This window comes from Marinobacter shunpengi (genome assembly GCF_045449715.1).
In the GTDB taxonomy this organism is placed as follows: Bacteria; Pseudomonadota; Gammaproteobacteria; order Pseudomonadales; family Oleiphilaceae; genus Marinobacter.
Genome location: NZ_JBJJLA010000009.1, coordinates 225,871 through 282,834, shown reverse-complemented (window position 1 = coordinate 282,834; position 56,964 = coordinate 225,871). Strand labels below are relative to the sequence as shown.

52 protein-coding genes (2 of these 52 cut by a window edge) are annotated in these 56,964 nt (G+C 62.7%); 35 read left to right on the top strand and 17 right to left on the bottom strand.

The window, feature by feature from the left end; all coding sequences use genetic code 11:
* The 12 genes from ACJO3T_RS04335 to ACJO3T_RS04280 form a co-directional block, all read left to right on the top strand.
* Positions 1–231 carry the 3' end of a GNAT family N-acetyltransferase gene (locus tag ACJO3T_RS04335; RefSeq protein WP_406965877.1) on the top strand. It extends 249 nt beyond the left edge of the window, so the window shows 231 of its 480 coding nt (coding positions 250–480); the start codon falls outside the window, past its left edge; its stop codon occupies positions 229–231.
* 149 nt (positions 232–380) lie between these two features.
* Positions 381–779, top strand: coding sequence for a hypothetical protein (locus ACJO3T_RS04330; protein ID WP_406965878.1), 399 nt, complete (start codon positions 381–383; stop codon positions 777–779).
* Positions 780–989: 210 nt separating this feature from the next.
* Complete coding sequence (gene cyoA / locus ACJO3T_RS04325) at positions 990–1,964, top strand: ubiquinol oxidase subunit II (protein WP_406965879.1); 975 nt, start codon at positions 990–992, stop codon at positions 1,962–1,964.
* Positions 1,948–3,957 (top strand): cytochrome o ubiquinol oxidase subunit I, encoded by a 2,010-nt coding sequence (gene cyoB, locus ACJO3T_RS04320; protein ID WP_406977891.1) that lies wholly within the window; start codon positions 1,948–1,950, stop codon positions 3,955–3,957. The genes cyoA and cyoB overlap by 17 nt, the downstream gene beginning before the upstream one ends.
* Entirely contained in the window at positions 3,954–4,559 is a 606-nt protein-coding gene (gene cyoC / locus ACJO3T_RS04315; protein ID WP_406977890.1) for a cytochrome o ubiquinol oxidase subunit III, read from the top strand. The genes cyoB and cyoC overlap by 4 nt, the downstream gene beginning before the upstream one ends.
* Positions 4,559–4,912 (top strand): cytochrome o ubiquinol oxidase subunit IV, encoded by a 354-nt coding sequence (cyoD, locus tag ACJO3T_RS04310; protein WP_406965884.1) that lies wholly within the window; start codon positions 4,559–4,561, stop codon positions 4,910–4,912. The genes cyoC and cyoD overlap by 1 nt, the downstream gene beginning before the upstream one ends.
* A gap of 2 nt (positions 4,913–4,914) precedes the next feature.
* Positions 4,915–5,811 carry a heme o synthase gene (gene cyoE, locus ACJO3T_RS04305; protein ID WP_406977928.1) on the top strand — a complete coding sequence of 299 codons (897 nt, stop codon included), beginning with the start codon at positions 4,915–4,917 and terminating at the stop codon, positions 5,809–5,811.
* A gap of 64 nt (positions 5,812–5,875) precedes the next feature.
* Entirely contained in the window at positions 5,876–6,295 is a 420-nt protein-coding gene (locus tag ACJO3T_RS04300) for a hypothetical protein (protein WP_406977888.1), read from the top strand.
* 30 nt (positions 6,296–6,325) lie between these two features.
* Entirely contained in the window at positions 6,326–7,669 is a 1,344-nt protein-coding gene (locus ACJO3T_RS04295) for a glycoside hydrolase family 3 N-terminal domain-containing protein (protein WP_406977886.1), read from the top strand.
* 209 nt (positions 7,670–7,878) lie between these two features.
* Positions 7,879–9,579: an Hsp70 family protein gene (locus tag ACJO3T_RS04290; protein ID WP_406977884.1), complete on the top strand. Its 1,701-nt coding sequence runs from the start codon at positions 7,879–7,881 to the stop codon at positions 9,577–9,579.
* A complete protein-coding gene (locus tag ACJO3T_RS04285; protein ID WP_406977882.1) occupies positions 9,576–10,868 on the top strand; it encodes a DnaJ domain-containing protein in 1,293 nt (430 codons plus the stop codon). Before ACJO3T_RS04290 ends, ACJO3T_RS04285 begins: the two co-directional genes overlap by 4 nt.
* Before the next feature lie 27 nt (positions 10,869–10,895).
* Positions 10,896–11,768 carry a DUF1853 family protein gene (locus ACJO3T_RS04280; protein WP_406977880.1) on the top strand — a complete coding sequence of 291 codons (873 nt, stop codon included), beginning with the start codon at positions 10,896–10,898 and terminating at the stop codon, positions 11,766–11,768.
* A gap of 42 nt (positions 11,769–11,810) precedes the next feature.
* On the opposite strand, the gene ACJO3T_RS04275 is transcribed toward ACJO3T_RS04280, so the two are convergent.
* Positions 11,811–13,688, bottom strand: coding sequence for an MFS transporter (locus tag ACJO3T_RS04275; protein WP_406965895.1), 1,878 nt, complete (start codon positions 13,686–13,688; stop codon positions 11,811–11,813).
* Positions 13,689–13,963: 275 nt separating this feature from the next.
* On the opposite strand from ACJO3T_RS04275, the gene ggpS reads away from it, so the two are divergent.
* The 5 genes from ggpS (at position 13,964) to ACJO3T_RS04250 (ending at position 20,185) form a co-directional block, all read left to right on the top strand.
* Positions 13,964–16,246 (top strand): glucosylglycerol-phosphate synthase, encoded by a 2,283-nt coding sequence (gene ggpS / locus ACJO3T_RS04270; protein ID WP_406977878.1) that lies wholly within the window; start codon positions 13,964–13,966, stop codon positions 16,244–16,246.
* A 33-nt stretch (positions 16,247–16,279) separates the two neighbouring features.
* Entirely contained in the window at positions 16,280–17,725 is a 1,446-nt protein-coding gene (gene gtfA, locus ACJO3T_RS04265; protein WP_406965897.1) for a sucrose phosphorylase, read from the top strand.
* Between the two features lie 61 nt (positions 17,726–17,786).
* Positions 17,787–18,038 (top strand): hypothetical protein, encoded by a 252-nt coding sequence (locus ACJO3T_RS04260; protein WP_406965898.1) that lies wholly within the window; start codon positions 17,787–17,789, stop codon positions 18,036–18,038.
* 124 nt (positions 18,039–18,162) lie between these two features.
* Positions 18,163–19,482, top strand: coding sequence for a glycerophosphodiester phosphodiesterase family protein (locus tag ACJO3T_RS04255; RefSeq protein ID WP_406965900.1), 1,320 nt, complete (start codon positions 18,163–18,165; stop codon positions 19,480–19,482).
* Between the two features lie 100 nt (positions 19,483–19,582).
* Positions 19,583–20,185, top strand: coding sequence for a methyltransferase family protein (locus ACJO3T_RS04250; RefSeq protein ID WP_406965901.1), 603 nt, complete (start codon positions 19,583–19,585; stop codon positions 20,183–20,185).
* Here ACJO3T_RS04250 and ACJO3T_RS04245 read toward each other — a convergent pair.
* From ACJO3T_RS04245 to ACJO3T_RS04235, 3 genes are all read right to left on the bottom strand, one after another.
* Complete coding sequence (locus ACJO3T_RS04245) at positions 20,161–20,844, bottom strand: DUF6064 family protein (RefSeq protein WP_406965902.1); 684 nt, start codon at positions 20,842–20,844, stop codon at positions 20,161–20,163. The two genes, ACJO3T_RS04250 and ACJO3T_RS04245, sit on opposite strands and share 25 nt — an antisense overlap.
* Positions 20,844–21,773: an aldo/keto reductase gene (locus ACJO3T_RS04240; protein WP_406965904.1), complete on the bottom strand. Its 930-nt coding sequence runs from the start codon at positions 21,771–21,773 to the stop codon at positions 20,844–20,846. The genes ACJO3T_RS04245 and ACJO3T_RS04240 overlap by 1 nt, the downstream gene beginning before the upstream one ends.
* Before the next feature lie 92 nt (positions 21,774–21,865).
* On the bottom strand, positions 21,866–22,390 hold the full coding sequence (locus ACJO3T_RS04235) for a hypothetical protein (RefSeq protein ID WP_406965905.1): 525 nt from the start codon (positions 22,388–22,390) through the stop codon (positions 21,866–21,868).
* Positions 22,391–22,662: 272 nt separating this feature from the next.
* Between ACJO3T_RS04235 and ACJO3T_RS04230 the strand changes: the two genes are divergently transcribed.
* The 4 genes from ACJO3T_RS04230 (at position 22,663) to ACJO3T_RS04215 (ending at position 26,635) form a co-directional block, all read left to right on the top strand.
* Positions 22,663–23,103 carry a VOC family protein gene (locus ACJO3T_RS04230; protein ID WP_406965906.1) on the top strand — a complete coding sequence of 147 codons (441 nt, stop codon included), beginning with the start codon at positions 22,663–22,665 and terminating at the stop codon, positions 23,101–23,103.
* A 209-nt stretch (positions 23,104–23,312) separates the two neighbouring features.
* A complete protein-coding gene (locus ACJO3T_RS04225; protein WP_406965908.1) occupies positions 23,313–25,049 on the top strand; it encodes a methyl-accepting chemotaxis protein in 1,737 nt (578 codons plus the stop codon).
* An 81-nt stretch (positions 25,050–25,130) separates the two neighbouring features.
* The gene (locus ACJO3T_RS04220; protein WP_406977876.1) at positions 25,131–25,865 is read left to right on the top strand and encodes a spermidine synthase; all 735 of its coding nucleotides are present in this window, start codon (positions 25,131–25,133) and stop codon (positions 25,863–25,865) included.
* Positions 25,862–26,635 (top strand): ATP-binding protein, encoded by a 774-nt coding sequence (locus ACJO3T_RS04215; protein ID WP_406965910.1) that lies wholly within the window; start codon positions 25,862–25,864, stop codon positions 26,633–26,635. Before ACJO3T_RS04220 ends, ACJO3T_RS04215 begins: the two co-directional genes overlap by 4 nt.
* Here the strand turns inward: ACJO3T_RS04215 and ACJO3T_RS04210 are convergent.
* Together ACJO3T_RS04210 and pdsR are read right to left on the bottom strand one after the other, a co-directional pair.
* Entirely contained in the window at positions 26,632–28,644 is a 2,013-nt protein-coding gene (locus ACJO3T_RS04210) for an ATP-binding protein (protein ID WP_406977874.1), read from the bottom strand. The genes ACJO3T_RS04215 and ACJO3T_RS04210 overlap by 4 nt on opposite strands.
* Complete coding sequence (gene pdsR / locus ACJO3T_RS04205) at positions 28,644–29,345, bottom strand: proteobacterial dedicated sortase system response regulator (RefSeq protein ID WP_406965913.1); 702 nt, start codon at positions 29,343–29,345, stop codon at positions 28,644–28,646. The genes ACJO3T_RS04210 and pdsR overlap by 1 nt, the downstream gene beginning before the upstream one ends.
* Positions 29,346–29,554: 209 nt before the next feature.
* On the opposite strand from pdsR, the gene ACJO3T_RS04200 reads away from it, so the two are divergent.
* The 4 genes from ACJO3T_RS04200 (at position 29,555) to ACJO3T_RS04185 (ending at position 33,076) form a co-directional block, all read left to right on the top strand.
* Positions 29,555–31,681: a marine proteobacterial sortase target protein gene (locus ACJO3T_RS04200; RefSeq protein WP_406965914.1), complete on the top strand. Its 2,127-nt coding sequence runs from the start codon at positions 29,555–29,557 to the stop codon at positions 31,679–31,681.
* A gap of 2 nt (positions 31,682–31,683) precedes the next feature.
* Positions 31,684–32,280 (top strand): class GN sortase, encoded by a 597-nt coding sequence (locus ACJO3T_RS04195; RefSeq protein WP_406965916.1) that lies wholly within the window; start codon positions 31,684–31,686, stop codon positions 32,278–32,280.
* 148 nt (positions 32,281–32,428) lie between these two features.
* The gene (locus ACJO3T_RS04190; RefSeq protein WP_406965918.1) at positions 32,429–32,671 is read left to right on the top strand and encodes a GlsB/YeaQ/YmgE family stress response membrane protein; all 243 of its coding nucleotides are present in this window, start codon (positions 32,429–32,431) and stop codon (positions 32,669–32,671) included.
* A 3-nt stretch (positions 32,672–32,674) separates the two neighbouring features.
* Positions 32,675–33,076: an MAPEG family protein gene (locus ACJO3T_RS04185; RefSeq protein WP_406965920.1), complete on the top strand. Its 402-nt coding sequence runs from the start codon at positions 32,675–32,677 to the stop codon at positions 33,074–33,076.
* Between the two features lie 56 nt (positions 33,077–33,132).
* On the opposite strand, the gene ACJO3T_RS04180 is transcribed toward ACJO3T_RS04185, so the two are convergent.
* Positions 33,133–33,339 carry a hypothetical protein gene (locus tag ACJO3T_RS04180; protein ID WP_406965921.1) on the bottom strand — a complete coding sequence of 69 codons (207 nt, stop codon included), beginning with the start codon at positions 33,337–33,339 and terminating at the stop codon, positions 33,133–33,135.
* Positions 33,340–33,675: 336 nt separating this feature from the next.
* Here ACJO3T_RS04180 and ACJO3T_RS04175 point away from each other — a divergent pair, with 336 nt between their 5' ends.
* The 3 genes from ACJO3T_RS04175 (at position 33,676) to ACJO3T_RS04165 (ending at position 37,803) form a co-directional block, all read left to right on the top strand.
* Positions 33,676–35,124, top strand: coding sequence for a rhomboid family intramembrane serine protease (locus ACJO3T_RS04175; RefSeq protein WP_406977872.1), 1,449 nt, complete (start codon positions 33,676–33,678; stop codon positions 35,122–35,124).
* A 346-nt stretch (positions 35,125–35,470) separates the two neighbouring features.
* Positions 35,471–36,649, top strand: coding sequence for an acyl-CoA dehydrogenase family protein (locus tag ACJO3T_RS04170; RefSeq protein WP_406977870.1), 1,179 nt, complete (start codon positions 35,471–35,473; stop codon positions 36,647–36,649).
* A gap of 14 nt (positions 36,650–36,663) precedes the next feature.
* Positions 36,664–37,803 carry an acyl-CoA dehydrogenase family protein gene (locus tag ACJO3T_RS04165; protein ID WP_406977868.1) on the top strand — a complete coding sequence of 380 codons (1,140 nt, stop codon included), beginning with the start codon at positions 36,664–36,666 and terminating at the stop codon, positions 37,801–37,803.
* A 79-nt stretch (positions 37,804–37,882) separates the two neighbouring features.
* Here the strand turns inward: ACJO3T_RS04165 and ACJO3T_RS04160 are convergent, their stop codons facing one another.
* Positions 37,883–39,355 (bottom strand): hypothetical protein, encoded by a 1,473-nt coding sequence (locus ACJO3T_RS04160; RefSeq protein WP_406977867.1) that lies wholly within the window; start codon positions 39,353–39,355, stop codon positions 37,883–37,885.
* 258 nt (positions 39,356–39,613) lie between these two features.
* Here ACJO3T_RS04160 and ACJO3T_RS04155 point away from each other — a divergent pair, with 258 nt between their 5' ends.
* Positions 39,614–40,870, top strand: a complete 1,257-nt coding sequence (locus tag ACJO3T_RS04155) for a hypothetical protein (RefSeq protein ID WP_406977865.1) — start codon at positions 39,614–39,616, stop codon at positions 40,868–40,870.
* 42 nt (positions 40,871–40,912) lie between these two features.
* Here ACJO3T_RS04155 and ACJO3T_RS04150 read toward each other — a convergent pair whose 3' ends face one another.
* The 5 genes from ACJO3T_RS04150 to mnmH all read right to left on the bottom strand — a co-directional run bounded on the left by ACJO3T_RS04150 (position 40,913) and on the right by mnmH (position 45,555).
* Entirely contained in the window at positions 40,913–41,278 is a 366-nt protein-coding gene (locus ACJO3T_RS04150) for a histidine triad nucleotide-binding protein (RefSeq protein WP_406965931.1), read from the bottom strand.
* Between the two features lie 61 nt (positions 41,279–41,339).
* Positions 41,340–42,644, bottom strand: a complete 1,305-nt coding sequence (locus ACJO3T_RS04145) for an FAD-dependent monooxygenase (RefSeq protein WP_406977863.1) — start codon at positions 42,642–42,644, stop codon at positions 41,340–41,342.
* Positions 42,645–42,716: 72 nt separating this feature from the next.
* On the bottom strand, positions 42,717–43,277 hold the full coding sequence (locus ACJO3T_RS04140; protein WP_406965934.1) for an aminoacyl-tRNA deacylase: 561 nt from the start codon (positions 43,275–43,277) through the stop codon (positions 42,717–42,719).
* A gap of 229 nt (positions 43,278–43,506) precedes the next feature.
* Positions 43,507–44,364: a mechanosensitive ion channel family protein gene (locus tag ACJO3T_RS04135; protein ID WP_406965936.1), complete on the bottom strand. Its 858-nt coding sequence runs from the start codon at positions 44,362–44,364 to the stop codon at positions 43,507–43,509.
* Between the two features lie 99 nt (positions 44,365–44,463).
* A complete protein-coding gene (gene mnmH / locus ACJO3T_RS04130) occupies positions 44,464–45,555 on the bottom strand; it encodes a tRNA 2-selenouridine(34) synthase MnmH (RefSeq protein WP_406977861.1) in 1,092 nt (363 codons plus the stop codon).
* A gap of 155 nt (positions 45,556–45,710) precedes the next feature.
* On the opposite strand from mnmH, the gene ACJO3T_RS04125 reads away from it, so the two are divergent.
* Positions 45,711–46,379: a class I SAM-dependent methyltransferase gene (locus tag ACJO3T_RS04125; protein WP_406977860.1), complete on the top strand. Its 669-nt coding sequence runs from the start codon at positions 45,711–45,713 to the stop codon at positions 46,377–46,379.
* Between the two features lie 466 nt (positions 46,380–46,845).
* Here the strand turns inward: ACJO3T_RS04125 and ACJO3T_RS04120 are convergent, their stop codons facing one another.
* Positions 46,846–47,232, bottom strand: a complete 387-nt coding sequence (locus tag ACJO3T_RS04120; RefSeq protein ID WP_406977858.1) for a VanZ family protein — start codon at positions 47,230–47,232, stop codon at positions 46,846–46,848.
* Between the two features lie 129 nt (positions 47,233–47,361).
* Here ACJO3T_RS04120 and cysZ point away from each other — a divergent pair, with 129 nt between their 5' ends.
* The 4 genes from cysZ (at position 47,362) to crcB (ending at position 54,041) form a co-directional block, all read left to right on the top strand.
* The gene (gene cysZ / locus ACJO3T_RS04115) at positions 47,362–48,120 is read left to right on the top strand and encodes a sulfate transporter CysZ (protein ID WP_406965941.1); all 759 of its coding nucleotides are present in this window, start codon (positions 47,362–47,364) and stop codon (positions 48,118–48,120) included.
* 60 nt (positions 48,121–48,180) lie between these two features.
* Positions 48,181–51,021, top strand: coding sequence for an RNA polymerase-associated protein RapA (rapA, locus tag ACJO3T_RS04110; RefSeq protein WP_406977857.1), 2,841 nt, complete (start codon positions 48,181–48,183; stop codon positions 51,019–51,021).
* 192 nt (positions 51,022–51,213) lie between these two features.
* Positions 51,214–53,658: an acyl-CoA dehydrogenase gene (locus tag ACJO3T_RS04105; RefSeq protein ID WP_406966189.1), complete on the top strand. Its 2,445-nt coding sequence runs from the start codon at positions 51,214–51,216 to the stop codon at positions 53,656–53,658.
* A complete protein-coding gene (gene crcB / locus ACJO3T_RS04100) occupies positions 53,655–54,041 on the top strand; it encodes a fluoride efflux transporter CrcB (RefSeq protein ID WP_406965943.1) in 387 nt (128 codons plus the stop codon). Before ACJO3T_RS04105 ends, crcB begins: the two co-directional genes overlap by 4 nt.
* Before the next feature lie 114 nt (positions 54,042–54,155).
* Here crcB and ACJO3T_RS04095 read toward each other — a convergent pair whose 3' ends face one another.
* Both ACJO3T_RS04095 and ACJO3T_RS04090 read right to left on the bottom strand, forming a co-directional pair.
* A complete protein-coding gene (locus ACJO3T_RS04095) occupies positions 54,156–54,362 on the bottom strand; it encodes a cold-shock protein (protein WP_091853271.1) in 207 nt (68 codons plus the stop codon).
* Positions 54,363–54,677: 315 nt separating this feature from the next.
* A complete protein-coding gene (locus ACJO3T_RS04090) occupies positions 54,678–55,478 on the bottom strand; it encodes a dienelactone hydrolase family protein (RefSeq protein ID WP_406965944.1) in 801 nt (266 codons plus the stop codon).
* A 184-nt stretch (positions 55,479–55,662) separates the two neighbouring features.
* On the opposite strand from ACJO3T_RS04090, the gene ald reads away from it, so the two are divergent.
* On the top strand, positions 55,663–56,796 hold the full coding sequence (ald, locus tag ACJO3T_RS04085; protein ID WP_406965945.1) for an alanine dehydrogenase: 1,134 nt from the start codon (positions 55,663–55,665) through the stop codon (positions 56,794–56,796).
* Here the strand turns inward: ald and ACJO3T_RS04080 are convergent.
* Positions 56,793–56,964, bottom strand: partial view of an LLM class flavin-dependent oxidoreductase gene (locus ACJO3T_RS04080; RefSeq protein ID WP_406965947.1) — the end only. It continues 824 nt past the right edge of the window; only the last 172 of its 996 coding nucleotides appear in the window; its start codon lies off the right edge, out of view; the stop codon is at positions 56,793–56,795. The genes ald and ACJO3T_RS04080 overlap by 4 nt on opposite strands.

The following is a 56,964-nucleotide window of genomic DNA, read 5'->3' as shown; positions in this document are numbered from 1 at the left end:
GGCTGTGAGATGGGGTTCCTGGACGATATGTTCGTGGCGCCGGAAGCCCGTGGCACGGGTGCGGCGGATGCGTTGTTCGAGGCGCTGCGCGACCTGGCCACCGAGCGCGGATGGCCGGCGGTGCGCTGGATCACCCAGCATTTCAATGAGCGGGGCAGGGCCTTCTACGACCGCTACACGAATGGCCCCAGCGACTTCATCATGTACCAGTGGAAGCTGCCCAATCCATAACGGCCATTCGGGCATTACCTACCCGCAGGTTTTGTGCGCCCTGACCATCTTTGGTAGTATCGCTACCTACCAGATCGGAACGTAATGTTTTTGTGTTCCCCTCTCTTACCTGCAGCCCTTTCTGCGTCAGTCATCTGCCGGATGAGTTTGTGAAAGTGATCAGTCTGTCAGCACCCATCAATGAGAACGCTGCCGTGGCTTCCCTCCGGGAACCTCGTACCGGTGTGACGTTGCTGTTGGCGATGCTGATGACTGGCCTGGCCGGTACGCTGGTCCACTTCGGTCTGGCCTATGACACGGCTGAGCTGATCCCGTTGCTGGAAAACGCCATCACCCTGGAGTTGCTTGCCAGCGTGGGCCTGGCCGGGTTGGTTGTTTCCCCGTTGCTGGTATACCGGCACCTCCTGTTACTGCTCCACTTTGTTAACTCCCTGCGCCATGCCTTCCTGCGGCAGTTGCGTCAGTGGTTGCCGGCCACGCCGGCGCCGCGTGTTGTTCCCCGTGCAGCCCATGGTTGCCGGGCGCCTCCCACCGTGGGCCGTGCGTAAGATTCGCTAACGGTTCGCGGTGCCAGTACTCCCATGTCCTCTGTGAGCAGCGCCTGACATAGCGCCGCTATCCGGGTGCCTGTCTCCCGGAGTTGCAGTCACTGGCTATCCTCCCGCCCCCGTAGCTTGCCCACGGCCTATCCCCGGTGTTCGTCCTGCCTCGTTTGCGGGCAGATGTTGTCACTTTCCGTGTTTAGGGGATCAATCCTCGTGTCAGTTCGTAGCCTCAGAAAAGCTGCGCTGGCGGCTGCCGTGTTCTCACTGGCGGGCTGTCAGGGTGGTGTGCTCGACCCCAAGGGTCAGGTGGGTGTCGATGAGAAGACCCTGATCATCGTCTCGACCCTGCTGATGTTGCTGGTGGTCATTCCGGTGATCGTCATGACCCTGTACTTCGCCTGGAAGTATCGCGAAGGGCGTGACCATGAAATCTATGCCCCCAAATGGGCCCACTCGGGCCGCATCGAAACCATTGTCTGGCTGGTGCCGGTGGCGATCATCGTGATCCTGGGGGGCATAACCTGGTATTCCACCCACGCGCTGGACCCCTATAAACCCCTGGATCATGAGCGTGAGCCGCTGACCGTGCAGGTGGTGTCCCTCAACTGGAAGTGGCTGTTCATCTATCCGGAACAGGGCGTGGCGTCGGTGAATGAGCTGGTGTTCCCGGTGGATGTGCCGGTGCAGTTCAGGATCACTTCCGAATCCACCATGAACTCCTTCTTCATCCCTCAACTGGGCAGCCAGATCTATTCCATGGCGGGCATGGAGACCCGGCTTCACCTGATCGCCAATGAGCCCGGCACTTACCACGGCATTTCGGCCAACTACAGCGGTGAGGGCTTCTCCGATATGCATTTCGATGCCATCGCCACCAGCGATGCGGCGTTCGAGCAGTGGGTAACGTCCGTCAGGCACGACAATCCGACCCTGACCCCGGAGCGTTACGCCACCCTGGCCGAGCCCAGCGAAGACCACCCGGTGGAGCACTTTGGCAGCGTCAGCGACGGCCTGTTCCACCAGATCATCGACCGGTACATGCAGAACTACAACGACTGGAACGAGGGGCCCCAACACCACGGATCCGCTGAGCGTTCATCCCCCGTCCACCCATCCGCTGAACAGGCATCCGCTCTGTCCGGTTCGGCCACACCAGAGGAGGCCCAGGACCATGTCGCTACTCGGTAATCTGTCGCTGGATGCGATTCCCTTTCATGAGCCCATTATCATGGGAACCCTGGCGGTGGTCGGCGTGGCCGGCATCGCCCTGGTTATTGCCCTCACGGTGTATAAGAAGTGGGGCGTGCTCTGGCACGACTGGCTGACGTCCGTGGACCACAAGCGCATTGGCGTGATGTACATTGTGCTGGCGCTGATCATGCTGATCCGGGGCTTTTCCGACGCCATCATGATGCGTGCGCAACTGGCCATGGCCACCAGCGGGGCGGAAGGCTACCTGCCACCGGAACACTACGACCAGATCTTCACCGCCCACGGCGTGATCATGATCATGTTCATGGCGATGCCGTTCATGATCGGCCTGATGAACATCGCCCTGCCGCTGCAGATCGGCGCCCGGGATGTGGCTTTCCCGTTCCTCAACAACCTGAGTTTCTGGTTCGCTGCTGGCGGTGCGGTACTGATCAACCTGTCCCTGGGCCTGGGCGAGTTCGCCAAGACCGGCTGGATGGCCTATCCGCCGTTATCGGAGTTGTCGTTCAGTCCCGGAGTAGGGGTGGACTACTACATCTGGGCGTTACAGATATCGGGCATCGGGACGCTGCTGACCGGGGTGAACTTCCTGGTGACGGTGTTCAAAATGCGCGCCCCGGGCATGAAGCTGATGCAGATGCCCATCTTCACCTGGACCTGCACCTGGGCCAATATCCTGATCGTGGCGTCGTTCCCGATCCTGACCGCGGTACTGGGGCTGTTGACCCTGGACCGCTACCTGGATTTCCACTTCTTCACCAACGACGCCGGCGGCAACGCCATGATGTACATCAACCTGTTCTGGGCCTGGGGCCATCCCGAGGTGTACATCCTGATCCTGCCGGCCTTCGGCATTTTCTCCGAGGTGATTTCCACCTTCACCGGCAAGCGCCTGTTCGGCTACAAGTCCATGGTCTGGGCCAGTGGCGCCATTTCCATCCTGGGCTTTATTGTCTGGCTGCACCACTTCTTCACCATGGGCTCCAGCGCCAATGTGAACGCCTTCTTCGGCATCATGACCATGATCATTGCCGTGCCCACCGGGGTGAAGCTGTTCAACTGGCTGTTCACCATGTATCGCGGCCGGCTGCGCCTGGCGGTGCCGGTGCTGTGGACCCTGGGCTTTATGGTGACCTTCACCATCGGGGGCATGACCGGCGTGCTGCTGGCGGTGCCGGGGGCGGACTATGTGCTGCATAACAGCCTGTTCCTGATCGCCCACTTCCACAACACCATTATCGGTGGTGCCGTGTTCGGCTACCTGGCCGGGTTTGCCTACTGGTTCCCGAAGGCCATGGGCTTCCACCTGAATGAGCGCCTGGGCAGGGCCTCCTTCTGGTGCTGGCAGGTGGGCTTCTACGTCGCCTTTATGCCGCTGTACGTGCTCGGCTTCCTGGGCATGACCCGTCGCCTCAACCACACCAACAACCCGGACTGGAACCTCTGGCTGACCATCGCCTGTGTCGGCGCGGTGATCATCCTGGTGGGCATCGTGCTGCAGTTCGTCCAGCTTTACGTCTCATTCCGTCAGCGTGAGCAGAACCAGGACACCACCGGTGATCCCTGGAACGGCCACACCCTGGAATGGGCCACGGCCTCGCCGCCCCAGTTCTACAACTTTGCGGAACTGCCCCAGGTGCGGGATATCGATACCTTCACCGATATGAAGGAGCAGGGCACCGCCTACCAGCGCCCGGCCCGGTACGCACCGATCCATATGCCGAAGAACACTCCTTACGGCATCCTGATTGCCGGCGCCACCACCGTCTTCGGCTTTGCCGCGGTGTGGCACATCGGCTGGCTGGCCGCCCTGGGGCTGGTGGCCGCGGTCGGGTTTTACCTGATGCGGGCCTATGACAACGACGTGGACTACTTCGTGCAGCCCGAGGAAATCGAACGTATTGAAGCCGCCCACTTGCAACAGCTTGGTGTGGCGTCGGCAGACCGGACCGGGGAGGTTACGGCATGAATATGATGACCAACGCGGCCCACGTGGCCGACGAGCACCACCACGATACCGGCGAGAGCACGGTGTTCGGTTTCTGGCTCTACCTGATGACCGACTGCCTGCTGTTCGCGTCGGTGTTCGCCACCTACGCGGTGTTGTTCATGAACACCGCCGGTGGCGTGTCCGGCCGGAACATTTTCGAGCTGGACTATGTGGCCATTGAAACCGCGGCGCTGCTGCTGAGCAGCATCACCTACGGTTTTGCGATGATTGGCGCCCACCGTCAGAGCCGTCCGGCGACCCTGGGCTGGCTGATGGTGACCTTTGCCCTGGGAGCCGTGTTTATCGGCATGGAGATCAATGAATTCCATCACCTGATTGTCGAGGGCCACGGTCCTTCGCAAAGTGCCTTCCTGTCCTCCTTCTTCGCACTGGTGGGCCTGCATGGGCTGCACGTCACCGCCGGCCTGATCTGGATGGCGGTGATGATGCTGGAGGTGCGCAAGCGAGGCCTCGGCAGCCAGACGGTGACACGGCTGAGCTGCCTGAGCCTGTTCTGGCACTTCCTGGATGTGATCTGGGTCTGTGTGTTTACCGTGGTTTACCTGATGGGAGTCCTGTAATGAGTTCTCATTCCTCTGAGCATTCACCCGCCCATGCCCATGACGCCCACGAAGCCAGTCACGGCTCCGTGAAGTCCTACCTGGTGGGCTTCGTGCTGTCCGTGATCCTGACCGTGATTCCGTTCTGGGCCGTGATGACCGGCGCGTTCGAGAAATCCACGTTGATCCCGCTGGTGGTGATCCTGGCGATTGTCCAGCTCATCGTGCACCTGAAGTACTTCCTGCACCTGGATTTCAGCCCGGCGAGTCGCGCCAGTACCTTCGCCTTCCTGTTCTCGGCGCTGATTATCGTGATGGTGGTGGGGCTGTCGATCTGGATCCTCTACAGTGCCAACGCGATGATGATGTACTGATGATGGCGGCCTCAATGAAACACTACCTCAAGGTGACCAAGCCCGGGATCATCATGGGCAACCTGATCTCCGTGGCGGGCGGCTTTTTCCTGGCGGCCCGTGGCGAGGTCGACTGGCCGGTGTTCCTGGCGACGGTGATTGGTCTGTCGCTGGTGGTGGCCTCCGGTTGCGCGGTCAACAATGGTATCGACAGTGATATCGACGCCCGCATGCAGCGCACCCGTAACCGTGTGACGGTGACCGGGGAACTGTCCGCCCGCGCGGCGATGGTGTTCGGGGCCGTGCTTGGTCTGGTGGGTTTTGCCCTGCTGGCGTTGTTCACCAATGGCATCAGTGTGGCGTTTGCTGCGCTCGGATGGCTTGTTTATGTGGGCCTGTACAGCCTGTGGCTGAAACGTAGCTCTGTCTACGGCACGCTGGTGGGGGCCCTGTCCGGGGCCATGCCGCCGGTGGTGGGCTACTGCGCCGTCACCGGACGGTGTGATGCTGGCGCCCTGATCCTGCTGGCGATGTTCTGCCTGTGGCAGATGCCCCATTCCTACGCCATTGGCATCTTTCGCTATCGGGATTATGAGGCTGCCGGCATCCCGGTGCTGCCCGTAGCCCAGGGCATTGCCCGCGCCCGGCGGCATATCGTGCTGTACATCGCGGTATTCAGCCTGGTCACGGTATTGCTGCCCCTGGGGGGATACACCGGCGTGGCCTTCATGGCCGTGGCCTGTACCACCAGCTTGTGGTGGCTGGCCATGGCCCTGCGGGGTTACCGGCCGGATATCGAGGTCACCGGCTGGGCGCGGCAGGTCTTCGCCTTTTCCATCGTCACCATTACCGCACTCAGTGTCACCATGGCGCTGGATTTCAATGCGGTAGCGCCAAACCTGCTGGTGCTCAACCCTTGATCCTGTCTGGCTTCCCCGGACGCTTGGGGTAAAATACCCGGCCCCCACACAGGATGGAGTAGACATGTTCAAACCCAGAAAAACAGAAAGCGCCCCCGACTGGCTGGATGACGATGGCATCAAGCTGTACACCATCTCCGCCACCGGACAGCCGGTGGATACCAGCCCCTACTATCCCAGGCTGGCGGAGGTTAAGGCGTCGAAGGCCGTGGACTGGCCAGAAACCCCGGCCTTTGCCATCTTCCACGACGGCGCGGGCATGAAATACCTGGTGCTATGCTGGTGGGGCAATGACAACGAACTGTTTACCTCGGTATCGGTGCACACTGGTGAGGAATGGGTAGAGGACACCTCACGCTTCTCCTTCTGCCTGTGGGACCTGGAAGTCATCTGGTACGAACGCAATGCCTTTGTGGAGACCCTTTACAGTGGCGCTCCCGATATCCGGCAGTACCGGGCGTCCCGCCTGATCCAGGAGAGCTGAGCCCGGAACAGCCCTACATGGAGGTGGCGATTGAAAACCCTTGGCATCTACGTGGCCACAACCGCCTTGTTATTGCTGGCGCTGGCCCTTGGCTATTTTGCCATGGACTGGCGCTCGCCGGACTTTGCGGGGTATCGCAGGGTCGCACTGGTGGTTGCCGTCGCGGTGGCCCTGCTGATTGTCCTGGCCGCCGTGGTGGCCTTCCTCCGTGGCCGGACTGGCCGGTGGCATCGCGGGGCGTCCGGTCTGGCATTGCTGGCGGGCGTGATTGCAGCGGCGGCCCTGGGGCAGGTTATTGTCATGGAAGGTCGCTTCCAGTGGATGAGGTATACGGTGCTCAACAGCGATCCGGCGACGCTGGAAGCGCTGGGGCAGCACTTCATCGTCGGTTACCGAAACCGTGAGGAAGTCAGCGTCCTTGGCCAGCGCAAGGCAGTCGCCGGGTTCTTTATCACCCATCATAACGTTGGGGGCATGGACGAGTCGGCCATCCGCCAGGAGATCCACTGGCTGCGCTCCACACTTCCCGCCCAGGATGCCCACCCGATGTGGATTGCCACGGACCAGGAGGGCGGGGGCGTATCCCGGCTGTCTCCGCCACTGCCACGACAGCCCGCCCTGGGGCGCGTGCTGGAGGAGCAGGCACCTGGTTCCACGATTGAATCGGCCAGCCTGGCCTATGGCCGACGCCAGGGCGAAGGGCTGGCCTCCCTCGGCGTGAATCTCAACCTGTCGCCGGTGGTGGATATCGACCATCAGGTGGATAACCCGGCGGACCGGTTCACCCGCATCTCCACCCGGGCCCTGTCCGACGATCCGGCGGTGGTGACCGAGGCGGCAGGCGCCTATTGCCAGGGGCTGGCGGCATTCGGGGTGCAATGTACCCTGAAGCATTTCCCGGGCATCGGCCGGGTGTTCCACGACACCCATGTGGAGCGTGCGGTACTGTCGGAATCCCCGGACCAGCTTCGGGAGAGCGACTGGCTGCCCTTCCTCCGGCTAGCAGGTTCCGGGCCCCCGCCCTGGATCATGCTCAGCCACGTCATCCTGGCCCAGGTGGATCCGGACCGGCCGGTGTCCACATCCACCCCGGTGGTGCAGGGGTTGCTGCGTGACCAGTGGAGCTTCCAGGGCGTATTGATCACCGATGACTTCTGCATGCGGGCCATCCATGACGCCCCGGGCGGGGTCGGCCAGGCCACCGTGGATGCCCTGAACGCCGGGGTGGACATCATCCTGATCAGCTTCGACCCGGACCAGTACTACCTGGCGATGTATGCGCTGTTGCAGGCGGACCGGGAAGGGAAACTGGACTGGGATGTGTTGCGGCGGTCGAAACAACGTCTCATGTCGTCCGGATCGCTGGAAGGGTAGGAGGGACAGTCCGTTTTTCCACCGGTCACGCCGGAGGCGATCCCGTCCAGTCGATAGAGCCGGTTATACCCTGACCCCGTGTTAGTCCGCCATCCTCCCCGCATTGTGATTTCGCCCCGTTTTTCCTTTTGCCCGGGTTGGGTATACTCGAATTCCACCGTAAAAGGGACTTCCCCAGTGGTTCCCACACTAAGGAAAGGCGCGGGCACATGGCAGTAGTAGGCATTGATCTCGGCACCACCAACAGTCTGGTGAGTGTCTGGCAGGATGGCGAGAGCCGCATCATTCCCAACTCTCTCGGCGAGTTACTCACCCCCTCCGTGGTCAGCGTGGATGACCGGGGCATGGTCCTGGTGGGCCGGGCCGCCAAGGACCGGCTGGTGTCCCACCCGGAGCAGACCGCCTCCCAGTTCAAGCGCCTGATGGGCAGTAACGAGAAGGTCACCCTGGGTAACCGTACCTTCTCCCCGGAGGAACTCTCCGCCCTGGTGCTCAAGCAACTGAAGGCCGACGCCGAGAGCGACCTGGGCGAGTCGGTAGAAGAGGCCATCATCAGTGTGCCCGCCTACTTCAACAACAACCAGCGCACCGCCACCCTCCATGCCGCTCAGCTGGCGGGCCTGAACGTGGAGCGGCTGATCAACGAGCCCACGGCTGCGGCGCTGGCCTATGGCGTTCAGGAAGCGGAAGACGAGCGCAATTTCATTGTGGTGGACCTGGGCGGCGGCACCCTGGATGTGTCCATCCTGGAGAAGTTCGACGACCTGCTGGAGGTTCACGCCACCAGTGGCGACAGCTTTCTGGGCGGCGAGGACTTCACCTTTGCCATGGTGGGTGCGGTCTGCGGCAAGCTGTCCATGGACCACCAGGCCCTGAGCCGGGAGGAGCGGGCCCACCTGTATCGCCTGTGCGACCAGGCTAAAAAAGCGCTGGCGGACGAACCGGTGGTGGAGATCGCTGCCAAGCTGGGTGGCGGGGAGCACCGGGTCAGCTTCAGCCGGGAAGACTTCAGCCACTGCTGCGCTGACCTGCTGGAGCGTATCCGAGGCCCGCTGGAGCGCTCCGTGAAGGACTCGGGTATGGGCCGGGGGGACTTCGACGACGTCATCCTGGTAGGCGGCGCCTCGCGGATGCCTCTGGTGAAGAACTTTGTCGGCCGTCTGTTCGGTCGCATTCCCTCCGCCACCATTGATCCGGACCTGGTGGTGGCCATGGGTGCCGCCGTGCAGGCAGCCCTCAAGCAGCGTAACCAGGCCCTGCGGGACACGGTGCTCACGGATGTCTGTCCCTTTTCCCTGGGCATTGAGACCGCCCATAAGATGGAACAGGGCCACAGGACCGGCTTCTTCTCGGTGCTGATTCCCCGCAACACAGTGATCCCCGCCAGCCGGGTGGACCGTTTCTTCACCATCGACGATAACCAGACCGACCTGCGGGTGGTGGTATACCAGGGTGAGCAGCGGCTGGTGAAGAACAATATCCGCATTGGCGAGCTCAGTGTGAATGTGCCAAAAGCCAGGGCCGGTGAGGAATCGGTGGATATCCGCTTCACCTACGACATCAACGGCATCCTGGAGGTGCAGGTGGATGTGGTGAGTACCGGCGTCCGGGAAACCCTGGTGATCCAGAACACCACCAACAACCTGGATGACGCCGAACTGGCCAGCCTGCTGAAGAACATGGAAAAGCTCAAGTTCCATCCCCGGGAGGACAGCGCCAACATCGCCGTGATGAACGAGGCGGAGCGCATGTGGTCCGAGGCCCTGGGCGAGGAGCGGGACTACATCGAACAGATTATCCGCTACCTGGAGGACGCCCTGGACTCCCAGGATCCACAGCGGGCGGAGGAAGCCCGGGGCATGGTCTCCGACAAACTGGAGGAGCTGAAAGCCCGGCGGGGGCGGTGGTGAATCCCTGGCAGGTACTGGGGGTTGAACCCGGCAGCGACCGCAGGACCATCAAGCGGGCCTATACACGCCTGGTTAAGGAGGTGCACCCGGAGGACCATCCGGATGAGTTCATGGAACTGCGCCAGGCTTACGAGTGGGCGCTGAAAACGCTGGATGCGCCCGCAAGGCCCATGGCATTCACGGTCGAGCCGGAGAACACCGGGTTCGAACCGCCGGAGCCCTCTGACTGGGACAGCCAGGGGAGCGCTTCGTCGGCCGATACCCGGCAGGCTTCCCCTGTTATCGAGGACACCTGGTCCGTGACCCTGCCGGAAGCGGAATCACCGGTTGTTCCCATCACCGATACCTGGTCAGATCCGGAGCCGGATGGCGCCGACCGCCAAAGCGCCGATGCCTGGAACGAGCCACCCCCTCGGCTGGTGGAGGATGAGGTCCAGGACCGGCAGGAAACACTGAACCGGCTGGTATCCGCCATGGCCCGGCTGCTGGATGACCCGGACCACCGCAATGACCTGGCCCGCTGGGAACCCCTGCTGATGGCGCCAGAGCTGAACGACTTCCAGTCAAGCTCGGCGGTGAGCAGCTGGCTGCTGCCCCAGGTAATCCGGGTACTGCAGTCGGGGCAGGTTGAATGTCCATTTGAGCCGGGGGTGCTGATTCGTTTTGATGACCGTTTCCAGTGGAGTTCCGATCACAGTGGGACCATGCCGGTTATCGAGGATCAGATGTTGCGGCTGTGTCTGCTCATTGAAGCCGCACGGGCGTTGGGCGGGCGGTCCCGTGCCCGGCTGGGTTGGGCGTGGCTGGCGGAAACCCTGTTTGGCGTATCGGGTCGCCTGTCCCGTATTGAGTGCCTGTTGGGGTATGGCGTTGCCCTGGGAGTCCTTGGTCTGCTAACCGCCCTGTCCATAACAACCGCCATGCCCGGTCACAGTGGCCTGGCTGCTGTGGCGGTGATGCTGTTGATGCTCTATAGCACGATCAGCCTGGCCATCAAGCGTGTCAGGGACGCCGGTATCAACCTGGCGCTGGCGTTTGTGGTGGGGGCGATCTTTCCCGGCTCCTGGCTATTCTTCCTGCTGGCGGCACCGAAGCACAATGACAAGGTGCCTGATCCGCGCCTGAAGTACTCGCAGGTTTTCGATCGGACCTATCGGGAACACTATGTGGCCGAGGGGAAACGCTCCCTGCCGGCCCGGCTGCGGGAGCGGTTGTCCGGCATTCACCCCGGTATCTATCTGACCCTCGCCGGGCTTTGGGCCGCCACGGCGGTGCTGTTATCGTTGTAAGCCGTGATCCACATGTTGGGGAACCCCATGAGTGAGCCCTGGCGCCCTGCCAACCACCTAGCCTGGCTGTGCCAGGCCCCGCAGTTGCTGGACAGTCCGGAGACCTTTCCACTGCGTGACCACCTGCCGGACGACTGGCCTTCCAGGCTGGCGGGCTGGGCCACCGACCCCGAGAGCCGCCCGGCATCCCTCACGGAACCCGCCCATCCGCGCCTGGGATACTACTTCGAACGGCTCTATGAATGCATGCTGACGGAACTGCTGGGCTGGCCCCTGCTGGCGAAGAACCTGCAGGTGCGGGACGCCGCCGGTCGCACCCTGGGTGAGCTGGACTTCGTGGTACAGAATCCCCACACCGGGGCGGTGGAACACCATGAGATTGCGGTGAAGTTCTACCTGGGCTATCCGGGGCCGGACACCCGCTGGTTCGGGCCCAACAGTCGCGACCGGCTGGACCTCAAGGTCGGGCGACTGCTGGAGCACCAGAGCCGCCTGGGCACGTTGCCTGAGGCGAGGGCGCTGCTGGCGGACCTGGGTGTGGACGAGCCGGTGATGCCCCGGGTATTTATCCCCGGTTACCTGTTTTACCCGACCGGGGACATGGTCAGCCTGCCGGACTTTGTACCCGGGAATCACCTGCGGGGCCACTGGCTCTACCATGGGGATACCCGCACGCTGGACACCCGCCACTGGGTGCCCCTGCACAAGCCCCACTGGCTGGGCCCCTGGTGGCAGCAGGAGCCCCCCGATGCGGGGCTGTCATCAACGGTGCTGGCCAGTGTGGAGGAGTACCGTCGCCCGCGCCTGTTCGCGGCCCTGGAGCAGGCCCCGGATACCGGTTTCTGGCATGAGACGGCGCGAACCTTCGTGGTGCCATCCATCTGGCCGGGGCAGGGTTAGGAATCTACGCGCTTTCTACCGCACAGCCTGCTGGGCCAGGCGTCAGCGGGCATCACCCCTCAGGTATCGTACTTTTTCCTCCAACACGGGAGCGGAGGCCTGTTCCGGGGCCACCGGCTCACCGGCCCGCAAGTGGATCTTCGACCAGAAACGCTTCGGCAGGTGACGGAATGCCGGTCCGCCACAGTTGCTGAAGAAACTGCCCCACAGGCCCTGTAACGCCATGGGCACGACCGGTACCGGGCGCCGCTCGAGGATGATATCCACACCGGGTCTGAACGTGTCGATCTCGCCATCCCGGGTCAACCGGCCTTCCGGGAAGATACACACCACATTGCCGGCGGCCAGTTCCTCGTCGATTCGGTCGAAGGCGGCGTCGTAGATCTCGGGTACCCTGGTTTTCGGGCCGATGGGAATGGTCTTGGCCAGTTTGAAGAAGCCGCCGATCACCGGGGTGGAGAAGATCTGGTGGTCCATGACGAAGCGGACCGGGCGGCGCACGGCACCGGCAATCACCAGGGCATCCATGTAGGAAACGTGGTTGCACACCAGCAATACCGGGCCTTCCTCCGGTATGCGATCCAGGTCGTGGTGCTTCACCCGGTAGAGGGTGTGTGACAACACCCAGATCACGAAGCGCAGGGCGAATTCCGGTACCTGTTGGTACACGAACGCTGCTACCACCAGGTTCATGATGGCCAGCACCAGGAAGAACTCGGGAATGGAGATGCCGATTACCACCAGCATCAGGATGCCCATCAGGGCACTGACCACCATGAACAGGGCATTGAACACGTTCAGTGCCGCAATCACCCGGGCTCGCTTGTCCGGTACGGTCTGCTGCTGCACGAAGGCATAGAGCGGCACGATAAACAGGCCGCCGAAAAAGCCGATGGCCAGCAGGTCGATGGCCACCTGGCGGTAGTAACCGTCGGTGAGGATCATCCACCAGTCCGACGGAATCGGCTGGTCCGGCATGTTCATGTACAGGTCGATGCCGAACAGGCTGATACCCAAGGAGCCGATGGGCACGATGCCCAGTTCCACCCGGTGGCCGGACAGCCGCTCACAGGCCATGGAGCCGGCGGCAATGCCCACGGTGAAGATCGCCAGCAGCAGGGTAACCACGGTCTCGTCGCCCATCAGGTGGGTCTGGGCAAACTTGGGGAACTGGGCCAGGTAGGCCGCCCCCAGAAACCAGAACCATGAGATCGCCATCACGCTCAGCAGGACATTGTGGTTCTCCCTGGCAATGGCCATCAGGCGCCAGGTTTCCCGCAGTGGATGCAGGCTGACCTTCAGGTCCGGAGCGGCAGGGGGCGCCTTGGGAATCATCAGGGCGGATGCCAGCCCGACCACGGCCAGCAGGCCCAGCCCAATGGCCACCAGTTGCTGGCCGGATTCCAACTTGGTCAGCACACCGGCCAGCAGGGTACCCAGCAGGATGGCGATAAAGGTGCCCATCTCCACCAGCGCGTTACCGCCCACCAGTTCCTTGTCCCGCAGCACCTGGGGCAGGATGGCGTACTTCACCGGCCCGAAGAAGGCCGACTGCACCCCGGTGAGGAACAGCAGCAACAGCAGCGCCCCGTACCAGCCGTGCCATACGCCCACGGCGGCCAGCCCCATGATCAGCACCTCCGCCAGCTTGATCCAGCGGATCACCGTGCCTTTCTCATAACGGTCCGCCACCTGGCCGGCAATGCCGGAGAACAGGAAGAAGGGCAGGATAAACAGCAGGCCGGCCAGATTGGAGAGCATGTCCAGGGACATGCCAAGCACGCTGGTGGCACTGAAGGTGACCAGTAGCAACAGTGCCTGCTTGAACAGGTTGTCGTTCAGGGCACCGGCGAACTGGGTGAGGAAAAAGGGCAGGAACCGTCGCTCGGACAGCAGGCGAAACTGGCTCTGGTCTTCCATCGACTACATCTCCTTGAATGGGGCTGGCCATCAGGCGAATCCGTCACTATATAGCCTGCTTCAACCGGGTCAAGGAACGGGCACACGCACGGATATCGGCTTTGCACCATGCTGGTGCGGAATCAGTGCGCTCTCCGGTCGTGGACCACAGATAACGCAGGTTGTCCTGGCCTAGTCTCTGAAAAGCCGGTGAAAAATTGGTCACCGGCACAGAACCTGCACTTGTCCAGGTAAGGACACACCATGCAACCGAGGCCCTGAGGCCGGGAGTGACCGTGATACTTGCCACTGATCTGGACGGAACCTTTCTCGCCGGCGATCCGGAGAATCGCCTGAAACTCTACCAGCTTATCTCCACCCATCCTGACCTGACCCTGATCTACGTCACCGGTCGCGGACTGGAGTCGGTGCTGCCACTGCTGTCGGACCCGACCCTGCCGCAGCCGGACTACATCATCTGCGATGTGGGCTGTACCGTGGTGGAAGGTGAGACCCAGCAGCCGATCATCGAGATCCAGGCGGAGATCGAAAAGCGCTGGCCCGGGGAGCACGTAGTGGAAGACATCATGACGGCCTTCGAGGGGCTGAGCCGGCAGGAGGTGCCCCAGGAACGTCGATGCTCTTTCCTGTGTGAGCCGGACGCGGTGACCGATGAGGTGCGTGCGGCGGTGGAGGAGCTGTCCTGCGATCTGCTCTATTCCGCCGGTCAGTATCTGGACGTGCTGCCGCCGGGGGTGAACAAGGGGCGTACCCTGCGGGACCTGGTGGAACACCTGGGGGTGGACCCGGAGAACGTACTGGTGGCGGGCGATACCCTCAATGACCTGTCCATGTACGAGCAGGGCTTTATCGGCGTATGTGTGGGTGAATCGGAACCCGCCCTGCTGGACGCCACCGAGAGCCGGGCCCGGGTCTACCATGCGACCCTCAGTGGCTGCGGTGGCATCCTGGAGGCCATCGGCCACTTCGGTTTTCTGGGGCCCCGGGGGCTGGCGGCCGAGGCCCGGGATATCCTCAAACCGGGCAAGTCTGACCTGGTGATCGTCTACCACCGCCTGCCCTACGAGGAAGTGGTGGAAAACGGCACCCTGGTCCGCCGCCGTCCCACCTCGCCCAACGGCATCATTCCCACGCTGCTGAGCTTCTTTGCCGACGGCAAGGCGGGCTCCTGGGTGGCCTGGTCGGTCCATGAGCCGTCGCTGGGCGCCTTCGAGACCCACACCGAGGTGGACACCAGTCGCTATGCCCGTTTGCGGGCAGCGCGGGTCCGGCTCAGCAAGGAAGACGTGGATATCTTCTACAAGCAGTTCTCCAAGGAGGCCTTCTGGCCCACGCTGCACACCTTCTGGGAGCGAGCGTCATTCCGGGAGGACCACTGGCAGGTGTTCCTCAAGGTGAACCGCCTGTTTGCCGAGCGCACGGCGGCGGAAGCGGCGGAGAATGCCGTGGTCTGGATCCATGACTATAACCTGTGGATGGTGCCCGCGTTCCTGCGGGAGCTGCGCCCGGACCTGACCATCGCCTTCTTCCACCACACCTACTTCCCTTCGGCCGATGTGTTCAACGTACTGCCCTGGCGCCGGGAGATTGTCGGCAGCCTGCTGCAGTGCGATTACATCGGCTTCCATATCCCCCGCCAGGCGGAGAATTTCGTGGACGTGGCCCGGGGCGTGACGCCCCTGGAAGTGATCGACCGCACCGGCTGTGCGCCACGCTTCCTCACCTATGGCTGCGCCGTGGGGCTGGACGAGATGACCACCACCATTCGCGTCAATGACCGGGAGATAGGCCTGGGCGCGCACCCGGTGGGACTGGATCTGAACCGGGTCGGCCAGGCCCTGGAGCAGCCGAAGGTGCAGCAACGCATGGCGGACCTGCGTAACGAACTGGGGAATATCCGGCTGGTGCTGTCGGTGGAGCGGCTGGACTACACCAAGGGCATCCTGGAAAAGCTGGAAGCCTTTGGCCGGCTGCTGGAGGAACATCCGGAACTGGTGGGCAAGGTCACCCTGATGACGGTCTGCGTGCCGGCGGCCCGGGAGATGACCATCTACCGCCAGTTGCAGACGGATATCGAGCAGGCCGTTGGCCGCATTAACGGTCAGTACGCCCGGGTGGGCTGGACGCCGATCCAGTTTTTCTTTCGGGGCTTCCCGTTCGAGGAACTGGTGGCCTGGTACGCCATGGCGGACGTGATGTGGATTACCCCGCTGCGTGACGGACTCAACCTGGTGGCCAAGGAATACGTGGCCACCCAGGGCATGACCGACGGACGCGGTGTGCTGGTGCTGTCGGAATTTGCCGGAGCGGCGGCGGAGCTGCGGGGCGCGTTGCTGACCAATCCCCACGATCCGGTGGAAATGGCCCGTACCTGCTACCTGGCCCTGGCCATGCAGAAGGATGAGGCGAAGGACCGCCTGCAGAAGGGGTTCGAGGTGGTCAGCTACTATGACATTGAGTTGTGGGGCCGTGAGTTCCTGGAAGCGGTGGGAAACGGTCGAAAGCGGCGGCTGGCCAGTGAGGGTAAGCGCCCAAAACCCCTGACATCCGTGGCCTGAAAGCGCCCGGACAACCAACAACGGGGAGTGTGAATGAGCCTGCGTAATGCCGTACAACTGATGTGCTACCCCAACCGGATCGGTCGTAACCTGGCGGACCTGGGCACCTTTATCGACCGCCACCTGGAGGGCGCCATCGGCGGCGCCCATATCCTGCCGTTCTACCCGTCAAACGCCGACGGCGGTTTCTCGCCCCTGACCCACACCGAGGTGGACCCGGCCTATGGTGACTGGTCGGATATCGAACGGCTGGCGAAGGATATCGATATTTGCGCGGACCTGACGGTGAACCACATCTCCGACGAGTCACCGGAGTTTCTGGATTTCGTGAAGCACGGCTACGAGTCTGAGTATGCCGACCTGTTCGTCCATGTGCACACCTTCGGGGAGATCAGCGCCGACGACCTGGCCAAGATCCACATCCGCAAGGAGAAGGAACCATTCCGTGACGTGACCTTTGCCGATGGCAGCAAAGGCCAGGTGTGGTGCACCTTCACCGAGCGCCAGATCGACCTCAACTACGAGTCCGACAAGACCTACGAGTTGATGGAGCACTACATCCACTTCCTTACCAGCAAGGGCATCAAGCTGCTGCGACTGGATGCCTTTGGCTACACCACCAAGCGCATTGGCACCAGTTGCTTCCTGGTGGAACCGGAGGTGTACCGCATCCTCGAATGGGTGAACGAGACAGCCCAGCACCATGGCGCCGAATGCCTGCCGGAGGTCCACGACCACACCAGCTACCAGTACGCCATCGGCCGGCGCAACATGCACCCCTATGGCTTTGCGCTGCCGCCGCTGATTCTCTACTCCCTGCTGGCGGCCAACAGCGTATACCTGAAGAACTGGCTGCGTATGTGCCCCCGCAACCAGATCACTGTGCTGGATACCCACGACGGCATCTGCATTCCCGATGTGGAGGGCGTGCTGCCGCCCCGGGAGATCCAGGACCTGATTGACAACATTGACGCCCGCAGTGCTGACCCGATCCTGCGACGGTCCGCCGCCAATATCCACAGCGTCGGCTCCATCTACCAGCTTACCTGCACCTTCTATGACGCCCTGATGCAGAATGACGATGCCTATATTGCCGCAAGGGCGATCCAGTTTTTCACGCCAGGGATTCCGCAGGTCTACTATGTGGGGCTGATGGCGGGCTGCAACGACCAGGAACTGATGGAGGCGACCGGCGAGTTGCGGGACATCAACCGGCATTTCTATTCCATGGACGAGGCGGATGAGGCCATGGCGCAGCCGGTGGTGAAACGGCTGCTGACGCTGATGCGTTTCCGCAGCCAGTACCCGGCGTTTGACGGACGTTTCGAACTCAACTATTCCAACCAGTCCAGTGTGGCCATGGCCTGGCGCCACGGTGAGTACTACTGTCACCTGTTTGTGGACCTGAACTTCAACACCACCCGCATCCGCTACCGCGATCCGGACAACGGCTTTGAGGAAACCGCCCTGGAATGCTGAGCTGATAAGCTATGCTAGTCTCAGGTAAGCCATTCAACGGCAAACCCACAGGGAGACAGTCATGTACCTGTCCGTGCAACTCAGCTTCTATCCCTTTACCGACAACCACAAGCCCCCCATCAGGGATGTGATTGATCGCCTCCAGCGCAGCGGTCTGGAGGTCCATGCCAATCGCATCAGCACCCAGGTGTTCGGCGAGTACGACCAGGTCATGCGGGTGCTGTCCGACACCATGAAATGGGCTTTTGAGCAGTATGGTCAGGCGGTGTTTGTGGCCAACTTTGTTAACGGTGACCGTCGACCGGTCAGCTGACCGGGACCATACAGACTGCTCCTCTGGTCACGGGGGCTTCATACCCTTGTCACGGATGCCATGAACACTGGGTGAGCATGCATTGTCATGTCACAGGTTTCACGGAACAACTAGGGAGTGGTTTATGAAGCTCAAACAATTTGGTTCGTCTGTTCTTGCGGTGACCACACTGGTGGTTGCCGTTTCACTGCCGCTGTCTGCCTCCGCCAGGGGGTGGCAGCACGAAGGCGACCTGCCCCCCGGCCTGGAACGGCTTCAGGAAAAGTTCGAAAAACTGAAGCGGGACCTGCGGAGTGGCCACGGCAACGTCCAGGTCGGTCCCCGGCCCTACTGGCTGGTGGATGATATGGACGATGGCTGGCTGAAGGACAAGCTGGAGCGCTGCGAGAACCGTCGCATGCGCCGCACGGATTTCTCCATCGGCCATCGGGGCGCGCCGTTGCAGTTCCCGGAGCACACCATGGAATCCTACGTGGCCGCAGCCCGTATGGGAGCGGGTATCGTCGAGTGTGACGTGGCTTTCACCGCTGACCGTGAGTTGGTGTGCCGCCATGCCCAGAATGACCTGCACACCACCACCAATATCGTCACCATCCCCGAGCTGAACGCCAAGTGTACCCAGCCGTTCGTGCCGGCGGACCCGGCATCCGGTACCCCGGCCCAGGCGGAATGCCGCACCAGCGATATCACCCTGGAAGAGTTCAAGTCCCTGGAAGGCAAGATGGACGCCTACAACCCCATGGCCACCACGCCGGAAGAATACGTGGGCGGTACCGCCGACTGGCGCACCGATCTTTACGCCAGCCGTGGCACCCTGCTCAGTCATCAGGAGAGCATCGAACTGTTCAAGGCCCTGGGCGTGAAAATGACACCGGAACTGAAGACCCCGGTGGTCGACATGCCCTATGAGGGCGACTACACCCAGCAGGACTATGCCCGCCAGATGATCCAGGACTATATCGACGCCGGTGTCGATCCCCGGGATGTCTGGCCGCAGTCGTTTCTGCTGGACGACGTGCTGTTCTGGGTCAACGAGACCCCGGCGTATGGTCGTCAGGCGGTGTTCCTGGACCAGGAACCGATCACCCCGGAAACGTCTTCACTGGCCTATATGGAAAGCCTGAAGGCCCAGGGCGTGAATATCATTGCCCCGGCCATCTGGAAAATGCTCACCCTCAATGGTCACCAGGACATCGTGCCGTCCGAGTATGCCGAGAATGCGAGCGTTGCCGGCCTGGATATGATTGCCTGGTCGCTGGAGCGTAGCGGCCCGCTGGCCAATGGCGGCGGCTGGTACTACCAGACCGTCACCGACGCCATCAACAATGACGGCGATATGCTGACCGTGGTGGATGTGCTGGCCCGGGACGTGGGCGTGATCGGCATCTTCTCCGATTGGCCGGCCACTACCACCTACTATGCCAACTGTATGGGTATGCGGTAGATTTTCCCTGCCGGGGAAGGGGGGGTAATGAGCTTTCCCGGTGACGTCCGGTCCGGTACGCTTGGATTTCTTTCAAGGCGTACCGGACCCGATCCCATCCATGTCAGCAGAACTCTTCACACGGCACTTCCTCGGCAGTTTCTTTCTCCTGATTGGTATCCTGTTCGCCTGTCGTGCCCTGGGCCTGTATGCCCGGCTGGGTTTCAGTCACATCAACTACGGCAAAACGGGTAGCGCCACCTGGTGGAACCGCCACCTGTTCAATGGGTTCCGGGCCACCATCCTGGTGGTATGCCTGGTGCGAATGGTCTGGCCCATTGACCCCTGGCTGGGAATCTTCGACGGGTTCTATCAACCGGTGGTCCTGCTTCCGGGGGTGGCCACCCTGCTGGTTTCCTTTGGTCTGGCCAGTTACCTGCAGGCCTACATGCACGCCGACTGGCGTTCGGGCATTGACCTGGACCATGCGCCCAACCTGATTACCTCGGGGCCCTATGCCCGTAGCCGAAACCCGCTGTTCCTGGCCATTATGCTGGGGCAGTTCGGGTTCTTCCTGGCCCTGCCGAGCCTGTTTTCCCTGGTCTGCCTGGTGGTGGGTGTGTGGGTGATCCGTCGTCAGGCGCTGGAAGAGGAAGCCGCGCTGGCCGCCCACTACGGCGAACCCTACAGCCGGTATCGTCAGCAGGTGCCGCGCTGGCTCTGACCGGCTCTGGTCAGGGGGAGTGCGCCCAGCAAGGCGATGACGGCTGCTGCCAGCATCGCCCAGCCAATGGGGGAGCCCAGGCCCAGCAGGGTGATGCCGCCGATCAGGCTCCACAACAGGGGTACAGGTATTGCCAGCGCCAGCCGCCAGCCATCCAGGGTCACCAGTACCACGCCCAGGGTGGTGATCGCCAGCGGGTCCGGAAACAGCAGCCAGGTATCCGCGGCCTGCACCCCGCGCTGGTCCAGCAGGAAGCCCAGCGGATGGATCAGGGTGCCCCAGACCACCAGGAGCAGGCCTGCCCAGTGCCGATGGAGGCGGGACAATGGCTCTCCGGCTTTCAGGACGAACAGCAGGAACAGTCCTCCCATGGCGACGAAGGGCACAATGGCCCAATCCACGGCCCAGTTGATGACCCGGTACTGCTGCCACAGGAAAGACCAGGTGACGAACCACCAGACCAGACCCATACCGCCAAATACCAGTCCGTGCCGTTTATCGCCACGGTGTCCGAGCTGCCAGGCCAGTAAGAGGCCGGCCACGGGGGCCAGCAGCGCCAGCCACCACCAGCTAACGTTATTGCCCGCCACCAGGGCCCAGTAGACCCGGGGCGAGAATAGCAGGAAGTCCTGGGGATGGTAGCTGAGCAGGGTGTCCATCACAGGGATCGGATGGTGTCGCTGATGCGTCGACGCAGGTCCGGATCCGGCAGGGGCTCGCGGGCCGCGGCCAGGTTCTCCCGGACGTGATCCACCCGGGTGGTCGCCGGGATGGCGCAGGTTATGGCGGGGTGGCTGAGGATAAACTTGAGGATCAGTTGCGCCCAGGAACCGGCATCCACCTCCGTGGCCCAGTCGGGCAGGGGCTCGCTGGCGAGTCGTTCGGTCAGCGCACCCCGCTGGAAGGGACGGTTGACGATCACGCCGATGCCTTTCTCCCTTGCCAGTGGCAGCAGGCGATCCTCGGCCTCACGGTCCACCGGGTTGTAGGTCAGTTGCACGAAGTCGATGGGCTCCGAGGTCATGACCTGTTCGATCTCCCGATGGCGACGACCATGGGAAGTGGTGATGCCGATGGTGCGTACGGCGCCTTCATCCCGCATGGCCTTGAGGGTATCCAGGTGGGCCTGCCAGTTCACCAGGTTGTGCACCTGCAACAGGTCAAACCGGTCCACCTGCCATAACTCCGCGGATTCCCGGCTCTGGCGGCGGCCGTCGTCGCCGCGGGTCCAGATCTTGTCTGCCGAGAATACCTGGTCCCGGGCATCCAGTTTGTTGAGGCCGTATCCGACCGTGTTCCGGGAAGACCCGTACATGGGGGAGGAATCGATAATGGCGCCGCCATCCTCGAAGAAGGCCGCCATCACATCGACGCAGTTGTCCAGCAGGCGCTGGTTGTTGCCGACGTTAAAGGTGATCCAGGTGCCCAGCCCGACGGACGGAAGGGTGATGTCGCGGCCGGGCAGTGGACGGGTAAGCGGGCCGCCTTCCCGGGCCCGGGCCAGTGACAGGGGCAGGGCGGACAGACTGGCGGCGGCCGCCAGGCCCCGTAGCAGGCGACGTCGCGTCAGTGACCACTGGTCTGCCATGACGGTCTCCGGTCAGGGAATGTATCTGCACTGACACTGACAATAATCGACAGTTCCCGGATGTCCAGTTCAGACAATCGCCGTTCCAGGGTTCAGGAATCACCGTCGGACGCTTCTTCGGACTCCGGCGCTGGCTGGTAATACACCTGCAGCATGGTCCTGGAGCCTTCCATGTGGGTGGCCGTGCGGGCATCCGTGGGCTGGATGCGAATGTTGGGAATCCGGTAGGTGTCCGGCCCGTCAATGCGGGTATCATCGCCGGCGCTTTGCAGTATCTGTACATGCTCGCCGCTGTCGTTTTGCAGGATGGTGAAGTCCGGCAGTTCCTTCCGGTACCAGTCGACCACTTCCTCCGGTGTCATCAGGGTCAGGAACACGGCCAGGGGCAGGCTTTGTACCGTGCCTTCGTTGGTGCTCTTGTCGATGCCACTGGTGGCGTGGATGATCAGCTTGCTCTCCGGTATCACCGGCAGGGTGACCTTTTCCTCGCCTTCGTTGGTGATGTCACTGAGGGTGGAATGGGCGCCGGCCTGGCTGACAAGCAGGGCACCAGTGCACAGGGCCAGCAGGGTGAAGCCCTGGATAACGCGGGTTCGGAATGCCGTGCGGATAGTCATGATGTTCTCCCTGTGAGCCGGTTCAGATTCCTGGGGGAGCACACGACAGCCGTGGAGGCTGCCTGTAGGCTCCTGCTTTCCTGTGAGGCGGGGACATCCTGCTCCCACCGAGGGGCTATCCTGCCCCAGAGCCGGAGAGGCTGAAATCGAAGGGTTGGCAATTTACCAGGCTGTAAGTTACGCCACTGGACACTCTCCGGGGTGATGTGGGTGTGGCGTCACTTTCAGGTCGTTATACTGACCGGATACACCCATGATCTCTGGAGGCCGACATGAAATACCTGCACACCATGGTGCGCGTCAGTAGCCTGGACGACTCCCTGCATTTTTACTGTGACCTGCTGGGGCTGAAGGAAATCAACCGTAAGGAAGTGGAGAAGGGGCGCTTTACCCTGGTGTTCCTGGCAGCGCCGGAGGACGAGCAACGGGCACGGGAAGAACGGGCACCGATGATCGAGCTGACCTGGAACTGGGACCCGGAAGAGTACGCCGGTGGCCGCAATTTCGGACATCTGGCGTACCAGGTGGACGATATCTATGGGCTCTGCCAGCACCTGCGGGACAACGGCGTCACCATCAATCGCCCGCCCCGGGATGGTCGCATGGCGTTTGTGCGTTCACCGGACGGTATCTCCGTGGAACTGCTTCAGAAAGGCGAGCCGCTGCCGATACAGGAACCATGGGCCAGCATGGAGAACACCGGCAGTTGGTAGCGTCCTGTGCCGTGGTGGGCTGGCTGAATTGCAAGCCCGGGTTTGCAATTGCATTACAAAAATAATCCAAACAGTCGTTCTAAGAATGCCGGCTCAATAGGCTCATAACGATAGTAAAGCCGGATTGGTTGTCGCTTTACGGTAACGACAGACAATAACGATAAAACCATCAGCGCACACAATATCCTGCCGTGCAGGGAGGTATTCGCATGCAATCTTCGTCCGCCAGTGCCCAGACGATGTCCCAGGCAGGAGCCGCCGCCACCGACCAGCCGGCCAGTCCACATCGCTGGCTGCCCACACCCACGGCCATCCTGCTGATCCTGTTGCAGGCCGCGCTCGTGATCGCCGTCGCCTGGCTGGGAACCGCCACCTTGGCCACCGTTGCCGTGGTATTGGGTGGCATTGTGCTTGTGCTGGCCTGGTACCTGGGCGTGCGTGCCCGCCAGGACCAGGGCATCAGCCGGGTGTTCGAACTGGCGCTGGGTCAGCAGATTGATATTTCCGAGAGCCTGACCGAAGGCGATGATTCGGAAGAAGCCCGGGCGCTCAGGGACTTCAACAAGCGACTGCGGGACATGATCCTGGACTTCCAGCACCAGAGCATCAGCATTTCGCTGTCGTCCGCCCGCAGCCGTCTGTTGGCCGAGCTGGCCAACCGTGAGGCATCCGGTCAGCAGAAACTGTCTGAACAGATCTTTCTGGCCAGCGATGAAACCACCACTGCCCTGCAGGATGTCTCCGGCCGTACCTCCACCATTACCGAGATGAACAGCCGCAACCTGGAGGTGGCCAAGGACTCCAGCCAGCAGCTGGAAGAGGCACGGTTCCAGGTGGAAACCATCAATAACGCCATGGGTGAATTCCAGCAGAATATCGCCCGGCTGGATGAGTCCTCCAACCAGATCCAGAAGATCCTGGGTACGGTGCAGGATTTCTCCGAGCAGACCAACATGCTGGCCCTGAATGCCGCCATCGAGGCGGCCCGTGCCGGTGAGCAGGGGCGCGGTTTCGCGGTGGTGGCCGACGAGGTGCGCAACCTGTCCGTGAGGGTGGGTGAGTCCGCCAGCCAGATCGGCGGCCTGCTGGATGACATGATCAATGCCATGTCCGGCGCCGGCAACCAGGCCCAGTCAATCATGACCCAGAGCGCCACGGCCGGGGAATCCGTCAAGAGCGCGGCGTCCCAGTTCACGACCATGGTGGACGACTTCACCCGGGCCCATGAGGACCTGCTGATGGTGAGCAGTTCCCTGGAGCAGCTCACTGCCACCAACACCGAGACCCACAGCCATGCCACGGCGATCCGCGACAGCAGCGATCAGATCCTGGAGGGCATGTCGAACATCTTCACCCAGGCCGACGCCCTGCGGGACAACACCAACCTGGTGTTGCAGGCACTGTGTCGGTTCAACCTGGGCGAGGGCCCCCTGGAGGGCATGGTTAACAAGCTGTTTACCCGGCGAGACCAGCTCCAGGAGATCATGGAGAACCTCCGCAGGGAGGGGTACAACCTGTTCGATTTCAACTACCGGGAAATTTCCGGCACCGGCGGCCAGAAGTTCGACACCAGTTGGGCCGATGCCCTGGGCAAGCGTATCCAGCCCCTGCTGGATGAATGGGATCTGGGTGGCAAGGATGGCATCATCTACACCCTGCCTACAGACCACAATGGTTACCTGGCCATCGCCCGCAGCGCCAGTGCCCAGCCCATGACCGGTGACCCGAAGGTGGATGCCGCCCGCAGCGTGCACAAGCGTATTACGGTTCGGGGCCGGGAGCTGGAGAACCTGCGCAAGTGTGACTACCTGAGTATGGGGACATTCATTCTGCCGGGCACCACCAATGTCATACTGGTGATCTACGTGCCTCTGTATGTGGATGGCAAGAAGTGGGGGGTGATGACCTCCGGTATCGTGCCGAAAGCGGTTGGCGTTGATCTGTAAGGGAGAGGGACAAAAAACCTCCCCGCATGAGCTCCATGGCCACAGGTGGTATGATGCGCCTTTTGCATCGGGAGCCAGTCCATGGGCCTTCTGTTTGAACAGATCGACAGCCAGCCCTCCCCCCTGGGGGAAATCACCCTGCGTCGCCGCCGTATTCCGGCCCTTGGTGACCGGGATATCTATGAGGTCAAGCTGGGCGAGGAATTCCTCATGTCCAGCATGTTCGTGGATGCCGAGGTGGCACTGGCGGACCTGACGCTGGAAGTTGCCCAGGGGGATGACCTCGCCGTCGTGGTGGGTGGTCTGGGCCTGGGCTATACCGCCGATGCCGCCCTGCGCAATGACCGGGTCGGCGAACTGCTGGTGGTGGACGCCCTGGGCACGGTCATCCGCTGGCATGAGGAGGAAAAGGTGCCCCTGGGTCAGGTGCTCAACGATGACCCACGCTGCCGCTATGTCCATGGCAGCTTCTTTGAACTGGCGGACCCGGAGCGGGGATTCGACCCGGACGAACCCGGTCGTCATTTCGATGCCATCCTGCTGGATATTGATCACTCGCCTCGAGCCCTGCTGAACGAATCCAATGCCACTTTCTACAACGCCGGATCGCTGGGGCGGATGGCCCGGCAACTGAAGCCAGGCGGTATGTTCGGCATGTGGTCCAACGAGCCGCCGGACGAGGACTTCCTGCAAGTGCTGGAGGACGTTTTCGTGGCGCCCGAAGCCCGGGTGGTATCCTTCTTCAACCCCTTTCAGAACCGGGAGGCCACCAATACCGTCTATCTGGCGCGGGCAAAGGGAGGGAACGGGCAATGACCGGAACATCCATTGACTGGAGCAGTCACACCGCCGCGGTATGGCGCCGTCATCGCCAGGGCCTGCGGGCCATCCGCCGGCTGGACCCGGTCCGCTGGGACCAGTTGCATGGCATTGAGCGGCAACAGGCTGAGCTGGCCCGCAACACCGAGCGTTTCCTGGCCGGTGAGCCGTCCAACAACGCGTTATTGTGGGGCTCCCGGGGCACCGGCAAGTCGTCGCTGATCAAGGCATTGCTGAACCGCTACCACCAGGATGGCCTGCGCATGATCGAGGTGGATAAGGACGACCTGGTGAACCTGCCGGAGATTGTCGATGATATCAGCGAGCAGCCCTGGCGTTTTGTCCTCTACTGTGACGACCTGTCCTTCGAGGTGGGGGAGTCCGGCTACAAGGCGCTCAAGAGCGTGCTGGAGGGCTCTTTGGAGCTGCCGCCGGAGAATGTGCGGGTCTACGCCACGTCCAACCGCCGGCACCTGATGCCGGAGTTCATGTCAGACAACCTCCAGAGTGAGGTGAAAGGCGGCGAACTGCACCCGGCGGAAGCCATCGAGGAACAGGTCTCCCTGGCGGACCGGTTCGGATTGCAGCTCTCCTTCTATCCCTTCCCCAAGGACGTCTACCTGCGGGCCATCGATGCCCTGTTCCCGCAGGTGACCGACCGGGAGACCCTGCACCTGCACGCCATCCGGTTCGCCACCAGCCGCGGCGGTCGCAGTGGCCGCACGGCGCAGCAGTTCTTCCGCCAGTTCAGCGGCGAGTTTGTTTAACCGGTGTGGCCTGTCGTGCCGGGCAGGTCCACCTCGAACCGTACCCCACTAATGCCGTCCTGGCGGTGGTTCTCCGCCCGCACATGGCCGCCGTGGTGCTCCGCAATCAGCCTTACGATCAGCAGTCCCTGGCCCAGGTGGCCCTCACCACTGCCCTCCCGGACCGAGACAAAGGGGTTGAAGATGTCCCGGGCCAGGGACTCCGGCAGCGGTGGCCCCTCGTTGAATACCCCCAGCTGCAGGCGCTGCCCGGTCGGTTCCACGGTTACCAGGATATGGCCACCGGTGGGGGTGAAGTCCCGGGCGTTGTCCACCAGCTTGTCCAGCAGTTGCACCATCAGTTCCGGTGAGCCGGTCATCAGGCAGCCGTCGTCGGGGCCCTGGTAACGGATCTGGTGGTCCGGGTCCAGGCTCTGGTAGGCGGCGGTGGCTTCGACCATGACCTGGGCCAGGTCGAAGGTTTCCGGCTCGGCCTGGTCAAAGCTCTGCTCCAGCCGGGCGGCCTCGCTCATGCCCTGCAGGATCTGGCTCAGGCGGTCGGTGGCGCTGCGGGCCCGCTCCCGGTAGCTGGCCCGTTCATCGTCGCTGGTGGCGTGTTCCAGATTGTCCAGGGAGGAGCGGATGACCGCCACCGGGGTCTTGAGTTCATGGGACAGCCGGCGGGAGAAGCTTTCCAGGTAATCGGTATAGCCCTGCAAGCGTTCCACCATGTGCCCGAACTGCCGGTTCAGCTCCCCCAGCTCGTCCCGCGCCCGGCTCCGAGGAATGCTGGCCAGTATCCGGCCATCTGGGTCGACGCTGGCATTGACCGCCCGCTGCAGCCGGGCGATACGCCAGGACAGCCAACTGGCATAGCCCAGCAGTACCAGCATCAGGGCGATAATCAGCAGCACGCTGCGGGCAATCACCGAGCCCAGGGTGTTGCCCGACAGGGCCAGGATCTGCTCCAGGGACTGCTCCAGCACCAGCAAGCGACCATCGCCGACGGCTTCCGCCGCCATCAGGTAGCGTTCATCGTCCGGGTGTCGCACCAGGCCACTGTGGCCCGGTACCTGCTGGTGGGTCTGCTCGGCCCGGAAGGGCGCCGGTTCCGGCTGGTAGAAACGGACCAGGGCGCGCAGGGCGTTGAGGGTTATCTGTTCCAGCACCTCCAGCGGTGACAGGTTGTCGAAGTCACGGTGGTTGTCGGGCAGGGGTTGGTTGCTGCGGGCGATCAGCCAGCCCGCCGGCTCGCTAAGGAAAACCCGCTGTCCCGGCGCCAGCAGAGTATGCAGACGGGCCTCCAGCAACGGGCTGCGACCGGTCACCACGGGCAGCGGATGCTGGCGGGTGCCGGCACTGTAGGCGAAGTCCGGCCTGAGCGGATCGGGCCAGACCAGTTCCAGGGCCAGGTAATCACCGGGATGCAGCCTTGGCAGGCGCAGTTCCACCTGGTAGCCATCGCTGCGGCTCCGCCACACGCCGCTGACCCGGTGGTCCTGCCGGCTACGGCTGAAAGGAAAGCGGCCCACCACCGGGCCGGGAGCGGAGGTGCGGATAATGCGTTCGGTCACCAGGCTGTCGGAGCGCCATCTCAGCCGCAGGAATTCGTAGGGCTGATCCGGGTTGGCGGGGTTGAAGTACCGCGGATCGGGACGCTGTACCCGCAGCAACAGGTACAGGTAGCGGCCATGGACGGAGGCCTGCCAGGACAGGACGTTGTCGGCATCCGTGGTGGTCTGCCAGGGCTGTTCGTCGTCCTCGTAGCCGGGCCAGTCGTCGCCGTGCCCGTCCAGCTTGATGGGGCGCTCCGCCTGGCGGATATAGATCGCGTCCTCACCGCTGGCCAATACGGACTGTCCCGCCAGTTCCGAGGCGGCTACCTCAGCCATGCGCCGGGCCTGTACCTGAAGCTGGCTGGCGGACTGGGCCCGAAGAGCCTGGTCCAGTTCCAGCACAAACTGCAGACCCGCCCAGGGGATCAGCAGCATCAGCAGGCTGGCGAGGAAAAGCTGGCGCTTGAGGGACACTAGGCCTCCCGGGCGTGCCAGCGGTAACCCATGCCGTAGGCGGTCTGGATGCCATCAAAGTCCGGGTCCAGTTGCTGGAACTTGCGGCGGATACGCTTGATGTGGGAGGTCACGGTATTGTCGTCCAGTACCGTGCTGGCCGCCTGCATCAACTGGTCCCGGTTGCGCACATGGCCGGGGTGGCGGGCCAGGGCGTGGAGCATCCAGAATTCGGTCACCGTCAGGTCCACCGGGATGTCGTCCCAGGCCACGGTCATGCGGTCCACATTGATGGCCAGACGGCCCCGCCGGAGCACCTCGTCCGGCTGCTGCAGGGCCTCGGCCCAGGCGTCGGCACGGCGCAGCAGGGCGGTGACCCGGGCCAGCAGGTGGTCCAGGCTCATGTCCTTGGTGACGTAGTCATCGGCCCCGAGGCGCAGGCCGTGCACCGAGTCGATATCGCTGTCGCGGGCGGTGAGGAAGATAATGGGCACGGTGGCGGACAGGCGGCGCAGGTCCTGGCACAGGTCGAAGCCACCCTCGGGCTCATCCCCCAGCCCCACATCGATGACCGCCAGGTCGGGCAGGGCGGTTTTCAGGGTGGCCCAGGCCGTGTGGCGGTCGCCGTATACGGACACGCTGTAGCCCCGGCGCTCGAAGGCATCCCGGTAGTTCTCCCGGATGGCGGGTTCATCCTCCACCAGCACGATCTGCTTCTTCATGACTGCTTCCATGTTCCCCTGTTACGTGGCCCAAATGTAACGGGCGGGACGGAGCCGGACAAGCACAAGGGGCTGCTTTTGGCGGCTATTGCCACAATTCATCATTTTCCGGACGTTTCCTCGCCAGATTGCACCACGGGTTCGACGTTTCCCGACGCTTTAATGGGTTCCACAACATCCAATACCAAATGGAAAAAGGAACCTGAACCATGCTACCCAGCAAGCCATTACCGGGCTACCGGACGGACCAGCAGCCCGGACGACCGCAGCGCCTCAGCCACCGGCAGGTGAGGCGGATGGAGGGCGCCAGCCTGTGGCTGGCCATGTTGATGCTGCTGTTTGTGCAGCCCCTGTTTGTCGAGGTGGAGGCGCAGGAACGCCAGGTGGCGGAGGGCGCCGGTGAGTTCCATTATGTGGCCGACCAGGGTCGGGTGCCGGCGCCGGTGCTGAGCACCGACTACCAGGTGACGATCACCGGCCTGATCGCGGAAACCCGGTTGCGCCAGACCTTCGGCAACACCTCCGGGCAGTGGCAGGAAGGGGTGTATACCTTCCCCCTGCCCGAAAACGCCTCGGTCCATGCCATGACCATGACCACCGACGAACGGGTGATCGTGGGGGAAATTCGCGAACGGGAGCAGGCCCGCCGGGAGTACCAGAAGGCGAAGGAGGAAGGCCGCCAGGCCGCCCGGGTGGATCAGCAGCGCCCAAACCTGTTCACCACCCACCTGGCCAATATCCCGCCGGGGGAGAGCGTGACGGTGGAACTGAAATACCAGCAACTGGTCCACTACGACAGCGGTGAGTTCAGCCTGCGCCTGCCCACCACCCTGACACCCCGCTATATCCCCGGTGTACCGGAAGTGCCCGGCGATACGGAATGGACCGGGGGCTGGGCGATGCCCACCACCCAGGTGGCGGATGCCCACCAGATCACCCCGCCCCAGTTGGCCCATGAGGATGTGGCCAGCGGCAGCCACCAGGCCACCATCGCTATCGAACTGAACGCCGGCCTGCCGCTGGGTGAGGTGAGCAGCCCCAGCCACGACGTGGCGGATGTCCATGATGGTAAACGCATCCGGGTGACGCCAACGGCCGGCAAGGTCGTCATGGACCGGGATTTCCGCTTGCGCTGGCGACCAATACGGGGCCAGGAACCGGCGGCCGCCGTGTTCCATGAGACCTGGCAGGGTGAGGACTACCTGCTGGCGATGCTGGTGCCGGGAGAGCAGGGTAGCCGGGTGCTGACCCGGGAGCTTATCCTGGTGATCGACACCTCCGGTTCCATGGCCGGCGACTCCATCCGCCAGGCCCGGGAAGCGCTGCTCACCTCCCTGGATACCCTGGGGCCAGGTGACACCTTCAATATCATCCAGTTCAACAGTCACACCAGTCGCCTGTTCCCGCAACCGGTCACCGCCGGTGCCGACAACCTGGACCGGGCCCGTCGCTACATCCGGAGTCTGCAAGCCAATGGTGGCACCGAGATGGCCACTGCCCTGGAGGCAGCGCTACTGGACCGGGAAGAGACCACTATCACCGACCTCCGCCAGGTGGTCTTCGTGACCGACGGCGCGGTGGGTAATGAACAGGCCCTGTTTGGCCAGATCAGTGACCAACTGGGCGGCAGCCGGTTGTTCACTGTGGGCATTGGCAGTGCACCCAATATGCATTTCATGCGGCAGGCGGCCCGTTATGGCCGTGGTACCTACACCGCCATCGGTGACCTGTCGGAGGTGTCCAGCCAGCTCGACACCCTGTTCCGCAAGATGCAGTCGCCGGTACTCACCGGCATTGATGTGGACTGGCCGGACGGGGTGGAGCCCGGCGAACAGTTCCCGGCCCGGGTCGGGGACCTCTACCTGGGCGAACCGATGATGTTGCTGGCCCGTGGTTCCTCCCCGGAGGGGGCGCTGGAGGTGTCCGGCTCCCTGCCAGGCGGCCAGTCCTGGCAGCGGGGGCTGGCCCTGGATCAGTCGGCACCGGGTACCGGCGTGCACCGGCTCTGGGCCCGGGCGCAGATTGACCAGTTACTGGATCAGGGCCTGTCGGGACGGGTGGATGCCGATACCCGTGAACAGGTGCTGACCCTGGGCCTCCGGCATCAGCTGGTCACCCCCTACACCAGTTTTGTGGCCACCGACAAGACGCCGGCCCGGCCCGTGGAGGAAGAACTGAAGAAGGCCGCGGTGCCGTCACTGATGCCCGCTGGCAGTGCGCACCAGCGCATCGGTTACCCGCAGACCGCCACCCCTGCGCCGTTGTTGATGGTCAGTGGCCTGCTGGGACTGCTGCTGTCGGGCGTGATGGTGTTGATCCGTCGCTGGAGGAGGTGATCATGGGGCGTCTGCTGCTGTTGGTGGTCACCCTTTCCGCCGGTCTGCTGCTGGCGGGCCTGTGGATTCCCTTCAAGGCGGTGGTGGCCCAGGAACTGTTGTCCCTGGCCTGGGCCCGGACACAAGCGAGCCAGGTGGAGAGCCGACCCTGGCCCTGGGCGGACACCTGGCCGGTGGCGAGGTTGCAGTTGCCCGGGGAGCAGTCCGCCCTGGTGGTGCTGTCCGGGGGGCATGGCGAGAGCCTGGCCTTCGGGCCGGGGCAGGTGAGGGGCCCTGAGCTGGGTGGGCGTCCACAGTCGCCGGTAGTGATTGCCGGCCACCGGGACACCCATTTCCGGCCGCTGAAGGACATCCGCCAGGACCAGGAAATCCGTCTGCAATTCGCCGACGGCGTGTGGCAGCGGTACCGGGTGGATTCGGTGCGAATTGTCGACAGCCGCCAGGAACGGATGGACCTGAACCGCTATACCTCCAACTCCCTGGTACTGGTGACCTGCTACCCCTTCAACTCCCTCAACGCCAACGGGCCCCTGCGGTTCGTGGTGGAGGCCAGCCGTGATATGGCCTGGCCATCGGACGAAACCGCCGCCGGCGTCTGAGACCGGCGGCCGGCTCCCATCGGGTCGCTGGTATCGCCAATGCGCTTGCATGCGCCTGAAAATCACGGCAATCTCGGTTCATCCAATGGCGGGCGTCCGGTATCCAACCGGTCGCCCGCTCCTACGGTACTACCAGGGAGTAACACGGATGAACCTGATTCTGTTCCTGATTATTGGTGGTGTGGCCGGCTGGCTGGCCGGTCTGATCATGAAGGGCCGTGGCTTTGGGGTTCTTGCCAATATCGGTATTGGTATCGTCGGTTCGTTTATCGGCGGTTTCCTATTCAGCCTGCTGCAACTCCACGCAGGGGGCACCATTGGCGAGCTGGTCACCGCGACGGTGGGCGCCGTGCTGCTGCTGGCCGCCATCAACGCCATCAAGAAGGGTTAATCTATGCTGATGCCGGTTACTGCTGTATTCGCAGCCGTTACAGCAGTCCTGCTGTTATTCCTGTCCGCCCAGGTGTCCCGCTACCGTCTCAAGTACCGCCAGGGACTGGGTGTCAACGACGACCGGGAATTTGAGGTGGCGGTGCGTGCCCAGGCTAACCTGGCGGAATACGCACCCATGGCGCTGATTCTGATGGCAGTGGGAGAGCTGAACGGTGTCAATGCCCAGTGGATCTACTGGGTGGGCATGGCGTTCGTGGGTGGGCGCATTGCCCATGCCTACGGCATGTTCAACGGCCACGGCGGGCCACATATGGCTCGGCTGTCGGGTATCCTGTTGACCTGGCTCAGTCTGTTTGTGATGGCGATACTGGTGGTCTGGAATGTGATCCAGGTGCAACCCTGATAGCGAAGGGGCGCCGACCTCTCCCGGCCCTGGGGCCGGGAGAGCCGGACGGGTGATCAGATAACAAGGGCGAGGGCTTCCTCCCGGGCTTTCTGAACGGTGCTTTCCTGCCGGGCGCAAGCCAGTTGGCCGGGGGGTGAAACCGGTGCGTCTGTGTGAACTTCCATGGTTTCTTCCGCCTGGACCTCTTTGCTGGCCTGGGCTGCCTCAAGTGCCGCTGCGCGAGCAATCAGCTCCGGGCTATCCAGTACAAGTACGGTCATGTCGAATTCCTTATTTCCATTGGGTCAGGCTATTGTTCTTATTCCCGCATACTATCGTCGGTATGCGGGGGCTTGGCAACCCCTCGGGTGATTGCCCTGATTGAATGACATGGTTGTGACTGCTGTATGACATGCGCTGTTCCTCGTTTCGGGAAAATTTGACAGTTGTCCTGTCTCTCATGGCCATTACAGCGCGCAATGCTGGCCGGGCTATGGTAAAAATCCGGCTGATCACCGATACATTGTGATGAAATGTGCGGAGTAGTCCCTGGCACCTGATCCCATAGGACGGTCGGGGTCACCGTAGAGCCAGACGTTGTATGACGGTATGCCCGGATGTTGATAGTTCCCGCTGAGAAAAAAATCGACTGGCGTCATCCACCCTGGATGACGTTTGCCCTGATGCTCTCCTGTGTGCTGGTGTTTGTGTTCTACCAGTCCAAGGATCCCGAGCTGTTTGGTGAGGCCGTGACGCAGTATGTGCAGGCGGATCTCGATCGCCTGGAAGCGCCTATCTACGAGGACTACCTGGAGCGGAAGATCAGTTTTGAGGGCCAGAATGAGCTTCAGGACCTGTTGGACTGGTTGCGGTACCTGGAAGAGGAGGGGGACCGTGGCACTCTGAGCTCGATGATACTGAGCGATCCGTTTTTCTACGACTATCTGCAGGACAATCGTGCCATCCTGATGGCGACCCGTGACCGGGCGCACTGGCAATCGGAGCGTGACCGGATTGAAGAGCAGTACCTGTCCCGTATGAGTGCCAGGGAATCGGGGCTGGTGCCGTCTGATCTCAACGCCTACTCGCTGGTCACCTACCAGTTTCTCCATGGCGGCTGGGGCCACCTGATCGGCAATATGGTGGTGCTGTTCCTGCTGGGCTTCACCGTGGAGCGGGCTCTGGGTGCCGGTCGCTATCTTCTGGCCTATCTTTTCAGCGGTGCCGTGGCCGGCCTGACCTACGCCGCGTTTCACTGGGGGGAACCGGTGACGCTGGTCGGGGCTTCCGGTTCGATTGCCGGGCTGATGGGCATGTATGTGGTTTTTTTCGGGCTCAAGAAGATCCGTTTTTTCTATTACCTGGGTTTCTATTTCAATTATTTCCGGGCGCCGGCCCTGGTGCTCCTGCCGGTGTGGCTCATCAAGGAGCTCTACTTTTTCTGGTCGGATACTGGCGACGGCGTGGCCTACATGGCCCATGCCGGCGGACTGGCAGCCGGAGCCGGCCTGATCCTGCTCATGGGCAAGGGCTGGTTCCAGGCCCGGGAGTCATTTTACGAGCCGGAGCCAGAGGAGCAGGACGAGGCCTTCACCAGGGAGTACGCCAAGGCCATGGAGGCCCTGTCGCGGATGGATTTCACCCTGGCCCGGCAGCGGTTTGAATCCCTGTGGCAGGCACATCCGGACCGGCCCGTGTTGCTGGAGCACCTGTACCACCTGGACAAGTTGCGACCAGCCCAGCCCGCCTACCGGGAGCGGGCCGTGGCCCTGATGAACCAGTACCTGCGCCTGCAGCAACCGGAGAACCTGCTGGCTACCTGGCAGGAGTACCTGGAACTGGCGGAGTCCACCCAGCCCCTGGCCCCGGAGGAGCATAACCGGGTGCTGTTCGCGGCCCTGCGGGGCGACGACCTGAGGCTGGCAGAGAAGGCGTTTGCGAAAGTGAAGGCGTCTGGCAGCGCGGATATGGTACGGGAAGCCGGGCGCCTGCTGGCGGAGGAGTTCAGCAAGCGCCAGATGGAGCCCAAGGCCAACGAGTATCGAATGCTTCTGAAGACACTCTGACCAGGGCCCCGAGAAAATCCGGGGCTTCCGCATTGTGGAATTCCGGAGGGTTTGTCACGCCCACCGGATTCCGTTACCCTTCCGTACATTAGTGTATTGTCATTGAGTTTATTAACTGACTGAAAGTATGGATAAAGTCGGTTTTCCCTGAAACAGGGTCGCGTTCAGGGCATGACAGAACACCCAGGGATAAGGCATTATTCTTCCGGATTTCCGCTTTTGGCTTTTGCTGAGCGGAACTGAATTCCATAGTGACACCGGCAGCACAACCACAACTGTCAATTATAAAGACCGTCAATCCGGTCCCAGACGACCCAATCCTGTGCTGCCCCCAAGGAGAGCAAGCATGACTGATCTGGATACCTTCCGTCAGGAAACCCGGGCATGGCTTGAAGAGAATTGCCCCCAGAGCATGCGTTCCCCCTTCAAGAGCGACAAGGACGCTTGCTGGGGTGGCCGCAACTTCCAATTCCAGAGCGAAGACCAGCGCCTGTGGCTGGAGCGTATGGCCGAGAAGGGCTGGACCGCGCCGGACTGGCCCACCGAGTATGGCGGTGGTGGCCTCAGCCGTGAGGAGCACAAGGTGCTGCTGGAGGAAATGGCCCGCATCCAGGCGCGTCCGCCGCTGAACAGCTTCGGTGTCTGGATGATTGGTCCGGCGATCCTCAAGTTCGGTTCCGAAGCCCTCAAGCAGCAGCACCTGCCTCCCATCGTGCGGGGCGAGATCCGCTGGTGTCAGGGGTACTCCGAGCCGGGGGCCGGCTCCGACCTGGCGGGACTGCAGGCCAAGGCCGAGGACAAGGGTGACCACTTTATCGTCAATGGCCAGAAGATCTGGACGTCCTATGCCGACAAGGCGGACTGGATGTTCGCCCTGGTGCGCACCAACCCGGATGTGAAAAAGCAGGAAGGTATCAGCCTGGTGCTGTTCGACATGGAAACCCCGGGGGTATCCACCCGTCCCATCAAGCTGATCTCTGGTGATTCCCCCTTCTGCGAGACCTTCCTGGACAACGTGCGGGTCGAGAAGGACCAGGTCGTGGGCGATATCGACAAGGGCTGGACCATTGCCAAGTACCTGCTGACCCACGAGCGCAGTATGATCAGTGGCTTTGGCGGCACCGCCGCGGGCCAGAAGACCCTGGCCGAGATAGCCGTGGATGCGGTCGGTCTGGAAGACGGCAAGCTGGCGGACCCGCTGCTGCGCGCTGATATTGCCGCCTGGGCCATTGATTCGATCGGCCACGAGCTGACCTCCGAGCGGGCCAAGGACGAAGCCAAGGCAGGCCAGGGCGTGGGCAACGTGTCCGCCATGCTCAAGCTGGCCGGTACCGAGCTGAACAAGCGTCGCTATGAACTGCTGGTGGCCGCCTTCGGTAGTGAAGGCCTGCTCTGGGAAGGCGACGACCGACCCGCCGGGGCCCTGCCCCAGCAGTGGCTGCGCACCAAGGGCAACTCCATTGAAGGGGGCACCTCGGAAGTGCAGCTCAACATCATCGCCAAGAATATTCTCGGACTGGGCTAAGGGCGGAGACCATCATGCAAAAGCTTGTACTGACTGAAGAACAACAGATGCTCAAGGATGCCGCCCGTGGCCTGTTCGGCGAACAGGCGCCGGTATCCCAGCTACGCAAACTGCGGGACGAGAAAGACCCGCTGGGTTATGTGCCGGAATTCTGGAACCAGGCCGTGGAACTGGGCCTGGCCGGTACCCTGATCCCGGAAAGCCACGGCGGCTCCGAGTTCGGCCACGTGGGCATGGGGCAGGTGATGGAAGAGGGCGGTCGCACCCTGGCCGCCTCGCCACTGTTCGCCTCCGGCGTGCTGGGCGCCTGTGCCCTGATGCTGGCGGGCAATGACAGCCAGAAGGCGATCCTCAACGACATCGCCACCGGCAGTCACCTGACGGCCCTGGCCATCGACGAGACCGGACGCCACCAGCCCCTGCGTGTGGCCACCAAGGCCGAGGCCCAGGGCGGCGGCTTCGTGCTCAACGGCAGCAAGACCTTTGTGGTGGATGGCCATATCGCCAACACCCTGATCGTGTCCGCCCGCACCAGCGGTGGCGAGCGTGACGAGTCGGGCATCACCCTGTTCCTGGTGGACCCGAAGGCGGAAGGCGTGAGCGTCGAGCGCACCATCTTCCCGGACGGCCGCAACTACGCCAAGGTTCAGCTACAGAATGTGGCCGTGGATGCCGATGCCGTACTGGGCGAAAAGGACCAGGGCGCCAGGCCGCTGCAGAAGCTGCTGGATATCGGCAGCGCCCATATGGCGGCGGAACTGCTGGGCCTGTCCAGCGAAGCCTTTGACCGCACCGTGGCCTACATGAAGGAGCGCAAGCAGTTCGGCGTATACATCTCCTCCTTCCAGGCCCTGCAACACCGCGCCGCGCACATGTGGAGCGAGCTGGAGCAGGTGAAGTCCATGGTACTGAAGGCCTTTATGGCCCTGGACGCGGATGACGAGCAGGCCTCCCTGCTGGCCAGCGCCGCCAAGGCCAAGGCCAGCCAGGTGGCGGAGCTTGTCACCAACGAAGGCGTACAGCTGCACGGTGGCATGGGCATGACCGATGAATTCGACATCGGCCTGTTCATGAAACGCGCCCGCCCGGCGCAACTGCTGCTGGGTGATTTCCGCTACCACGCGGACCGTGTGGCCAGCCTGAAGGGCTTCTGAGGCAGCAGCCACCCATCAGCGTGGATCAGGAAAACGGCAGGGTCGGAAGGCCCTGCCGTTTTTTTGTGCCAGGCCGATGTTACGAGGCGGCGTTGCTGATGTCGGAGGCGGGAGCGAACGTTGCCTTCGGGCCTTTCAGTGGCTCCCGCTTGTCGGCCTGGGCAAGGTAGGCGTCGATGGCTGCCTTTGTCTCCGGATCACTGGTGTTCTTGCCGGCGAACTTCAGGAAGGTGACGGCCTTGTCCCATTGCTCGAAGCCGTTGGCCAGGATCCGCGCCACCAGGATATAGGCGGGGGCGATCTGGTCGCTGTCCGGGAAGCGCTTATGGAAATCCTTCAGTAGTTGCAGCGCCGGTTTTGGCTCGTGCTGGAGGAACAGCAGGTCGGCGCAGGCCACCACCAGTTCCGGCTCCTGGGGCTGGAACTGCGGGTCCTTCTCACGCAGCAGGGTGAGCAGGGTTTTCATGTCCCGGTGTCTGCGATGGGCCACCATCCAGCTCAGCAGTTTGGCGTGGTGGCGGTGCAGGGCGTCCAGGTCATGGCGGGCCAGGGAAAGCTGGTAGAGCTGGCCGAGCCGGTTGGGGTTGGCCGGGTCCCGCTTCAGGGCTTCCTCCAGTATCCCCGCCACCCGGTTGTAGTTGCCTTCCTTGAGGTTCATGTCGATATCCGCATCCACCCGGCGGGAGCGGTCCCGGTTCGGGTCCGCCGGTGCTTCCTCTTCCTGGAAATCGCTGGCGAAGCCCAGCTCCTCCTGATACTGGAACAGCAGGTAGCCGAGCATGTGGAAGACGATCACCATGAACGCACTGCTCAGGAAACCGCCCAGGGGATAGGCGACCACCGGGTGGAAGTGCACAAAGGCCATTTCCTGTGCGGCCGCGGAGGCAATGGTCATCAGCACCAGGAAGCCGTAGAACACAAAGTACGGCCAGCCAATCGACGAAATCAACGCGGTGATATGCAGTGGGTTCAGGGCCGGGAAGATGGAATCCTCCATGGCCAGGATCATGATACAGGCCGGCGCCGCCAGGTAGGCCAGGCCCATTACCACAAGGCCGGGCAGCGGCCCCAGCAGGACAAAGGCGGATGTGACGGCGGCAATCATGACGACGACCACCACAAAGCTTTGCAGGCCCAGTGCAAAACCCTCCCCGGACCAGGCCTCGGTCACCGGGGGCGGTTTCATGTGGCCGTTGGCGGTGTGCCGAATCACGGTATAACAGTATTTGATCAGTATCAGTAGCAGCACCATGTAAATGATCCAGCCCACCAGGCCAGGGCTCAGGAACAGTGGCACCACGGTACAGATGATGACCACCAACAGCGGATCGGAATAGAAGGGGTAGCGGAAGAAGGCCGACAGCCGCTGCCAGAAGGGCTCCACCTCCGTCGCCGCGCCCAGATAGCGCATGTTGCGCCCGCAATGGGGGCAGAGCCCGGTCTGCCGACGCGGATCGGCATCCGGCATGCAGCCGGAGCAGTAGTGGATCAGGCACTCTCCACAGTGCCACTTGGCGGGCTCGCCGGGGTGGTAATGGCAGTCGTTCTTCACAGCGTGGTTCCTTACAACTCTTGCCCACATGATTGCAGATCGGGCCGCTTCCGGCCATCCGACCCGCGTAAAAAGCCGCTGGCCGAGGGGCATGGTATCCCAGGCCTCAACCAGTTTGGTGGTAGCTGCACACATTACACAGATTCACAAAACGGCACTTACCGGGGGCGGCGTTAATTATGTATATTAGTTAATGAATTACCGGCCAACGGAGTGCCCGCAGGGTCGGAAGGCGAATAACACAAAAGGGATGTGAGTATGAAGCGCGTATTGCTGGTGTTGCTGGTGGCCGCCGTTGCCGGTGTGTTCTATGCCAACTACCGAATTACCAGTGAGGTTGAGGAGGGACTGGAGCTATCGAAGAGGCAGTTGTCCCTGTTCGGCCAGCTCGATTGGGGCGATGTCTCCGTGTCGCCAATGGGGGCGCTCAGCATCACCGATCTGAGCTTTACGCCTCACGGCACCCCGGAGGAGTATCGGGTGGAGGAAGTACGGTTTGAAACCGCCCATCTGTTCGAGCTCTACCGCATTTCGTTCGAATTGGATCAGCGCGAGATTCCCGAGGAAATGCACATCAAGGTCAACGGCTTTGAGGTGGACCTGGATTCTTCCCTGTTCCGCAATATGGAGGCCCAGGCAGGCCCCAGTACCCTGGTGTCCAGGCTGATGACGGCGGGTTGTGGTGATCGCAGCTACTTCGGTATCGATGACTACATGGACATGGGCTACGGCGTCTGGGTGGCGGACATGAACATCGGCTACCGCATGAGCCATTCCGGCACCCGCATGAACCTGGATTTTGACGTAGTGTCCCGTGGCATGGTCCGCCTGGTGACCGATATGGCGGTGGATCTCAACCCCACGGCGGCCCTCAACCTCAATACCGCCAGTGATGCCAAGGTCAGCCGGGTCAAGGTGGCCATTACCGATACCGGCCTCAACGAACGCCGCCATGACTTCTGTGCCGGCGAAGCCGGAGTTGCCCGCGCCGACTATCCCGGCCATCACCAGCAGGCCTGGATGCAGGTGTGGAACCGGGACGGCCTGGAACCCAGCCAGACCCTGGTGGATGCCTACCGGCGCTTCTCCAACGGCCAGAGTGACACCCTGATCCTAGCCGTCGAGCCCTATCCGAGCCTGGACGCCAACGACCAGTCCATGAGCATGGACCCCACCTACCTGTCCGGCCGACTGAGCCCTTCCGTCGCCGTGGCCGGGGAAGAACCGGAATCGTTCAGCGTGGCCAGTGTGGAACCGGTGGATACCGACGTGGCGGAAGAATCCGGACAGGATCAGGAGGTGCAGGCGTCTGATCCCCTGGACATTACCGGCAGCCTGCACCAGCACCTCAACCAGGATGTCCGCCTGACCCTGACCGATGGCCGCCGTGTTGACGGTCGGATCAAGGGCATTGAGAACGGCCGGCTTCAGTTCAACCGGCGACTCCACGGGGGCACCATGGTGGTTCCGATTCCCCTGGCGCGGGTCGAGCGGGCAAGGCTGGTTGAGAACTGAGGCTGAGCCGGGGGCGGGTGCCTACCCGGCCCCGGCGGGGTATCAGCCCTTCTTCATGCGGTCGGTATAGGGCGGCCAGCCCAGGGGCTTGCCCGCCAGCAGGTGCAGATGGATGTGGAACACTGTCTGCCCGGAATTCTCACCACAGTTCATGACCACCCGGTAGCCGTCGTCGGCAAAGCCCATGTCCTTCGCCAGTTTGGCTGCCACCCAGTAGAGGTGGCCCACCAGTTCCCGGTCATCCTCCTGGATGTCGTTGATGGTGGCGATCTCCTTCCTGGGAATGATCAGCAGGTGCACCGGCGCCTGTGGGTTGATGTCCCTGAATGCCAGGCTGAGGTCGTCCTCGTAAACGATATCGGCGGGAATCTCACGGTTGATGATCTTGGTGAAAATCGTTTCGGCCATCTCTGGGTCCTTGTTGGTGGTTCTCTGGTGAACAGTCATGATGCCATCTGCAAGCTCTGGGTCATAACCCCGTCAATCGCCCCAATGCCGGAGCACGGCGGAGCAGCGCTTCCACGGGGGCGGGCAGTTGCTCGTCCAGGCCCATGGCGTAGCGCGCCACCCGGTTGCGGCCAAACGGCAGGGTCTGTGCAAGCCCCAGGCCCAGGTTGCGGGCGGCCCATAATGGGGTTAAGCGGTTGCTGAACAGGTGGTAGAACACATCCATGGCCAACATCATGCGGCGGTTGGCGGGGCGGCGCTGTTCCTCGTACTGGGCCAGCAGCGACGGCGATGCCGGGTCCTGGCCTTTGCGCCGAGCCTCGTCCAGCAAGGCCTGCAGGCAGCGGGCGTCCTGGAAGCCCAGGTTCACCCCCTGGCCGGCCAGGGGGTTGATGGTGTGGGCGGCATCCCCTACCAGCACCGTGCGGCCCTGGTAATAGCGATGGGCATGCTGACGGGCAATGGGGAAGCTGGCCCGGGCGGCCACCGCCGTCAGGGGCGGCAGGTCGTCCGGGAAGGCGGCCTGCACCCGGGCCAGGAAGTCGGCTTCCGGCAGGGCCTTGAGTTCGGCATGGGTGGCCGGGTCGTCGTACCACACCAGCGATGCCCAGCTTTCCCCGGTGTGGGCCGGGCCGGCATCGTGGAGCGGCAGGAAGGCCCGCGGGCCGGAGCTATGGAAGGCCTGCCAGGTAATATCCTGAGGCGCGCCCCGGTAGCGGACACTGGCCACCATGGCCTGTTGTTGGTACTGGTCCCGGGTGACGCCGATGCCGGTAAGCTGGCGCACCTGTGATCCGGCCCCATCGGCGCCGATCACCAGGCGCCCGCTGATCTCGCGACCGTCCTGCAGCGTCACCCGGGCGGTGTCCGCCTGCTCCGTCAGTCTTTCCACGACGGAGCCCGCAAACAGGGTGATGGTGTCCTGTTGTTCGGCCCGCTGCCACAGGGCCCCCTGGGTGACCTGGTTCTCGACGATGTGTCCCAGGTGGTCCGTTTTCAGGTCCGAGGCGGAAAAGGTGGTCCGGGGAGGCTGGCCGGGCAGCCACTGGCTGACGGGATGGCCCCGGGCTTCCCACACCGACAGGCGCCGGTAGGGTGTGGCCCTCATGGCCATCATGTGGTGCCAGACGCCAAGGTCGCGCAGGTAGTGTTCACTGCCCACACTCAGTGCGGAAACCCGGATGTCGGGGTCGCCCTGGTCGTCGAATTCCGTGGGCCGGCCCTGGTCAATCAGGGCGATGTGGTGGCCCTGATCCGCCAGCCCATTGGCAATGGCGGCGCCGACCATGCCGGCGCCCACCACGATAAAGTCGAAGGTCTGAGTCATAAGAACGTTCCTGGTCAGACCCCCAGTTTACGGACCTTGCCGGTGCAGGCAAGCGGCTATCCTTGCCGGGGCTCAATAACCCGCCAGTTCCCGGCGCTTGATCTGCTCGTCCGACGGGGCGGCGGCCTTCTGGCGCTTGTGCATCCACGCCGGTTTGCGGGCGCCGGGACGGATAAAGCCCTTCTCGATCACCACCGGATCCACCAGGGCCAGGAAATCTTCCGTCTTCATATGGATGGAGGACTCGTGGGAGCCGGCGGCGAAGGCTATGTCGGGTTGTCGGGTCAGGGCCTCGCTGCAGTAGACGGCCATGCCAAACAGGTTGCCGAAGGGTGGCATGGCGCCGACCTCACAGTCCGGGAAGCGATCCTTGAATTCCATCTCGTCCGCCAGTTCCAGGAAGTCGGTCTCCAGGACATCGCTTAGCCGGTCCCAGTGGATGCGCCAGGTGGAGGGCATGACCAGCATGGCCATCTTGCCGTCCAGTTCGATGATCACGGTCTTGGCCACCCGGTCTCCGGGGATCCGGCCATGGTGGGCAAGTTGTTGGGCAGTGTAGGCGGGGGGATGGGACAGGGCGATGAAATCGGCCCCGGATTTTTCAAGGAAGGCTTTGAGTTGTTTTCCCGGCATAGTGTTACCTCCTGCCAGTGCGACGTATATGGCTGCGCCAGGGCGTGCGCAGTCAGCTTCACTATTGCCTAGCTTAGCCAACTGGGAGGGGATTGCGAGGGGCCGGAGTGAAAGACTGTGATCCGGGCCGTCCGGCAGGCATGGCGGAAGCCGCGCAAAAGGCGGTCAGGCCTGCTGGGGGATGACATGGGAAGTGCCGGATCACCCGGTGGGGCGACCCGGCAAGGGATCACTCCGCCGTGTCCTGCCCGTCGTCGGAATGCTGGTAGATATGTACGTCCCGCTGCGGGAACGGGATGGAGATGCCTTCCTGATCAAAGGCCTTCTTGATCTTCTCGGTCAGCTCCCAGTAGGTGGGCCACAGATCGTCGGTCTTGACCCAGGGGCGGGCGAGGATGTTGACCGAGTTGTCTCCGAGGCCGGCAACGGCAATGGTGGGCGCCGGGTCCGACAGTACCTTGTCGTTCTCGTCAATGCAGCGTTTGATGATGTCCTTGGCCTTGTCGATATCATCGCCGTAACCGATGCCGAACGTCAGGTCGCAGCGCCGGGTGTCGTAGTAGCTGACGTTCACCAGGGATGCATTGGACAGTGACCCGTTGGGGATAATGATGCGGCGGTTATCGAAGGTGTTGACGATGGTGTACAGGATATTGATCTCGGCCACGGACCCGAGAAAGCCCTGAGCCTCAAGGGTGTCACCCACCTTGAACGGCTTGAAGATCAGGATCAGTACGCCACCGGCGAAATTGGCCAGGCTGCCCTGCAGCGCCAGGCCTACCGCCAGGCCGGCGGCACCGATGACCGCTATGAAGGAGGTGGTGGCGATGCCCACCATGGAAGCCACTGAAATCAGCAGCATGATCTTCAGCAGTGCGCCGATCAGGCCGCCCAGGAACTTCGCCAGGGTCGGATCCCTGGCCATGAGCCTGGCGTCGAGGAGCCTGACCACGCGGTTGATCAGCCAGAGACCAATGATCAGGGTCACAATGGCCAGTACCACCTTGGGGGCGTACTGCATGATCATCTCCACGGCGATGTCCAGCCATTCACTGGCCTTGCCGTTTGCTCCAAACAGGTCTTCCATACTGTCTCCTGATGCTTTCGAATGAGTGGTGGTTCCTGAGGTGGCGGTCACCAGGAACCGGACGCAACAAGGCGTCCGGAAGGCGGTGCGGCCCCGGGATTACTGCCGTGTCGCCCAGTCCGCCAGAGCCTGGGGCCCTCCTGCCATGGCAATCCGGCCGGACTTCTGGCTGAGCTGGTAGTCATACATTGGATCATAATAGTCGGTCAGTAATGACTTTATCCATCTTTCGTGGCCCGACAGGTCACCGGACTCCGCCTGCAGGGCCAGGGCGTCCTCCATGATCCGCCGCAGGCGCTGGTGGCGTTCGCCGCCCAGACGCTTGCGGACCCGGTCCAGGGCACTGAGCAGGTAGTCGCAGAAGTTCTCCCATCCGGCGGCCTCGCCATCGCGTTGCCGGTAATCGCGGAGCATGTCCTCCACGTAGTCCTCGCGGATAATGGCGATGCGCTCCGACAGCGGCCGCTCCAGGATCAGCAGCGGCGCCGAGGCCATTCGCTCCCTCAGGTCCAGTGGCAGGCTGCAGCGGCCCACCAGCCGGCCTTCATCCTCCAGGTAGATGGGGCCGCCCCGGTCCTGTGCCTTGAGCATGGCCACGGCGAGGGCGTTCTCGAAATCGATCTGGGACGGCTGCGGCGTCACCTGCCGGCCAAAGCTGGAACCCCGGTGGTTGGCCAGGCCCTCCAGGTCCACCGGGTTGGGCATGTCATGCAGTACCCGGGTCTTTCCGGTGCCGGTACGTCCGCTGATTACGTGGAAGGTGCCCTGCTGGATGACATCGTCCAGGGAATCGATCAGGAAACGGCGCAGGGCCTTATAACCCCCCTTGACCAGGGGGTAGTCAATACCGGCTTCCTTCAGCCACTGCTGGGTCAGCCGTGACCGTAACCCGCCCCGGAAGCAGAACAGGTAGCCGTCCGGGTGTTGGATGGCGAACCGCTTCCAGGCCTCAATCCGCTCGGCCTTGATGTCGCCGGCAACCAGTTGGTGGCCCAGGCGGATGGCTTCCTCCTGGCCCTTCTCCTTGTAGCAGATACCGACCCGGTGGCGCTCCTCGTCGTTCATCAGGGGCGCGTTGGCGGTGTTCGGGAAACTGCCCCGGGCGTACTCAACGGGGGCTCTCACGTCCATCAACGGGGTGTCGTTCAGGAAGATCTGACGGAACTGGTCTGTGTCGGGACGGATACTCATGCCTGCAGATTGTCATCCATCAGGTGAAAAAGGGACGCTAGTATAACGGACCCGCCGTGGCACTGTCGTGAATGCGGCGGGTGTCCCGTCTGGCAATGACCACATTTTTGCAGCGCCCGTGTAGAATACGACCGTTCCGATTTCCGAGGCAATCCATGACGACACTACCACCGGTGCCAGCCGGACTGGCCGATGCCATCCGACGTACCCTTCCCCGGGGCCGCCTGGCCATGTCGAGGCCGGCAGGGTGCCCGTCACTGCCGCTGTACCTGTTCGACCCCGGGGTTCTCGAAGGACCGCTGAGCCATGATGAGGCCCAGGCGGTGGTGGCCGAGCCTGCCTACTGGTCGTTCTGCTGGGCCAGCGGCCAGGTTCTGGCCCAATGGATTCTGGATCATCCGGAGGTGGTGGAAGGACGGCGGGTGCTGGACTTTGGTTCCGGGTCCGGCATTGTGGCGGTAGCTGCTGCCAGGGCCGGTGCCGCTGAAGTCATTGCCTGTGACCTGGACGAGGATGCCCTGGCGGCCGCCCAGGCCAATGCCGCCCTGAATGGGGTGCATATTACACCCTGTAATGACTGGCACCGGCGCCCCGCGTCGCTGGACCTGATTACCGCGGCGGACGTGCTCTATGACAAGGACAACCGGCCATTCCTGCAGGCGTTCCGCCAGGCGGCGGGAGAGGTCCTGCTGGCGGACTCCCGGGTCCGGGACCTGGAGGAACCGGGGTATCGTGTGACGGGAACCGCTTCCGCAACAACCTGGCCGGATCTGAATGAATTTGAGGAGTTCAACCAGGTACGGCTGTACCGGGCCGGCGGATAATCCGCAAACACAAAAAAGAAGAGGGCAACCCTTTCGGATTGCCCTCGTCGGAACAGGTCGTGGCGTCCATGCCCTGGTGCAACCATCCTGCTGCTGTATTGTCCTGGCCATTTCCCTGGCGCCGGCGTCCTAGCCAGCGGTCCGTAATAGGTTTTCCCTTAAGCTTTTTATCCGTAAGGTCCCTGCTTCCCCCCACCGTCCTGTGAGGAGCATCCGATGCGTCTTCCTCTTCCTTGTCATCCCTGACGGTTCCCACTATACCAAGCTGAAAATTCCAAGCGCATGACAAAACCATGATGTTTCTGTCACAGGTCGATGTACGGAATGTTAATTCCTTTAAAAAACAGCGCAGTAGATATTTCTTGTTTCGTTGGATCGGCATCGCCCACGCGATGTTGCGACGGATTCTCACATCAATGTAGGAAATATCTCACACGAGGAATGGGCAAAATAGCAAACCCGGCCTTCAGCCTTGCGGGTGTCTGTTCCACAGTCGGTAAAACGCTGTCATCAAGCCGTACCCCAGCAGGATGCCAACGACATCGGCGAGCAGGTCGGTCATGGCAAAATCCCGCCACGGTGTAATCGACTGTCCCAGCTCCAGCGCCAGGCCGAAACCGGTGAGCACCAGCAGGGGGACCGGCAGCCCGAGCAGTGGCCAGCCGAGCCGTGTCAGGATGGCCAGCTCCATGAACGCCATCATGTGGTTAATCTTGTCACTGGTGGCGGAGGGTATCGGGTAGGGCTCGCTGGTGAACCCAAGCCAGGTAATGGACGCGATGGAGATACAGAACAGTGTTCGCCAGAGTAGTTGAAGCCTGATCAGTCTGTGGAGGAGTTCTGGAAGTCGCATAACCTGTCCGGCTGTGGGTGTTACCTGGAAGCCTGCTTGTATCAAGGGGCACTGGGCCTGTTCTGGGCCTCCATGGCTTCATGATATGCTTTGCGCCCCGTCATCGCCACGCGTCATGAGGCTGCGAGCATGTTGCAAGGTAACTTTTTCCAGGGCCTGGGCTACCTCGGTGAGGGGTTCGGGTTGATCCGGCAGCCGGGATTGCGGCTGTTTGTCATCATTCCCCTGATCCTCAACCTCCTGCTGTTTGTCGTCCTTTTCTGGGCCATGGCCGAGGGCTTCGCCATGCTTATCGGCATTGTCATGGGCTGGCTGCCTGACTGGCAGTGGCTCCAGGCCCTGGACTGGTTGTTCTGGCTGTTATACGCCGTGGTGATACTGCTGGTTTTCGCTTACGGTTTCGTCATCCTGGCGAACCTGATCGGTTCCCCGTTCTATGGCTTCCTGTCGGAGCAGACCGAAAAGTTCCTCACCGGCCAGGAGGTCAGTGACGAAGGGGGCTGGATGCAGATATTCAAGGATATTCCCCGGGCCCTGGGTCGGGAAGTCCAGAAGATTCTCTATTACCTGCCCCGGGCCCTGCTACTGTTTATTATCGGCCTGATTCCGGTGGTGAACCTGGTGGCGGCGGTGCTCTGGTTCGCCTTCAACAGCTGGATGATGTCACTGCAGTACGTGGACTACCCTGCGGACAACCACCGTGTCAGTTTCGGGGCGCTGCGCCGGCGCCTGGCTGCCCGGCGTCTCAGCGCCATGGGATTCGGTCTGCCGGTGGCGCTGTTGGCGATGGTACCGGTGGTGAATCTGTTCGTGGTGCCGGCGGCGGTCTGTGGGGCCACCGCATTCTGGGTCAGGGAGCCTGATCCGACGGCCATCACCCACCGTTAATACGACTGGGGCAACGATAGTGCCCCACCATGATTGCCATTGAACTGATTGGGAGGATTCTTGGAAGCACCTGCTTTTGCCATTGGCCAGCGTTGGGTCAGTCATTCGGATGCGGCCCTGGGCCTGGGGATTGTCACGGATGTCGCGGGTCGTACCGTTACCCTCGGATTTCCGGCGTCGGATGAGGAGCGGACCTACGCCATCGACAGTGCGCCCCTGTCCCGTATCGTCTTCCAGATGGGAGAGGCCATCGAAACCTTTGACGGCCAGGTGCTCACGGTTCAGGCGGTGGAAGACCGGGGGGGCGTACTGATGTACCACGCCGCCGATGACACCGGTAACCTGCAGGAAGTCTCGGAAGTCCGCCTGGCCAGCCAGGTGAACTTCTCGGCCCCCCATCAGCGGCTGTTTGCCGGCCAGTTCGACCGTAACGGTGCCTTCCGCCTGCGCCTGGCGACCCTGGAACACCAGGACCGCCTGTCCCGGTCGCCGGTACAGGGGCTGCTGGGGGCCCGAACCCAGCACCTGCCCCACCAGCTCTACATCGCCCACGAGGTGGCCAGCCGCTATGCCCCGAGGGTGCTGCTGGCGGATGAGGTGGGGCTGGGCAAGACCATCGAGGCCGGCCTGATCCTCCATTACCAGTTACACACCGGCCTTGCCCGGCGGGTGCTGCTGGTGGTGCCGGATTCCCTGATCCACCAGTGGCTGGTGGAAATGCTGCGGCGGTTTAACCTGCGCTTCTCCATCGTGGACCACTCGAGCTACGAGGCCCTCACCGAGTCGGAGCCGGAGGAAGAGGAAAAACCCAACCCCTTCGAGCAGAGCCAACTGGTACTGTGTTCCCTGGACTTTATCACCGGCCATACCCTGGCTCAGCGGGATGCGGTGGCGGCAGGCTGGGATCTGATGGTGGTGGACGAGGCCCATCACCTGGACTGGAGCCCCGAGCAGGCCAGCGCCGAGTATGCGACGGTGGAGAGCCTGGCCGAGGAAACCCGGGGCCTGCTGTTGCTGACGGCGACACCGGAGCAGGCCGGGGAGGAGAGTCATTTTGCCCGCCTGCGGCTGCTGGACCCGGCCCGCTTCCACGACCTGGAAAGCTTTCGCCGTCAGGAGCGGGACTACCAGGCCATCAACGAGGTCGTCCGGGAGTTGCTGGCATCCGGCGAACCCCCATCGCCGGAGCGCCAGGAAACACTGGCACAGTGGCTGGGTGATGACCTGGACGGCCTGATGCAGGCGGAAGATCCGGTGAACGCCATCGTGGATGCCCTGCTGGACCGCCATGGCACCGGTCGCGTGCTGTTCCGTAATACCCGGTCCTCGGTCCGGGGATTTCCTGAGCGCCGGCTGCAGACAGTGGCCCTGCCGTGCCCGGAACGGTACCGGCAGGAGGGTGACCTCCGGGGCATCGCCGGCCTTACCCCCGAAATGCGCCTGTCGGACGAGACCTGGCTTGCAGAGGATCCACGGGTGCAGTGGCTGGAGCAGACCCTCAAGTCCCTCAAGCGGGAGAAAGTGGTGGTCATCTGTGCCCATGCCGAAACCGCCATGACGCTGGAGGTTCACCTGCAGTTGCGGGCCGGCATCCGCAGCGCCGCCTTTCATGAGCACCTGAGCCTGATCGAGCGGGACCGGGCGGCGGCCTATTTCGCCGAGGAGGAGCAGGGGGCCCAGGCACTGATTTGTTCCGAAATCGGCAGCGAAGGACGCAACTTCCAGTTTGCCCGACACCTGGTGCTGTTTGACCTTCCCGCCAACCCGGACCTGCTGGAACAGCGCATCGGGCGCCTGGACCGGATCGGCCAGGGCGATGTGATCGAGATACACGTACCCTACCTGGAGGGGACCACGGCGGAGTTGCAGATGCAGTGGTTCCGGGACGGGCTGGATGCGTTCGAGCAGAGCTGCGCCATTGGCATGCCCGTCCTCGACCAGGTCAGGGACCAGTGGCAGATGGTGATGGACGGCGCCGCCGACGGCATCGATGAACTGGTGGCCCGCACCGCCACCCTGGCCGGCGACCTGCGGGCGAAACTGGAAGCGGGTCGGGATGCCCTGATCGAACTCAACTCCTGCCGGCCGCAGGTGGCGGCTGCCCTGATCCGGGACATTGAACAGGAGGAGGATGACAGCCGCCTGCGTGACTACCTCCATACCGCCTGCGATATCTTCGGGGTGGACGTGGAGGAGCATTCCGCCGACACCGATATCCTTCGGCCCAGCGAGCAACGGCATTCCGGGCAACTGGAACTGGTGCCGGACGAGGGTATGACGGCCACCTTTAGCCGGGAAAAGGCCCTCCAGCGTGAGGACCTCGCCTTCATGAGTTGGGAACACCCGGTACTGACCGGAGTGATGGACTCGGTGCTGGGGTCCGGCCTGGGCAAGGCGGCCCTTTCCACCATTTCGGTCAAGGGATTGCAGCCCGGCACCGTGATGATGGAGGCGGTGTTCGTGGTGCACTGTCCCGCCCCGGACAACCTGCAATTGTCCCGGTACCTGCCCCTGTCGCCCATCCGGGTGCTGGTGGACGTTAACGGCCGGGATCTGTCGGAGGTGTTGCCCCACGACCGCCTCAACGGCATGTGTTCCAATATCCCCCGCCGCACCGCCCAGTCCGTGGTGCCGAGGGTACGCGCCGAAGTGGAGACCCTGGTGGATCACGCCCGGGTGCTGGCGGAGCCACGCTTCGAGCCGGCGCGGGATGCCGCCCTGGCCGGGGTCCGCCGGATGCTGGAGCCTGAGATTCACCGGCTGGAGGCGCTGAAACGCCACAACCCCGCCGTGCGGGATGAGGAAATCCGTTATTTCCGGGAGCAGCTAGCCGCCGCCGAGGATGCCATCGGGCGGGCGGAGCTGGCCATGGAAGCCATTCGGGTGGTGATTACCGCGTAAAGAACGTGCCGTTTGCCTGGCCTGTACAGTCCATCAGGACTCGGCAAATCAACGAATTGTTAGACCGGAGCGCTGGCCAGTTCCCATCCGTTCCGGTAATTTTGGCGTACACAAGGCAGAAAGTTTCAAGGAGGGCCTTCGCTGGCCTGATCCATTTTTGGACCACTGTCCGGAGGACAAGAGAGCCCTATGATGACCCTGATACTGTTTATCCTGGCGGCCGCCGCCCTGCTGGCCGTGATGCGGCGTGAAGCCGGTGCCAAACCCGCCATCGCCGTCCTGGTGGTATTTGGCCTGCTGTCATGGATCTTCGCTTCTGGCTGGCTGACCCTGCTGCTGTTTGCCGGCGCCGTGGTGACCGCAGCCGCCGGCCTGCCCCGGTTCCGTCGGAGCTGGCTGACCCCGCGGGCCTTTGCCATGTTCAAGAAAGTGGCCCCCAAGGTGTCCGCCACCGAGCAGGTGGCGCTGGATGCCGGTACGGTGGGCTGGGACGGCGAACTCTTCACCGGTCGTCCTGACTGGCACAACCTGCTGATCAACCGCAATACCGGCCTGACCGAAGAGGAGCAGGCGTTCCTGGACAACCAGTGTGTGAAAGCGGTGTCCATGTGCAACGCCTGGGACATTGCCGTTGAGCGGGCGGATTTGCCTCCGGAACTCTGGGAGTTCATCAAGAAGGAAAAATTCCTCGGCATGATCATTCCCAGGGAGTACGGGGGCCTCGGTTTCTCCGCCAAGGCACAGTCGGCGGTGTTGCAGCGCCTGGCCGCCAACGAGGTACTGATGACCTCGGTGGGCGTGCCCAACTCCCTGGGCCCCGGCGAGCTGCTGCTCAAGTATGGTACCGACGAACAGAAAGACCACTACCTGCCACGGCTGGCGGACGGTCGTGAGATTCCCTGTTTCGGCCTGACCGGCCCCCGGGCGGGTTCCGACGCCACGTCGCTGCCGGACACCGGTATCGTGTGTAAGGGCACCTACGATGGCAAGGAAGTGCTGGGCCTGAAGCTCAATTTCGAGAAACGCTGGATCACCCTGGCGCCCATTGCCACTGTAGTGGGGCTGGCGTTCCGTATGTTCGACCCGGATGGCCTGCTTGGCGAGGAAAAGGACCTGGGCATCACCTGTGCCCTGATTCCCCGGGATACCGACGGCATGGAGATTGGCCGTCGTCACTGGCCCATCGGCAGCCCGTTCATGAACGGGCCCATCGTTGGCAAGGACGTCTTCATTCCGCTGGACTTCATTATCGGTGGGCCGGAAATGGCCGGTGAAGGCTGGCGCATGCTGGTGGAGTGCCTGTCCGTGGGCCGCTGCATCACCCTGCCGTCCGGAGCCGCCGGTTCTGCTGCCACCTCGGTGGGCGTGGCCGGGGGCTATACCCGGGTGCGTCGCCAGTTCAATACCCCGGTGGCCGAAATGGAAGGTGTGCAGGAAGCCCTGGGACGTATTGGTGGCTACTGCTACATCGCCCAGTCGGCGGTGCTGCAGACCGCCAATATGGTGGACAACGGTGAAAAGCCGGCAGTGCCGTCGGCCATCCTCAAGTACCAGTTGACGGAAATGCAGCGGGCCACGCTCACCGACGCCATGGACGTGCATGGCGGCAAGACGGTGACCCTGGGGCCCCGCAACTACCTGGGGATCGGGTTCTCCGCCGCGCCGGTGTCCATCACTGTGGAAGGCGCCAATATCATGACCCGCAGCCTGATGATCTTCGGCCAGGGCGCGATCCGTTGCCATCCCTATGTGCTGAAGGAACTGGCGGCCAAGGACAACGACGACGAGAAGGCCTTCGATGAGGCCTTCTTCAGCCATGCCGGGCTGATCTTCGGTAACGCCGCCCGGGCCTTTACCCAGGCGCTGGGCTTCGGCAGGGCCGAGGTGCCGTTCGACAGCACCGCCCGTCGCTACGCCCAGGGCGTGGCCCGGTTCAGCGCCGCCTTCGGCCTGTGTTCCGATGCCGCCATGACCACCCTGGGCTCGCAGCTCAAGATGCGGGAGCTGATCTCCGCCCGGCTGGGTGACATGCTGGCGAACCTGTACATGGCGTCCATGGTGCTCAAGCACTGGCATGAGACCCAGCCGGTGGAAGGGGAGGCCGACCTGCTGGAATACAGCATGGGCCTGCTGCTGTATCGTACCGAGAATGCCCTGGATGAGCTGCTGCAGAACCTGCCGAACCGGCCGGTGGCCATGGCCCTGCGGGCCATCACCATGCCCCTGGGCCGTCGCTGGGACAAGCCCCACGACGACCTGACCCGTCGTGTGGCCCGGGCCATCTCCACCGATACCCCGGTACGGACCAAGCTGCTGACGCCTATCTCCCAGGCGGGTGGCGACGACAAGCCCAATCCGGTGGCCCAGTACAATGCCCTGCTGAAGGATTATGAGCGGGCCGAGGGCATCTACCGGAAGGTGGGCAAGGCGGCGGCCAAGGGGGAGCTGCCCATGGAGGCGCTGCATCCGGAAGAGCAGTTCGAGGCCGCCCGCAAGGCGGATATCCTCAGCGAGGAGGAAATCACCTTCATGCGTGAGTACGAGAAGAACGTACTCGAGATGCTGACGGTGGATGACTTCGCTTTCGATGCCCTGGCCATGGACAAGTCCACCCTGATTGACCATAACCCGGCATGAACGGCTGGGCATTCCTGGCAGTCAGCGTTGGCGCCGTTATCGGCGCCAACCTGCGCTGGGCGCTTAGCCTCTGGTTCAACAGTCCGCATCATACCCTGCAGCCTGGCACCCTGGTGGCCAACCTGGTGGGAGCCGGGCTGGCCGGCTTTCTCATCAACTGGTTCAGCCACAGTTCCCTGTCACCGGAGTGGCGGTTGCTGGCGATCACCGGGCTGTGCGGCGCGCTGACCACCTTCTCCACTTTCTCACTGGAGCTGATGGGCGCTATCGAGGCAGACAAATGGTTGATGGCCCTGGTCAGTATCCTGGTCCACGTGCTGGGTTCCCTGGCCATGGTAGGCGTGGGCATGTGGGTGTACGGTCTGTCCCGGTCCCTGGGTTGATCCTGCCTGGGCAAGGACGGATCGGGAAGCAACAAAAAAGGCAGCCATGTGGCTGCCTTTTTTATGTCGATGGCACTCAGTACTGCGTGAATGCCACCTTCGCTGAAGCCTGATTTACAGGGCTACAACGTTCTCCGCCTGAGGACCTTTCTGGCCCTGGGTGACGGTGAACTCGACCTGCTGGCCTTCGGCCAGGGTCTTGAAGCCGCTGCCCTGGATGGCACTGTAGTGAACGAAAACGTCCGGACCGGACTCACGGGTGATGAAACCAAAGCCTTTCGCTTCGTTGAAGAACTTAACAGTACCGGTAACAGTAGACATACTCGATTTTCCTGTATTCAAAACACTTACTAGATATTGTCCTTGCAATCGCGCCGGGATGCCGGACTCCGCTGCAGGACCTTCGGGAGGAAACACAGAACTGCGGATTCAAAAACAGGACGGATGCACCACTGCAGAAGAGAGATACGCCTTGATTATGAAATGCTTTACTGATCTTTCCTGAATCTGACTCTACTCCTGCTTTTCGGTGAATACCAGTCCTTTGTTAACAAAAAATTCCGTAGTTCTACTTACCGGATAGCAGCCGCAAAACGACTGATATCCGGTGGTTGTGTTGTGTGCCGGACAGGCAATTCAGTCCTGGAATATCTCCTGGTAGAAGGCCATGGTGCCCTCCCAGGAACGTTCCGCGGCTTCCCGGTCATACCCCACCGGCATGTCGTGCTCCGCGGCAATGGCATCCGCGCCCGGATTCATGAAGGAATGCAGTACGCCCGGAAAGCTGGTCACCGAGAAGTCCGCTTGCGCCTGCTGCATGCTGGTGACAAAGCCGCCCACCTGATCGGCGGGCACCATCTGGTCTGCCCCGCCTGTGTAAACCTGGATGCGGGCCGTGATATCGCCGGGCTCGGGCCCGATGGGGCTACCGAGGGCGCCGTGGTAGCTCACTACGCCATCCAGGTCCATGCCCATGCGCGCCATATTGAGCACCACCGCCCCGCCGAAGCAGTAGCCCTGGGCGGCAATGCGGTCATCGTCCACCGTCGGGTGTGCCTGCAGCTCTTCCATGGCGGCGGTGAAACGGGCCTTGAGTGCCTGGGGGTCGCCGGTGGCTTCCTTCATGAACGCCTGCGCCTCACTGGGATGCTCGGTCACCTTGCCTTCCCCGTACATATCCAGGGCGAAGGCGGTATAACCGGCGGCGGCAAGCTTCTCGGCCTGATCCCGGGCGAACTCGTTGTGGCCCCACCATTCGTGGACCACGAGGACCCCGGGGCGGGCTCCTTCAACACTGTCATTCCAGGCCAGGTAACCGGTGAATTCCTGGCCGTCCACCGTGTAGGTGACGGTTTCGGTCTGTAGCTGCGCGTGTGCCAAACCGCCAGCCAGTGACAGGGCAATACCGGTAGCAATGGGAGTAAGGCGTGAAGTCATACGTAAATCCTTCTGATTGCTGGGCTGGTCCGGCCGCCAGTCCTGCGGGGCCGGTATCCCGTTGATGATAGATCACTTTCGTTTTACGACGCGAATCCGACCGCGGATGGACCGGCGGTATTCGGGAATTTCCGGTTTACGACACTATACTTCTGTCACACGGGACGTTTCGGGGAGTTGGCCTATGCGCATAGGTGTGCCAAAAGAGATCAAGAACCACGAGTACCGGGTTGGCATGACCCCGTCTGCGGTCCGGGAGCTGACCCGGGATGGTCACGAGGTACTGGTACAGACATCGGCAGGTGCCGCCATTGGTTTTACCGACGACGACTACCGGCGGGCCGGTGCCGCCCTGGAATCCTCGGCGGAGGCGGTGTTCCGCAATGCCGAACTGATCGTCAAGGTGAAGGAGCCCCAGGCCGGGGAGCGCCAGCTGCTGACTCCGGACCAGACCCTGTTCACCTATCTTCACCTGGCGCCCGATGAAGCCCAGACCCGGGACCTGGTGGCCTCCGGGGCGACCTGCATTGCCTACGAGACGGTGACCGATGACTATGGCCGCCTGCCACTACTGGCCCCCATGTCGGAGGTGGCCGGACGCATGTCGGTACAGGCCGGCGCCCACTGCCTGGAACGGGAGCGAGGCGGGCGTGGCGTGCTGCTCGGTGGCGTGCCGGGTGTCAGTCCGGCACGGGTGACCATCATCGGTGCCGGCATGGTGGGGCAGAATGCCCTGGCCATGGCAGCGGGTATGGGGGCGGACGTGTCCATTCTCGACGTTAACCTGGAGGTGCTACGGGCCCTGGACCAGCGCTATGGCAACCGCATCCGCACGGTTTTCTCCAGCGCCGACCAGCTTGACCAGTGCGTGACCGAGGCGGACCTGGTGATCGGTGCGGTGCTGATCCCCGGTGCCTCGGCCCCCAAACTGGTGACCCGGGACATGCTGCGCCGCATGCCCGACGGCAGCGTACTGGTGGATGTGGCCATCGACCAGGGGGGCTGTGCCGAGACCTCCCGGCCCACCACCCACGATGATCCGGTATTTATTGAGGAGGGGGTGGTGCACTACTGCGTGGCCAATATGCCCGGGGCCGTGGCCCGCACCTCGACACTGGCACTGACCAACGCCACCCTGCCGTTTATCCGCCAGTTGGCGAACCTGGGGCCGGTCCGGGCCATGCGCGATAACCCCCATCTTCTGGCGGGCCTGAACGTCTGCCACGGTCAGGTTACCTACCGGGAGGTGGCCCAGGCCCATGGCCTGGACTATGCGGAGCCGGCATCCGCGCTTGCGGGTTCTTCAGCAGCCTGTTAAAGCGAGTCCCGCACCTCCGCCAGAATATCCAGGGCGTGGCGCCGCCGGCCCGGGTCGTACAGGTCCACGGTGAACATGAGTTCGTCCACCTCCACGGTGGCCAGGATCTGCTCCAGGCGCTGGCGGATGTTGTCGGCATCCCCCAGCAGTTGCAGGGCCAGGAAATCC

What these genes read in the sequence shown, in the direction of transcription:
- cyoB (WP_406977891.1), top strand. Translation starts at nt 1,948, where the DNA reads ATGTCGCTACTCGGTAATCTGTCGCTGGATGCGATTCCCTTTCATGAG.
- cyoC (WP_406977890.1), top strand. Translation starts at nt 3,954, where the DNA reads ATGAATATGATGACCAACGCGGCCCACGTGGCCGACGAGCACCACCAC.
- cyoD (WP_406965884.1), top strand. Translation starts at nt 4,559, where the DNA reads ATGAGTTCTCATTCCTCTGAGCATTCACCCGCCCATGCCCATGACGCC.
- cyoE (WP_406977928.1), top strand. Translation starts at nt 4,915, where the DNA reads ATGGCGGCCTCAATGAAACACTACCTCAAGGTGACCAAGCCCGGGATC.
- ACJO3T_RS04300 (WP_406977888.1), top strand. Translation starts at nt 5,876, where the DNA reads ATGTTCAAACCCAGAAAAACAGAAAGCGCCCCCGACTGGCTGGATGAC.
- ACJO3T_RS04290 (WP_406977884.1), top strand. Translation starts at nt 7,879, where the DNA reads ATGGCAGTAGTAGGCATTGATCTCGGCACCACCAACAGTCTGGTGAGT.
- ACJO3T_RS04280 (WP_406977880.1), top strand. Translation starts at nt 10,896, where the DNA reads ATGAGTGAGCCCTGGCGCCCTGCCAACCACCTAGCCTGGCTGTGCCAG.
- ACJO3T_RS04275 (WP_406965895.1), bottom strand. Translation starts at nt 13,688, where the DNA reads ATGGAAGACCAGAGCCAGTTTCGCCTGCTGTCCGAGCGACGGTTCCTG.
- gtfA (WP_406965897.1), top strand. Translation starts at nt 16,280, where the DNA reads ATGAGCCTGCGTAATGCCGTACAACTGATGTGCTACCCCAACCGGATC.
- ACJO3T_RS04260 (WP_406965898.1), top strand. Translation starts at nt 17,787, where the DNA reads ATGTACCTGTCCGTGCAACTCAGCTTCTATCCCTTTACCGACAACCAC.
- ACJO3T_RS04255 (WP_406965900.1), top strand. Translation starts at nt 18,163, where the DNA reads ATGAAGCTCAAACAATTTGGTTCGTCTGTTCTTGCGGTGACCACACTG.
- ACJO3T_RS04250 (WP_406965901.1), top strand. Translation starts at nt 19,583, where the DNA reads ATGTCAGCAGAACTCTTCACACGGCACTTCCTCGGCAGTTTCTTTCTC.
- ACJO3T_RS04245 (WP_406965902.1), bottom strand. Translation starts at nt 20,844, where the DNA reads ATGGACACCCTGCTCAGCTACCATCCCCAGGACTTCCTGCTATTCTCG.
- ACJO3T_RS04240 (WP_406965904.1), bottom strand. Translation starts at nt 21,773, where the DNA reads ATGGCAGACCAGTGGTCACTGACGCGACGTCGCCTGCTACGGGGCCTG.
- ACJO3T_RS04235 (WP_406965905.1), bottom strand. Translation starts at nt 22,390, where the DNA reads ATGACTATCCGCACGGCATTCCGAACCCGCGTTATCCAGGGCTTCACC.
- ACJO3T_RS04230 (WP_406965906.1), top strand. Translation starts at nt 22,663, where the DNA reads ATGAAATACCTGCACACCATGGTGCGCGTCAGTAGCCTGGACGACTCC.
- ACJO3T_RS04225 (WP_406965908.1), top strand. Translation starts at nt 23,313, where the DNA reads ATGCAATCTTCGTCCGCCAGTGCCCAGACGATGTCCCAGGCAGGAGCC.
- ACJO3T_RS04220 (WP_406977876.1), top strand. Translation starts at nt 25,131, where the DNA reads ATGGGCCTTCTGTTTGAACAGATCGACAGCCAGCCCTCCCCCCTGGGG.
- ACJO3T_RS04215 (WP_406965910.1), top strand. Translation starts at nt 25,862, where the DNA reads ATGACCGGAACATCCATTGACTGGAGCAGTCACACCGCCGCGGTATGG.
- pdsR (WP_406965913.1), bottom strand. Translation starts at nt 29,345, where the DNA reads ATGAAGAAGCAGATCGTGCTGGTGGAGGATGAACCCGCCATCCGGGAG.
- ACJO3T_RS04200 (WP_406965914.1), top strand. Translation starts at nt 29,555, where the DNA reads ATGCTACCCAGCAAGCCATTACCGGGCTACCGGACGGACCAGCAGCCC.
- ACJO3T_RS04195 (WP_406965916.1), top strand. Translation starts at nt 31,684, where the DNA reads ATGGGGCGTCTGCTGCTGTTGGTGGTCACCCTTTCCGCCGGTCTGCTG.
- ACJO3T_RS04190 (WP_406965918.1), top strand. Translation starts at nt 32,429, where the DNA reads ATGAACCTGATTCTGTTCCTGATTATTGGTGGTGTGGCCGGCTGGCTG.
- ACJO3T_RS04185 (WP_406965920.1), top strand. Translation starts at nt 32,675, where the DNA reads ATGCTGATGCCGGTTACTGCTGTATTCGCAGCCGTTACAGCAGTCCTG.
- ACJO3T_RS04180 (WP_406965921.1), bottom strand. Translation starts at nt 33,339, where the DNA reads ATGACCGTACTTGTACTGGATAGCCCGGAGCTGATTGCTCGCGCAGCG.
- ACJO3T_RS04175 (WP_406977872.1), top strand. Translation starts at nt 33,676, where the DNA reads ATGTTGATAGTTCCCGCTGAGAAAAAAATCGACTGGCGTCATCCACCC.
- ACJO3T_RS04170 (WP_406977870.1), top strand. Translation starts at nt 35,471, where the DNA reads ATGACTGATCTGGATACCTTCCGTCAGGAAACCCGGGCATGGCTTGAA.
- ACJO3T_RS04165 (WP_406977868.1), top strand. Translation starts at nt 36,664, where the DNA reads ATGCAAAAGCTTGTACTGACTGAAGAACAACAGATGCTCAAGGATGCC.
- ACJO3T_RS04155 (WP_406977865.1), top strand. Translation starts at nt 39,614, where the DNA reads ATGAAGCGCGTATTGCTGGTGTTGCTGGTGGCCGCCGTTGCCGGTGTG.
- ACJO3T_RS04150 (WP_406965931.1), bottom strand. Translation starts at nt 41,278, where the DNA reads ATGGCCGAAACGATTTTCACCAAGATCATCAACCGTGAGATTCCCGCC.
- ACJO3T_RS04145 (WP_406977863.1), bottom strand. Translation starts at nt 42,644, where the DNA reads ATGACTCAGACCTTCGACTTTATCGTGGTGGGCGCCGGCATGGTCGGC.
- ACJO3T_RS04140 (WP_406965934.1), bottom strand. Translation starts at nt 43,277, where the DNA reads ATGCCGGGAAAACAACTCAAAGCCTTCCTTGAAAAATCCGGGGCCGAT.
- ACJO3T_RS04135 (WP_406965936.1), bottom strand. Translation starts at nt 44,364, where the DNA reads ATGGAAGACCTGTTTGGAGCAAACGGCAAGGCCAGTGAATGGCTGGAC.
- mnmH (WP_406977861.1), bottom strand. Translation starts at nt 45,555, where the DNA reads ATGAGTATCCGTCCCGACACAGACCAGTTCCGTCAGATCTTCCTGAAC.
- ACJO3T_RS04125 (WP_406977860.1), top strand. Translation starts at nt 45,711, where the DNA reads ATGACGACACTACCACCGGTGCCAGCCGGACTGGCCGATGCCATCCGA.
- ACJO3T_RS04120 (WP_406977858.1), bottom strand. Translation starts at nt 47,232, where the DNA reads ATGCGACTTCCAGAACTCCTCCACAGACTGATCAGGCTTCAACTACTC.
- cysZ (WP_406965941.1), top strand. Translation starts at nt 47,362, where the DNA reads ATGTTGCAAGGTAACTTTTTCCAGGGCCTGGGCTACCTCGGTGAGGGG.
- ACJO3T_RS04105 (WP_406966189.1), top strand. Translation starts at nt 51,214, where the DNA reads ATGACCCTGATACTGTTTATCCTGGCGGCCGCCGCCCTGCTGGCCGTG.
- crcB (WP_406965943.1), top strand. Translation starts at nt 53,655, where the DNA reads ATGAACGGCTGGGCATTCCTGGCAGTCAGCGTTGGCGCCGTTATCGGC.
- ACJO3T_RS04095 (WP_091853271.1), bottom strand. Translation starts at nt 54,362, where the DNA reads ATGTCTACTGTTACCGGTACTGTTAAGTTCTTCAACGAAGCGAAAGGC.
- ACJO3T_RS04090 (WP_406965944.1), bottom strand. Translation starts at nt 55,478, where the DNA reads ATGACTTCACGCCTTACTCCCATTGCTACCGGTATTGCCCTGTCACTG.
- ald (WP_406965945.1), top strand. Translation starts at nt 55,663, where the DNA reads ATGCGCATAGGTGTGCCAAAAGAGATCAAGAACCACGAGTACCGGGTT.